Raw genomic sequence first — 57,671 nt, 5'->3', positions numbered from 1 at the left:
CCGGTTCCGCCGCACCTCGTACAGCCTGATCGAAGCGTCGATGGATCTCGGCGCCGACGGCTGGCAAACCTTCCGTTACGTGATCTTGCCGAACCTCGGCTCGGCGCTGCTGGCCGGGGGCATGCTGGCGTTCGCGCTGTCGTTCGACGAAATCATCGTGACCACCTTTACCGCCGGCCACGAGCGCACGCTGCCGCTGTGGCTGCTGAACCAGCTCGGCCGCCCGCGCGACGTGCCAATCACCAACGTGGTGGCGCTGTCGGTGATGCTGTTGACCATGCTGCCGATCCTCGGCGCTTACTACCTGACCAAAGGTGGAGAAAGCGTCGCCGGCAGCGGCAAATAATTTCCTTACCCGACCTCTGACAAAAGGATAACCCTATGCAAAGCCAACTGTTGATTGACGGCCAACTGGTGAATGGCCAGGGCGCGACCCAGCCGGTGTATAACCCGGCGACCGGCGAAGTGATCGCGCAGGTGGCGGAGGCCAGCCCGGAGCAGGTCGATCGCGCGGTGCTGGCGGCGGACGCCGCGTTCGCCGCCTGGGGGCAAACCACGCCGAAGGAGCGCGCCGAGCATCTGCTCAAGCTGGCGGATCTGATCGACGAGCATGCCGAGACCTTCGCCAGGCTGGAGTCGCTCAACTGCGGCAAGCCTTATCACTGCGTATTGAATGACGAACTGCCGGCGGTGGCCGACGTGTTTCGCTTCTTCGCCGGGGCCAGCCGCTGCCTGACCGGCATGGCCGCCGGCGAGTATCTGGCCGGGCACACTTCGATGATCCGCCGCGATCCGCTCGGCGTGGTGGCCTCGATCGCGCCGTGGAACTACCCGCTGATGATGGCGGCCTGGAAACTGGCGCCGGCGTTGGCGGCGGGCAACTGCGTGGTGATCAAGCCTTCTGAGCAGACGCCGCTGACCACTTTCAAACTGGCCGAACTGGCCGCCGGGCTGTTCCCGCCGGGCGTGCTCAACGTGCTGTTCGGGCGCGGCGCCGGCGTGGGCGATCGGCTGACCGGGCATGACAAGGTGCGCATGGTGTCGCTGACCGGGTCGATCGCCACCGGCGAGCACATTATCGCCCACACCGCCGCCGGCATTAAGCGCACTCATATGGAGCTGGGCGGCAAGGCGCCGGTGCTGGTGTTTGACGATGCCGATCTGCAGCAGGTGGTCGACGGCATTCGCGGTTTCGGCTTCTACAACGCCGGGCAGGATTGCACCGCCGCTTGCCGCATCTACGCGCAGAAAAGCATTTATCCCGAGCTGGTCAAGCGGTTGGGCGAGGCGGTGGCCAGCCTGAAGATCGGCGCGCCGGACGACGAGAGCACCGAGCTGGGGCCGTTGATTACCGCCCAGCATCTGGAGCGGGTGGCCGGTTTTGTCGAGCGAGCCAAAGCGTTGCCGCACGTACAGGTGGTGACCGGCGGCGAGAAGGTGAAAGGGCCGGGCTACTACTTCCAGCCGACGCTGTTGGCGGGCGCGCGCCAGGACGATGAGATCGTGCAGCGCGAAGTGTTCGGCCCGGTGGTGACGGTGACGCCGTTCGACGACGAAGAGCAGGTGCTGGCCTGGGCGAACGAATCCAATTACGGGCTGGCGTCGTCCGTGTGGACCCGCGACGTGGGCCGCGCGCATCGCTTAAGCGCCCGCCTGCAATACGGCTGCACCTGGGTGAACACCCACTTCATGTTGGTGAGCGAAATGCCGCACGGCGGCCAGAAATTGTCCGGCTACGGCAAGGATATGTCGATGTACGGGCTGGAGGATTACACGGCCATTCGTCATGTAATGTTCAAACATTGATTTTACAGTAATTATCCGCACAATAGCGCGGCCTTTGAGCCGGCTCCGGCCGGCTGATGATAATAAAAATTGAAAGGAAGCCTATATGGGTATCACCAGACGCGATTTTCTCAACGGAGTGGCGATCACCATCGCCGCCGGGTTGACGCCGCTGCAAATCTTGCGCGCGTCGCCGCAAACCGCCAATCAAACCCTGTACTATCCGCCGGCGCTGACCGGGTTGCGGGGCAACCATCCGGGCTCGTTCGAGCATGCGCACCAGTTGGGGCGCGACGGCAAAACCTTTGATTTCGGCAGCGTACCCGCCGTTGAAGAGTTCGATCTGGTGGTGGTCGGCGCCGGCATCAGCGGGCTGGCGGCCGCCTGTTTCTGGCAGCAACTGAAAGGCGAGCGGCAGCGCATTCTTTTGATCGACAACCACGACGACTTCGGCGGCCACGCCAAGCGCAACGAGTTCAACAGCGACGACGGCATGCTGCTCGGCTACGGCGGCAGCGAATCGTTGCAGTCGCCGCGCTCCAACTTCAGCCCGGTGGCGATGGGGCTGCTGCGCAAGCTCGGCGTCGATATCGACCAACTGGAGCAGGCTTTCGACACCACCTTCTACCCGGATTTGAATTTGAGCCGCGGGGTTTACTTCGATCGCAAGAACTTCGGCGTCGACAAGGTGGTGAGCGGCGATCCGGGGCGCACGGTGGCGGACGACATTCCGCGCGATCGGCTCAACGGCCGTTCTTATGAAGCGTTCATCGGCGATTTCCCGCTGCCGGAAAGCGATCGCCAGGCGCTGATCGCGCTACACACGGTGGAGAAGGATTATCTGCCAGAGATGACGCTGGAGCAGAAGGTCGAGTGGCTCGATACCCACAGCTACACCCAGTTCCTGCGCGAGAAGGTGGGCCTGAGCGAACTGGCGATCCGCTATTTCCAGCAGACCACCAACGACTTCCAGGCGGTGGGTATTGACGGCACCTCGTGCAGCGATGCGCGCATCTGCGATCTGCCGGGCCTTGACGGCATGAATCTGCCGCCGCTGGACGAAGAGTCGCAGGCGGATCTCGACGATCCTTACGTGTTCCACTTCCCGGACGGCAACGCCACGCTGGCGCGCCTGATGGTGCGCCAGCTGATCCCGGCGGTGGCGCCGGCCGGCAAGGACATGAACGACGTGGTGCTGGCCAAATTCGACTACAGCCAGCTCGATCGGCCGGAATGGCCGGTGAAGCTGCGTTTGAACAGCACCGGGCTGCACGCGGCCAACGTCGGCGACAAGGTGGAAGTCACCTACATGACCGGCGAGAAGATGACCAAAGTGCGCGCCGGGCAGGTGGTGATGGCCGGCTACAACATGATGATCCCGTATCTGGTACCGGAGATGTCGCACGAGCAGCAGGAGGCGCTGAAGCAGAACGTCAAGGCGCCGCTGGTGTACAGCAAGGTGGTGATCCGCAACTGGCAGCCGTTCATCAAGCTGGGTGTGCACGAGGTTTATTCGCCGGCCGCGCCGTACAGCCGCGTGAAGCTGGACTATCCGGTGAGCATGGGCGGTTATCAGCACCCGCGCGATCCGGATCGGCCGATCGGCCTGCATATGGTGTATGTGCCGACGCTGCCGGGCAGCGGCCTCAGCACGCGCGAACAGTCGCGTAAAGGGCGCGCGCTGCTGCTGGGCACGCCGTTTGAAGTGCACGAACAGATGATCCGCGAACAGCTGCAGGGCATGTTGGGTGAGGCCGGTTTCGATCATCAGCGCGACATTCAGGCGATCACCGTCAACCGCTGGTCGCACGGTTACTCCTACTTCCTCAACGGGCTGTTTGACGACGAAGACGAAGCCAAGAAAATCATCGAAACGGCGCGGCAGCCGATCGGCAAGATCGCTATCGCCAACTCCGATGCCGACTGGAGCCCGTACGCCAACTCGGCGATCGATCAGGCGTGGCGCGCGGTGAACGAACTGGCCTACGGCAAGGTTGCCGCCAAGGAGGGAGCATGAGTCTGCGTTCGCTGTACCTGTTGAGCCTGCTGGCCGCCGGCGGCTCGGCCCAGGCGATGTCGGCCGGGGAATACGTCGCCAAAGCCGGTGACTGTACCGCCTGCCATACCGCACCGGGCGGCGCCGAATTGGCGGGCGGCATGAAGTTCCCGACGCCGCTCGGGGCTATCTACGCCACCAACATCACGCCGGACAAGCTGCACGGCATCGGCGCTTACTCGTTCGAAGAGTTCGATCGCGCCATGCGTCAGGGGATCGCCAAAGACGGTCACCGGCTTTATCCGGCGATGCCGTACACCTCGTACGCCAAAATGAGCGCGGAAGACATGCGCGCGCTGTATGACTATCTGATGAACGAGGTGCCGGCGCAGAACGTCGCCAACCGCGCCAGCGACATCAGCTGGCCGCTGTCGATGCGTTGGCCGCTGGCGGTGTGGAACCAGCTGTTCCACGACGACCAGCCGTATCAGGCCGATCCGCAGCAAAGTGCCGAGTGGAACCGCGGCGCCTACCTGGTGCAGGGCGCGGGCCACTGCGGCAGCTGCCATACGCCGCGCGGTTGGGCGATGCAGGAGAAGGGGCTGGACGGTAAGGAACCGGTGTTCCTGAGCGGCGCCGAGCTGGACGGCTGGTACGCTTCCAACCTGCGCGGCCTGCCGCCGGAAGAGGTGACGGCGCTGCTGAAAACCGGCCGCAGCCGCCATGCGGCGGTCGCCGGGCCGATGAGCGAGGTGGTGGCCCACAGCACGCAGTACCTCAGCGACGGCGATCTGAACGCCATCGCGGTGTACCTGCGCAGCCTGGCGCCGGACACCGTCGCCGGGGCCGCCTCGAAGGTTGCGCTGGCGGATAATCCGAGCGGCAAGGCGACCTATGCGATGTATTGCTCGACCTGCCACGGCAATAAGGGAGAGGGTACCGACTTCACCATCCCGGCGCTGGCGGGCAACGCCACGGTAACGGCGGACAATCCGCTGACTGCGCTGCGGGTGGTGCTGGAAGGGGCGCATACCCCGATCACGCAGCAGGCGATGGCGCTCGGGATGCCGGCTTACGGCTGGGCGTTGAACGACCGGCAGGCGGCCGACCTGATGAGCTATCTGCGGGGAAGCTGGGGCAACCAGGCGGCGCCGGTAACGGTGCAGCAGGTGCAGGACGCGCGCCAACTGCAGGCGAAATGAAGAGGGAGCGCGGTCTGACGGCCGCGCTCCGCAAGCATTACAGCACCTTATGCGGGCCGAAGCATTCGTAGTGGATGCGTTCGGCCTCTACGCCCATCTCCAGCAGCTGTTTGCCCACGAACTGCATGAAGGCCACCGGGCCGCAGAAGTAATAGTGCATTTGCGGATCGGCCAGGCTGCCGCGCAGCGCGCTCAAATCCATCAATCCGCGGCTGTGGTAGTCGCGGCCTTCCACGTCATCGGCGCCCGGCTCGCGGTACCACACATGGCGGCTAAGATTCGGCATGCGCCCGGCAATATCCGCCACTTCCTCGGCAAAGGCATGCACGCTGCCGTTTTCCGCCGCGTGCAGCCAGTGGACCTGCGCCTGGTGTTGGTTGTCGTGCAGGCTGTTGAGCATGCCGAGCATCGGGGTTTGGCCGACGCCGGCGGAGATCAGCGCCACCGGCGTGGTCGGCGCCACATCGAGGAAGAAGTCGCCGTGCGGCGGGGCGATGTCGATCACGTCGCCTTCCTGCGCCTGCTGGTGCAGGTAGTTGGACACTTTCCCCTGATCTTCGCGCTTCACCGCGATGCGGTAGAACTCGCCGTTTGGCGAGGTGGTCAGCGAGTACTGGCGAATTTCCTGATGCTCCAGGCTGTCGTGCTTGATGTAGACCGCCAGGTATTGCCCCGGTTTGAAGTCCGCCACCCGGCCGCCGTCCACCGGTGCCAGCACGAAGCTGCAGATCACGTCGCTCTGCGGCTGTTTCTTCAGGATGCGGAATGCGCGCAGATCGCGCCAGCCGCCGTTGTCGGTTTCGCTCTGCTGATAAATCTGCTCTTCACGCTGAATAAACACGTTGGCCAGCACGCCGTAGGCTTTGCCCCAGGCGTCCAACACTTCCTGACCCGGGCTGAACATTTCGTCCAGCGTCGCCAGCAGGTGGCCGCCGACGATTTGGTATTGTTCCGGCTGGATATTGAAGCTGGTGTGCTTCTGCGCGATGCGCTCCACCGCCGGCAGCAGCGCCGCCAGGTTCTCGATGTTGGCGGCATAGGCGCAGATGGCGTCGAACAACGCCTGACGCTGATCGCCGTTGCGCTGGTTGCTCATGTTGAAAATGTCTTTCAATTCCGGGTTGTGCGCGAACATGCGATCGTAAAAGTGGGCGGTCAGCTTCGGCCCGGTCGCAGCCAGCAGGGGAAGGGTGGATTTAACGGTGGCGATGGTTTGGCTATCCAGCATGGGAGCGCTCCTTGGGTTGGGATCTTGACGAGAATTTTAATGATGCATTTTAAATGCATCTTATTGAGTTCCACGCCGCTTGTAAATACCCTTGTTTTCGTTGCGGTGTTCTTCCGGCGTCGATCGCGCTCACAGAACATGAAAAAAGCGCATCGTTCGCATGAGGAAATGTCCGTTGATAAACGGCGGCGTTTAGCGGATCAAAGCCTTGCGCCGCCTTATGCCAATCGTTTGCGTAAAAACCTCTGTCAAGACCTATCTTCGGTGGGGCGAAACGGTTTACACTGTGGCCCAGAACCCAAACGGGTAGTTATTTGGTGATTTTTTAGTTAGCTGATTTAAGTCAGGAGATGCCGGATGTTAAAGCGTGAAATGAACATTGCCGATTACGATGCGGAACTGTGGCGTGCCATGGAGCAGGAAGTGGTGCGTCAGGAAGAGCACATCGAGCTGATCGCGTCTGAGAACTACACCAGCCCGCGCGTGATGCAGGCTCAGGGTTCCCAGCTGACCAACAAATACGCTGAAGGCTATCCGGGCAAGCGTTACTACGGCGGCTGCGAATACGTGGATATCGTTGAGCAGCTGGCTATCGACCGCGCCAAAGAATTGTTCGGCGCCGATTACGCCAACGTGCAGCCGCACTCCGGCTCCCAGGCTAACTTCGCCGTTTACACCGCGCTGCTGCAGCCGGGTGACACCATTCTGGGCATGAACCTGGCGCACGGTGGCCACCTGACCCACGGTTCCCCGGTTAACCTGTCCGGCAAACTGTATAACGTGGTGCCTTACGGCATCGACGACAAAGGTCAAATCGACTATGACGATCTGGCCAAACAGGCGCAAACCCACAAGCCGAAAATGATCATCGGCGGCTTCTCCGCTTACTCCGGCGTGGTTGACTGGGCCAAAATGCGCGAAATCGCCGACAGCATCGGCGCTTATCTGTTCGTCGACATGGCGCACGTGGCCGGCCTGATCGCCGCCGGCGTGTACCCGAACCCGGTACCGCACGCGCACATCGTCACCACCACCACCCACAAAACCCTGGCGGGCCCGCGCGGCGGCCTGATCCTGGCGAAGGGCGGCGACGAAGAGCTGTACAAGAAGCTGAACTCCGCCGTGTTCCCTGGCGGCCAGGGCGGCCCGCTGATGCACGTGATCGCCGGCAAGGCGGTGGCGCTGAAAGAAGCGATGGAGCCTGAGTTCAAGGTTTACCAGCAGCAAGTGGCGGTCAACGCCAAGGCGATGGTGGACGTGTTCCTGCAGCGCGGCTACAAAGTGGTCTCCGGCGGCACCCATAACCACCTGTTCCTGCTGGATCTGGTCGACAAAAACCTGACCGGTAAAGAAGCGGACGCCGCCCTGGGCCGTGCCAACATCACCGTCAACAAAAACAGTGTGCCGAACGATCCGAAGAGCCCGTTCGTCACCTCCGGCGTGCGTATCGGCACCCCGGCCGTGACCCGTCGCGGCTTCAAAGAAGCCGACGTGCGCGAACTGGCCGGTTGGATCTGTGATGTGCTGGATAACATCAACGATGAAGCCACCATCGAACGCACCAAGAAGAAAGTGCTGGATATCTGCGCCCGCCTGCCGGTTTACGCATAATCCCGCTTTTGCCTGAAAAACCCGCTGCGGCGGGTTTTTTTGTGGCTGCTCGCGGCAAACTGTGAGCTGTCTGGCACTCTAACGCATTGACGTGGAATGAAGATTGCGGGCAGGTGTGAGCTCTGTCAAAGTATTGCCCTCACTCCGGAGGGATCATGGTTCTGCAATCCACGCGTTGGCTCGCGCTCAGTTATTTCACCTACTTTTTTTCCTACGGCATTTTCTTACCGTTCTGGGGCGTGTGGCTGAAAGGCGAAGGCATCGCGCCCGAAACCATCGGCATATTGCTCGGCGCCGGTTTGGTGGCCCGCTTCCTCGGCAGTTTACTGATTGCTCCCCGCGTTAAAGATCCCTCTCATCTGGTTTCCGCGCTGCGCCTGCTGGCGCTGCTGACCCTGGCTTTCGCGGTTGGCTTCTGCTTCGGCAACGGCTGGGGCTGGCTGATGCTGGTGATAGCGGGCTTCAACCTGTTCTTCTCGCCGCTGGTGCCGCTGACCGACGCGCTGGCCGCCACCTGGCAAAAGCAGATCCGCATGGACTATGGCCGGGTGCGGCTGTGGGGCTCGCTGGCGTTCGTCATCGGCTCGGCGCTGACCGGGCAACTGGTGGCGGTGTGGGGCCATAACGCCATTCTCTACAGCCTGATCCTCAGCGTGCTGGCGATGCTGCTGGGCATGCTGCTGAAGCCGAGCGTGATGCCGCAGGGCGAAGCGCGCACGCACGGCGGGGCCGAGCGTTCGCTGTGGGCGCTGTTGAAAGAAGGGCCGGTGTGGCGCTTCCTGCTGTGTGTCACGCTGCTGCAGGGCGCGCACGCCGGCTACTACAGCTTCGGCTCCATTTACTGGCAGGAGGCGGGCTATTCGGCCTCGACCATCGGTTATCTGTGGTCGCTGGGCGTGGTGGCGGAAGTGATTATTTTCGCCAGCAGCAACGTGCTGTTCCGCCGCTGGAATGCGCGCAACCTGCTGCTGCTTTCCGCCTGTTGCGGCGTGTTGCGCTGGAGCCTGATGGCCTACAGCACCGAGCTGGGTTGGCTGCTGCTGATCCAAATCCTGCACTGCGGCACCTTCACCGTGTGCCATCTGGCGGCGATGCGCTTTATCGCCGCGCGCCAGGGGCAAGAGGTGATCCAACTGCAGGCGGTGTATTCGGCGCTGGCGATGGGCGGCGGTATCGCCGTCATGACGGTCATTGCCGGGTTCCTGTTCGAACATTGGCAGGGCGGGGTGTTCTGGGTGATGGCGGCGGTCGCGGTGCCGGCCTTGTTCATCCGGCCGCCGGCGGTCAGCGTCAGCCGGTGATTAAGGGGCTTCCAGCAGCGCGCGGATGGCCTGGCGCTGGCGGTTTTCCAGCGGCAGTTCGGTATAGATCAGCGGCGGGTGTGGAGCGCTGTGCACCGCCGCGTAGGGGGTGATCACCAGCGTGACGCCCTGCGGCGCTCCGCCGCACAGATAGTCGCTCAGCGGCAGATACTTGATGTTCAGCGGCAGCAGCGTGAGCTCGCGGATCTGATATTCCACTTCCTCTTCCAACTGCGGGTTATCCAGCGTCAGCAGCAGCACCTGTTTTTCCTGCAGCGCGTTGTCCTGCATCAGCCAGGCGCCGAAGCTGATGGCCACCAGGCCCGCCTCCTCGTTGGAAAAATGCACGCCGTACTCCTGCTCCAGCGGTTTCAACGCTTCCTGCGTGGTGCGCATCAGCCGCGGGTATTTGCGCACCACTTCTTCCAGCAGCATATTGTCGATGCCGATGGCGAAACGGCAGCGCTCCAGCGCCGGCGCCAGATGGGCGAACAGCTGGCTGACCAGCTCCGCCTTGCTGCTGAAAGCCATGCCGGACAGCTGCTGGAACCGCTCGACCATGCTGTCGATCGCCGTCATCAACCGCTGCTCATGCGCCGAGTCGTTGCTGTGGTAGCTGTGGCTTTTCAACAGGGTGAAGGTCAGCGCCAGGAAATCGCGCTCGTCCGCGTGCGGCGGCTGGTTAAACAGCCGGTTGCAGGTCTGATGCAGCCAGGCGGCGGCTTGCTGCTCCGGTTTTTGCCGCAGCCAGTCGCGCTGAACGGCGTCGAAACACGGGTGTTGCTGCAGGCGGTTTTGCCAGGCGCAGTAGAGCAGATAATGCTGCAGGAATTGGCGGTCGCGCGCGTCAAAGTGACGATTGAGCAGCGGCTCGCAGGCGTCGAGCGACTGGGCCAACAGCGATGTCAACTCGGCATCGGCCGCCAGCGCTTGCCGCAGGCGCGGGGCGAAATCGTCTTCGACGAACCGCGGGCTGCAGCGCAGGGTGCGCCTTAGCCAATGGAGCAGGCACAGGCGTTGGTTGAGCGCGCTGCCCCTCAATCGGTAGCCATGGTCGGGATCGACGGCGATCTCCAGATGGTGGAAACGCTGGATTTCACTGGCCACCTCGGCTATATCTTGCCGGGTTATCGGGGGGGCGACGCCATTGATTCGGCTGAGGGTCTCCAGCTGTAACTCGGGCTCCGGCGTGTACAGCATCAGCAGCAGATGGCAGCGCCGTTGTTGTCCGGAGAGCTCAGGCACGGGAGAGGTGTCCAGGCTCATATCACCTTCCGGCATAAAAGGTTGCGATTATGCCTAAGCATAGCAAAAGGCTTTGTGCCGGCAGGGTTAACGCGCGGCTTTTACTTCGGCTTACAACTTTCGTCACAAATATCGCCGGCAGAGGCGGGCCGTTCGACATTTATTTGTGTTACGTTATAACAAATATAGGTAAAGCAGGATAATGATGAAGTTACGTCGACTTTTGGCTGCCTTTGGCGCCGTGTTCAGCGCCGGTGCGATCGCGCATCCGCACAGCTTTATCGATATGAACACCACCTTCGTCGCCAAGGATCAGCGGTTGGTCGGCCTGAAAATGGTGTGGGTGATGGATGAAATCACCTCGGCGGATCTGCTCTACGATGCGAAAAACGCCAAGAGCGATTCGGAAGTGTGGAAAAAGCTGGCGGCGGAAGTGATGGCCAACGTGCTGGGGCAGCACTATTTCACCGACCTTTACCGCGACGGCAAGCCGGTGAAATACCTGAACTTGCCCAGCGAATATCACCTGTCGCGCCAGGGCAACCAGGCGGTACTGGAGTTCGTGCTGCCGTTGGCCGAGCCGCAGCCGCTGGCGGGCAAGCCGTTCGAGCTTTCTACTTACGATCCGACTTATTTCGTGGATATGACCTATAAAGACCAAAATGCGCTGCATTTGCCGCCGGAGATGGCGCAGCAGTGCAGCTACAAGCTGATGACGCCGAAGCCGAATGCGTCGCTGCAGGCCTATGCGCTGTCGCTCGACAAGAACGACTCGCCCGGTGAAGACCTGGCGCTGGGGCAGCAGTTCGCCCAGCGGGTGACGCTGCAATGTCGCTGAATCTCTCGCAACCGACGATAAACCGGCGCCACTGGGCTTTCGGCCTGTGGCCGCTGCTGCCGTTCACGCTGGCGCTGGCGGCCGCCGCGCTGCTGGCGTGGCACTATTGGCCGCAGCTGCTGATGCAGAGCGTGGTATGGCAAAAAGCGCTGCACCAGCAGATGGCGGGGTTGTTGCAACAGGTGAAGGCCGCGCCGCAGCAGGCAGGGTTGGCGCTGACGCTGTTCAGCCTCGGCTATGGCGTTTTGCATGCGCTCGGCCCCGGCCACGGCAAAGTGGTGATCGCCACCTATCTGGCCACTCACCCGGCGCGGCTGAAAAGCAGCCTGAAGCTGACCTTCGCCGCTTCGCTGGTGCAGGGCGGGGTGGCGATCGCGCTGGTCACGCTGATGCTGGTGATATTGCAGCTCTCTTCGCGCCAGCTGCACCAAAGCAGCTTCTGGCTGGAGAAGGGCAGCTTTATTTTGGTGATGTTGCTTGGCGTGTTGCTGAGTTGGCGCGCGCTGAAACGTCTGTTTGCGGCGATCAAGGCGATGCGCCCGGCGCCGGCGCTGCGCATTAACAGCCTGACGCCGCTGACGGCGGAGCATGTGCACAGCGCCGATTGCGGCTGCGGCCACCGGCATCTGCCGAGCGACAGCGAGCTGCAGGCGGGAAGCGATTGGCGCACCCAGACCGCCATCGTGCTGGCGATGGGCATGCGTCCCTGTTCGGGGGCGATTTTGGTGCTGCTGTTCTCCAAGGTGATCGGCGTGTTCGGCTGGGGAGTGATCTCCGCGCTGGCGATGGCGTTCGGCACGTCGTTGACCATCTCCATGCTGGCGCTGCTGGTGCATTACAGCCGACGGCTGGCGGTGCGCCTTAGCCGCTCGCGTGCGCCCGCCGCCTGGAGCGCGGTGGCCTGGGGATCGTTGGCGCTGGCCGGGGGCCTGATCCTGTTGGCCGCCGGGCTGTTGCTGTACGTCAGCGCGCAGCCGGCATTCGGCGGCGGCATCCGCCCCTTCTCCCGCTGACGGGCATAAAAAAAGCGCTGCATCGGCAGCGCTTTTTTCGATTCGCTTCTGGCGATTAACGCTTCAGCGCTTCGCTCAGTTCTTCGCGCATGGTGGCCAGCATGGCTTTCACGACGCGCGGGTTGCCTGCTACCACGTTGCCGGAGCTGAAGTGGTTGTGGCCGCCGACGAAGTCGGTGACCAGGCCGCCGGATTCACGCACCAGCAGTTCGCCCGCGGCGAAGTCCCACGGCTTCAGGCCGATTTCGAAGAAACCGTCTACGCGGCCGGCGGCCACATAGGCCAGATCCAGCGCAGCGGAACCGGTGCGGCGGAAGTCCGCACACTGGGTGAACAGCTTGCCGACGATGTTGATGTAAGGCGTTGCGTGCTGTTTGACTTTGAACGGGAAGCCGGTCGCCAGGATGGTGCCATCCAGATCTTTGGCGTTGGTGCCGCGCAGACGGTAACCGTTGAGCTGGGCGCCCTGACCGCGCGTGGCGGTGAACAGTTCGTTGCGCATCGGATCGTAAACCACGGCCACTTCAGTGCGGCCTTTGATGCGTACGGCGATGGAAACGGAGAAATGAGGGAAACGTTTGATGAAGTTTGCAGTGCCATCCAGTGGATCGATCACCCATTGCACATCGCGATCTTCGCCGATCAGCTCACCGCGTTCTTCGCTCACGATACTGTGTTGCGGATAAGACTTGCGGATGACGTCGATGATCAGATGCTCTGCATCGCGATCGACGTTGGTGACGAAGTCATTGGTCCCTTTCTGGCTCGCTTCTACAGCGTCCGGGGTTTCGTAGTTTTTGGCAATCAGGTTACCGGCCTTGCGCGCAGCGCGCACGGCGATAGTCAGCATCGGATGCATGGGTATCTTCCAACTAGGATGTTAAAGAACAGGAAACGGCGCGAAGTATAGCAGCTGTTCGGCAAATTGCCTACGGCTGTGTTAAGATGCTGCGATTTTCCGCCACGCTCAGAGTTTGTATGCTGCACAATATCCGCATTGTTCTGGTAGAGACTTCACATACCGGCAACATGGGCTCGACCGCCAGAGCCATGAAAACCATGGGGTTAACCAACCTTTATCTGGTTAATCCGCTGATCAAACCCGATTCTCAGGCCATTGCCCTGGCCGCCGGCGCCAGCGACGTGATCGGCAACGCCACTATCGTCGATACCCTCGATGACGCCATCGCCGGCTGTAGCCTGGTGGTGGGCACCAGCGCGCGCTCTCGCACCCTGCCGTGGCCGATGCTGGAGCCGCGCGAATGCGGCGTGCGCGCGGTGCACGAGGGCGAGCACGCGCCGGTGGCGCTGGTGTTCGGCCGTGAACGCGTCGGGCTGACCAACGATGAATTGCAGAAGTGCCACTACCATGTCGCCATTCCGGCCAACCCGGACTACAGCTCGCTGAACCTGGCGATGGCGGTGCAGATCCTGGCGTACGAAGTGCGCGTGGCTTACCTCGATCGCCAACAGGCGGGCGCGCCACAGCTGGAAGAGACGCCGTATCCGCTGGTGGACGACCTTGAGCGTTTCTATCAGCACCTTGAGCAGACGCTGCAGCGTACCGGCTTCATTCGCCCGTCCCATCCGGGCCAGGTGATGAGCCGCCTGCGCCGGCTGTTCACCCGCGCGCGCCCGGAAGGGCAGGAGCTGAATATCCTGCGCGGTATGCTGACCTCGATCGAGAAACAGGATAAACATCAAGGTAATTAATTGATGTGGCATAACGGTGGGCGACAATAGTATTAGTTATCCAAAGGTTATAACATGTATTTTATATACCTTTGTTCTTGCTAAGTTCAAAACGTGCTAATACTTGAGTTAATTACTAGGTTAAATAGTTGACTGTTTTACTCAGGAATGTCAGACTTTCGGCCATATTTGACCAACAGGTAACCATTGAGCTATGAGACTGACATCCAAAGGCCGTTATGCCGTAACCGCTATGCTCGACGTAGCGCTGCATTCCCAGGAAGGGCCGGTGCCACTGGCGGACATTTCCGAACGCCAGGGTATTTCGCTCTCTTATCTGGAACAATTATTCTCCCGTCTGCGCAAGAATGGCCTGGTGGCCAGCGTGCGCGGTCCGGGCGGTGGTTATCTGCTGGGTAAAGACGCGGGTGAGATCGCCGTTGGCGCTGTCATCACTGCCGTCGATGAATCGGTAGATGCAACCCGTTGCCAGGGCAAAGAAGGCTGTCAGGGCGGCGATCGCTGCTTGACCCACGCCCTGTGGCGCGATCTGAGCGAGCGCATCAGCGGGTTCCTGAACAACATTACGCTGGCTGAACTGGTCAACAACCAGGAAGTGCTGGTGGTGGCGGATCGTCAAAACAACGATACGCGCCGCACGGCCAACGGTCGTCCGCAAGAAACTATCAACGTTAATCTGCGCGCATAAGCAGCTGGCGAAATTATTTTAGTTTTTGGAAGTGATGTACGGAGCACAAGAGCAATGAAATTACCGATTTATCTGGATTACTCAGCAACGACGCCGGTTGACCCGCGCGTTGCTGAGAAGATGATGCAGTTTTTGACCCTGGACGGCACTTTCGGCAACCCGGCTTCCCGTTCCCACCGTTTCGGTTGGCAGGCGGAAGAGGCGGTAGACATCGCCCGTAACCAAATCGCCGAACTGGTGGGTGCCGATCCGCGCGAAATCGTCTTCACCTCCGGGGCGACCGAATCCGACAACCTGGCGATCAAAGGCGCTGCCAATTTCTACCAGAAAAAAGGCAAGCACATCATCACCAGCAAAACCGAACACAAAGCCGTGCTCGACACCTGCCGTCAGCTGGAGCGCGAAGGGTTTGAAGTGACCTACCTGGCGCCGCAGAGCAACGGCATCATCAGCCTGCAGGATCTCGAAGCGGCGATGCGCGATGACACCATCCTGGTCTCCATCATGCACGTCAACAACGAAATCGGCGTGGTGCAGGATATCGAAGCGATCGGCGAAATGTGCCGTGCGCGCGGTATCATCTACCACGTTGACGCCACCCAGAGCGTGGGCAAACTGCCTATCGATCTGAGCAAGCTGAAAGTCGACCTGATGTCGTTCTCCGGCCACAAAATCTATGGTCCGAAAGGCATCGGCGCGCTGTATGTGCGTCGCAAGCCGCGCATCCGCATCGAAGCGCAGGTACACGGCGGCGGTCACGAGCGCGGCATGCGTTCCGGCACCCTGCCTGTCCACCAGATCGTCGGCATGGGCGAAGCTTATCGTATCGCCAAAGAAGAGATGACCGAAGAGATGGCGCGTCTGCGCACCCTGCGCGATCGTCTGTGGAACGGCGTGAAAGATATGGAAGAAGTATATCTGAACGGCGATCTGGAGCACGGCGCACCGAACATCCTGAACGTCAGCTTCAACTACGTTGAAGGCGAGTCGCTGATCATGGCGCTGAAAGACCTGGCCGTTTCTTCCGGTTCAGCCTGTACCTCCGCCAGCCTCGAGCCGTCCTATGTGCTGCGCGCGCTGGGCATGAGCGATGAATTGGCGCACAGCTCGATCCGTTTCTCCCTGGGGCGTTTCACCACGGAAGAAGAGATCGACTACACCATTCAACTGGTGCGTAAATCCATCGGCCGTCTGCGCGATCTGTCCCCGCTGTGGGAGATGTTCAAGCAGGGCGTGGACATCAACAGCATCGAATGGGCGCATCATTAATTCTCAGGTTTCAGGAGCAAGGTCATGGCTTACAGCGAAAAAGTAATCGATCATTATGAAAACCCGCGTAACGTGGGTTCTTTCGACAACGAAGATCCTACCGTCGGCAGCGGCATGGTAGGGGCGCCGGCTTGTGGCGACGTCATGAAGCTGCAAATCAAGGTTAACGATGAAGGCATCATCGAAGACGCGCGCTTTAAAACTTACGGCTGCGGTTCCGCCATCGCCTCCAGCTCGCTGGTGACCGAATGGATGAAAGGCAAGTCGCTCGATCAGGCTGAAGCGATCAAAAACACCCAGATCGCCGAAGAGCTGGAATTGCCGCCGGTCAAAATTCACTGCTCGATCCTGGCTGAAGACGCCATCAAAGCAGCGATTGCCGACTATAAGAGCAAGCATAGCGCCAAGTAATTTGTCTGAGTCGGCCCGGCCGCGCCGGGCTTTGATGTGAAGTGTGAGGTTGTGATGTCTATTACCATGAGCGACAGCGCTGCGCAGCGTGTTCAGGCGTTTTTGACGAACCGCGGCAAAGGTCTCGGCCTGCGTCTGGGAGTGCGAACTTCCGGCTGCTCCGGGATGGCGTACGTGCTGGAATTTGTTGACGAAGCCAACGATGACGACATCGTGTTTGAAGACAAAGGCATCAAGGTGATCATCGACGGCAAGAGCCTGGTCTACCTTGACGGCACCGAGCTTGATTTCGTTAAGGAAGGCCTGAACGAAGGCTTCAAGTTCAACAACCCGAACGTCTCAAGCGAGTGCGGCTGCGGCGAGAGTTTCAACGTCTGACAGTCCATCGTGCTCCCCCGTTTCGGCGGGGGAACTTCATCCGCTAACGCCCAGAGCACGCTATGGATTACTTTACTTTATTCGGGCTGCCAGTTCGCTACACCGTGGACGGCAGCCTGCTTGCGTCCCGCTTCCAGGATCTGCAGCGCCAATTCCACCCCGATCGTTTCGCCAACCAGCCGGAGCGCGAACGCCTGATGGCGTTGCACCAGGCTGCGACCATCAACGAAGCCTACCAGGCGCTGAAGCACCCGTTAAAACGCGCGGAGTATATGCTATCGTTGCACGGCTTCGATCTGGGCAACGAACAGCATACGATGCGCGACACCGCGTTCCTGATGGAACAGCTGGAACTGCGCGAAGAGCTCGACGCCATTGAGCGCAAGCCGGAGGCGGAAAGCCTGCTGGCCGATTTCGGCGCGCGGCTGGCCGCCTCGGTCAAACAGCGCAGCGCGCTGATGCTGCAGCAGTTGGACAGTGAACAGTGGGCGGACGCCGCCGACACCGTGCGCAAGCTGCGCTTCTTGGACAAACTCCAGCAACAGGTTGAACAACTCGAAGAAAAACTGCTGGGTTTTGAGTAACACCTTCTGATTCTGATTGTGGAAGCTTCAACATGGCCTTATTACAAATTAGTGAGCCTGGCCTCAGCGCCGCGCCGCACCAGCGACGTCTGGCCGCCGGCATCGACTTGGGCACCACCAACTCGCTGGTCGCCACGGTGCGCAGCGGGCAAGCGGAAACGCTGGCCGACGAACAGGGTCGCCATTTGCTGCCTTCGGTAGTGCATTATCAGGCGGACGCGCAGCGCGTCGGCTGGGAGGCGCGCCAACAGGCGGCGCAGGATCCGGCCAATACCGTCAGCTCCATCAAACGCATGATGGGCCGCTCGTTGGCGGACGTGCAGCAACGTTACCCGAACCTGCCGTACCAATTCCAAGCCAGCGACAACGGCCTGCCGCTGATCGTCACCGCCGCCGGCGCGGTTAACCCGGTCGGCGTCTCCGCCGATATCCTGCGAGCCCTGTCCGCGCGCGCGCAAGCGGCGCTGGAAGGCGAGCTGGATGGCGTCGTGATCACCGTTCCCGCTTACTTCGACGACGCGCAGCGCCAGGGCACCAAAGACGCGGCGCGTCTGGCCGGCCTGCACGTTCTGCGTCTGTTGAACGAACCCACTGCGGCCGCGATCGCCTATGGGCTGGATTCCGGCCAGGAAGGGGTGATCGCGGTTTACGATCTGGGCGGCGGCACCTTTGATATCTCCATTTTGCGCCTCAGCCGCGGCGTGTTCGAAGTGCTGGCCACCGGCGGCGATTCCGCGCTGGGCGGCGACGACTTCGATCACCTGTTGGCCGACTGGCTGCGCGAGCAGGCCGGCGTGGCCGATCGCAGCGACCACGGCGTGCAGCGCCAACTGCTGGATGCCGCCATCGCCGCCAAAATCGCGTTGAGCGATGCCGACAGCGTGCGCGTCGAGGTGGCCGGCTGGCAGGGTGAAGTGACCCGCGCCCAGTTTGAAGCGCTGATCGCTCCGTTGGTGAAACGCACGCTGATGGCCTGCCGCCGCGCGCTGAAAGACGCCGGCGTCGCCGCCGACGAGGTGCTGGAAGCGGTGATGGTCGGCGGTTCCACCCGCGTGCCGCTGGTGCGTGAGCAGGTGGGCGCCTTCTTCGGCCGCACGCCGCTGACGTCGATCGATCCGGATAAAGTGGTCGCCATCGGCGCCGCGATCCAGGCCGACATTCTGGTGGGCAACAAGCCGGACAGCGACATGCTGCTGCTGGACGTGATCCCGCTGTCGCTGGGCCTCGAAACCATGGGCGGTCTGGTGGAGAAAGTGATCCCGCGCAACACCACCATTCCGGTGGCGCGCGCGCAGGAGTTCACCACCTTTAAAGATGGCCAGAGCGCGATGATGATCCACGTGCTGCAGGGCGAGCGCGAGCTGGTGCAGGATTGCCGTTCGCTGGCGCGCTTCACGCTGCGCGGCCTGCCGCCGCTGCCTGCCGGTGGCGCGCATATTCGCGTCACCTTCCAGGTGGATGCCGACGGTCTGCTGAGCGTTACCGCGATGGAGAAATCCACCGGCGTCGAAGCCTCGATCCAGGTCAAGCCGTCGTACGGCCTGTCGGACAGCGAAATCGCCGGCATGATCAAGGATTCGATGGCCAACGCGCAAAGCGACGTGGGCGCGCGCAAGCTGGCGGAGCAACGCGTGGAAGCCGCGCGGGTGCTGGAAAGCCTGCAGGGCGCGTTGGCTACCGACGCCGCGCTGCTGAGCGAGGCGGAAAGCCAGGCGATCGCCGCCGCGACCCAGGCGTTGCAGCAGGCGGTGCGGGGTGAAGACCCCGCCGCTATCGAAGACGCCATCAAAACATTAGATGCACAAACGCAAGATTTTGCCGCGCGCCGCATGGATGCTTCCATTCGCCGCGCGCTGGCTGGCCATTCTGTGGATGAGGTTTAACCATGCCTAAAATTGTTTTCCTGCCCCATCAAGATCTGTGCCCGGAAGGGGCGGTTCTGGAAGCCGAAAAAGGGGAGTCGATCCTCAACGTTGCGCTGCGCAACGGCATTGAAATCGAGCACGCCTGCGAGAAATCCTGCGCCTGCACCACCTGCCACTGCATCGTGCGTGAAGGCTTCGATTCGCTGGAAGAGAGCAGCGAGCTGGAAGACGACATGCTGGACAAAGCGTGGGGGCTGGAGCCGGAAAGCCGTCTGAGCTGCCAGGCGCTGGTCGCCGACGAAGATCTGGTGGTCGAAATGCCGCGCTACACCGTCAACCACGCGCGTGAGCATTAATTGTTAGCCGCAGCGTCAACCCGGAGATCATAATGGGACTGAAGTGGACCGACAGCCGTGAAATCGGCGAAGCCCTGTACGACCAATACCCGGACACCGATCCGAAAACCGTGCGTTTTACCGACATGCATCAGTGGATCTGCGATCTGGAAGAGTTCGATGACGATCCGCAGGCTTCCAACGAAAAAATACTGGAAGCGATCCTGCTGGTCTGGTTAGATGAAGCGGAGTAAATAGCGTAACGGGCTGCCATGGGCGGCCCGTTTATTTTGTATCCGACATACCCGTCGTCTTTCAAACCGCAGCGTTGTTACCTGCACGATCACACCCCAGTCACTTACCTGAGTAAGCTCCTGGGGATGAGATCGCTGGGCGCCTAGCTGCAATTTGAAATCCATAGGGTATGCAATAAAGCCCTAATGAAATAATAAAGGGAACATCCGGAGTAAGAAGGCTATGACAACTGAATTCATGCAGGTCACGCTGTCGCAACAACCTGCCGACGCCCGCTGGGGCGAGAAAGCGCTGCTGAGCACCAACGGTGAAGGGATGACTATCCACCTGACCGGGGCCGACAAGCTGGGCGCGATCCAGCGCGCGGGCCGCAAAATTGACGGCCAGGGCATCAAAAACGTCAAGCTGGCCGGCGACGGTTGGGATTTGGAAAACAGCTGGGCGTTCTGGCAAGGCTATCGCGGGCCGAAAGGGCAGCGCAACGTCGAATGGGCCGAACTGCCGGAAGCCGCGCGTCAGGAGCTGGATAAGCGCCTGAAGATCGTCGACTGGGTGCGTGACACCATCAACATGCCGGCGGAAGAGCTGGGGCCGGAGCAATTGGCGACCCGCGCCGTCGATCTGATGTGCGACGTCGGCTGCGATGCCGTCAGCTACCGCATCACCAAGGGCGAAGATCTGCGCGAGCAGAACTATGCCGGCATCCACACCGTCGGCCGCGGCTCCGAGCGCCCGCCGGTGCTGCTGGCGCTCGACTTCAACCCGACCGGCAACCCGGATGCGCCGGTGTTCGCTTGCCTGGTCGGCAAGGGCATCACTTTCGACAGCGGCGGCTACAGCCTGAAGCAGAGCGCCTTTATGGATTCGATGAAATCCGACATGGGCGGCGCGGCCACTATCACCGGCGCCCTGGCGCTGGCGGCGGCGCGCGGCCTGAAGCAGCGCGTGAAGCTGTACCTGTGCTGCGCCGACAACATGGTCAGCGGCAACGCCTTCAAACTGGGCGACATCATTCGCTACCGCAACGGCAAAACCGTTGAGGTGATGAACACCGATGCGGAAGGGCGCCTGGTGCTGGCCGACGGCCTGATCGACGCTTCTGAGCAGAACCCGCAGCTGATTATCGACTGCGCCACCCTGACCGGCGCGGCGAAAACGGCGGTAGGCAACGACTATCACGCGCTGTTCAGCTTCGACGACGCGCTGGCGCAAGAGCTGCTGAGCAGCGCCGCCGCCGAGCACGAGCCGTTCTGGCGTCTGCCGCTGGCCGAGTTCCACCGCAGCCAGCTGCCGTCCAACTTCGCCGAGCTGAACAACGTGGCCGGCCCGGCCTACACCGCCGGCGCCAGCACCGCGGCGGCCTTCCTGTCGCATTTCGTTAAGAACTACCAGCAAGGCTGGTTGCACATCGACTGTTCCGCCACCTACCGCAAAGGCGCGGTGGATCAGTGGTCGGCCGGCGCGACCGGGCTGGGCGTGCGCACCCTGGCCAATCTGTTGCTGAGCAAAGCCAAATAATTGAACGCCCGCCGCGTCGGGCGCTAGAATGCGCATTATCTTCGGGGCCCAGCATGCTGGGCCTCGCTATTTGATCCCTGGAGTTTGCCATGAGTTCCCATCATCACGATGCCGCCCCGAGCGAGAACGAGCTTGAACGCCTGCTGAAGCTGGCGGTGACGGAGCCGGCCCACCGTCCGGCGTTCTTCCGTGAACTGCTCGACGCCACGGTGCTGATCCTCGGCGACAGCGAGCAGGTGCAGCAGGACGGCGACATCACGCTGAACGCGGATACGCCGGTCAATATCCAGCATTGGGAAAAGCAGGACGGCGGCAGCATCATTCCGTTCTTCACCTCGCTGGACGCGTTGCAGAAGGCCGTTGAGGACGAACAGCCGTTCATCGCCATGCCGGCGCGGGTGTTGTTTGAAATCACCCAGGGCGCGGATCTGTTCCTCAACCCGAAGGCGGAGTACGGCAAAGAGTTCTACCCGGAAGAGGTGGCGATGCTGTTGGCGACCGGCGGCGTCGTCAAACCGGTGGAGCATTACGTCGACAAAGAAACCCAAATCCTGTTGGGGCAGCCCGAAGAGTACCCGTCGGCGATGGTGGATGCGCTGACCACGCTGTTCAGCCAGCGCAAACCGGTGCGCCGCGCGTTTCTGGCGCTGATGCACGATCAGGCGGCGGACGAGAAGCCGAATCTGCTGATCGGGCTGGAAGTGGATGCAGAACCGGCGGAGATCGAGGCGTTGATCAACGAGGCCGGCAGCGTCGCCAGCGAAACGGCGCCGAATGACGAACCGGTCGATTTCTGCCTGGTGTCGGAGAAAGAGCGCGGCATCAGCCACTACCTGATCGCCCATACGCAGCCGTTTTATCAGCGCCGCTGGGGCAGCTGGCTGCGCAATTTGATCCCGTCCACCGACAAAACCCAGTAACGCGGCGCGTGGTCGGAAATGCCGCAGGAAGATCATATTTTTTTAATGAAATGTTGATTTTCCCGTAGGCAAGCGTTAACGGCGCACATATAATCTGCGCCACTTGAGAAGGCCGGCAACATTGCAGACCGGCCTGTTTTGGAAGTCATACAGAGGCCATCATGACCGTAGAACGTACCTTTTCCATCGTTAAACCAAACGCTGTAGCCAACAACGACATCGGCGCTATCTACGCGCGTTTCGAGCGCGCCGGTTTCAAAATCATCGCCGCTAAAATGCTGCGTCTGACTCGCGAGCAAGCTGAAGGCTTCTACGCTGAGCACAAAGGCCGCCCATTCTTCGACGGTCTGGTAGAGTTCATGACCTCCGGCCCAATCATGGTGCAGGTTCTGGAATCTGAAAACGCCGTGCAGCGCAACCGCGACATCATGGGCGCAACCAACCCGGACAACGCACTGGCCGGCACCCTGCGCGCCGACTACGCGGACAGCTTCACCGCTAACGCCGTTCACGGTTCCGACTCCGTTGAATCCGCACAGCGTGAAATCGCTTACTTCTTCAACGAAAGCGAAATCTGCGCACGTTAATCGTGCCGTTTCTGAGCTGATAGCCAGGCATTCACCGGCTGAAACAATAAAAATGCCCTGAATGCCTTTCAGCCATAGAAACCCGCTACTAAAATTTGTACAATGCCGCGCCCCTGATAAGACGACTTGTCAGGGGCGTGTTTTTAGTGCCGCCACCCGAATCATGCGGGCTGAAATGCACAACTTACTTTCCATTCTTTAGCGCCATAACGTGTAATAACGAGGCCAGAGATCATTATGTTAGAACCCATCACGTCCGAGCACACCGTGTCTGAAAATAATTCGCTGACTACCCCCTCCGTTAACGTGGAGCAACCGGCTGCGGCCAAAATCAACCTGCTGGATCTGAACCGCCAGCAAATGCGCGAGTTCTTCGCCGAAATGGGCGAGAAACCGTTCCGCGCCGATCAGGTGATGAAGTGGATTTATCACTACTGCTGCGACGATTTCGAGCAGATGACCGACATCAACAAAGTCCTGCGCGGCAAGCTGCAGCGCGTGGCGGAAATCCGCGCGCCGGAAGTGGCGGAAGAACAGCGCTCGGCCGACGGCACCATCAAATGGGCGATCAAGGTGGGCGATCAGCAGGTCGAAACCGTGTACATCCCGGAAGCCGACCGCGCGACGCTGTGCGTCTCCTCGCAGGTGGGTTGCGCGCTGGAGTGCAAATTCTGTTCGACGGCGCAGCAGGGCTTCAACCGCAACCTGCGCGTGTCGGAAATCATCGGCCAGGTGTGGCGCGCGGCGAAGATCATCGGCGCGCTGAAGGTGACCGGCCAACGCCCGATCACCAACGTGGTGATGATGGGCATGGGCGAACCGCTGCTCAACCTGAACAACGTGGTGCCGGCGATGGAAATCATGCTGGACGACTTCGGCTTTGGCCTGTCCAAACGCCGCGTGACCCTGTCTACCTCCGGCGTGGTGCCGGCGCTGGACAAGCTGGGCGACATGATCGACGTGGCGCTGGCCATTTCGCTGCACGCGCCTAACGACACCATCCGCGATGAGATCGTGCCGATCAACCGCAAGTACAACATCGAGACCTTCCTGTCCGCGGTGCGTCGCTACCTGGAGAAATCCAACGCCAACCAGGGGCGCGTCACCGTCGAGTACGTGATGCTGGATCATATCAACGACAGCACCGACGATGCGCATCAGCTGGCGGAAGTGCTGAAAGACACGCCGTGCAAGATCAACCTGATCCCATGGAACCCGTTCCCGGGCGCCCCTTACGGCCGCAGCTCCAACAGCCGGGTGGATCGTTTCTCCAAGGTGTTGATGGAATACGGCTTTACGACTATTGTTCGTAAAACCCGCGGTGACGATATCGATGCCGCCTGCGGGCAACTGGCGGGTGAAGTGATCGACCGTACCAAGCGTACCCTGAAAAAGAAAATGGCCGGGGAACCTATCAACGTACGGGCGGTCTGAATCCTATAGCACCTTTTTTGTTATCTAACAGCCTGTTATGCGAGATGTTGACGCTAATGGGCGTTAGCTGACGGCCGATAAGGAAATGAATGCGGGCATGAAGCTGAAACTGTGGGGTGTGTGGCTGGCGATCGGGTTGTTGGCCGGGTGTTCCGGCTCATCGCCGGAAAAGGAAGCACAGGTCGCTGAGGCGGGCCAGACGCGGTTGCAGCTGGGGCTGGAGTACCTGCAGCAAGGTGACATGGACGCCGCGCGCCAGAACCTGGAAAAGGCGCTGGACGCGGCCCCGCAGGATTACCGCACGCAGTTGGGCATGGCGCTCTACGCGCAGCGGATCGGTGAAAACGCCGCGGCCGAACAGCGTTATCGGCAAGCGCTCAAACTTGCGCCGGGCAATGGCACCGTACTGAATAATTACGGTGCGTTTCTTTGCAGTTTAGGGCAGTATGTACCGGCGCAACAGCAGTTTAGCGCTGCGGCACTGGCGCCCGATTATGGTCAGGTCGCCGACAGCCTGGAAAACGCAGGTTACTGTTTTCTCAAGGCCGGACAAAACGATGAAGCGCGCACGCTGTTGAGCCGCGCGCTGAAAGTCGATCCGGACAAAGGCGCTCCGCTGTTGGCGGAGGCCGAAAAGCAATTTGGAGAAGGGAAGCGCGCCCAGTCGCAACTTTTATTGGATGTTTATCAGCATGTTCTGCCGGCTAGCGCCAGCAGCTTATGGTTACAGATTCGTTTCGCCGCGTTAGCCGGCCGTCAGGATAGCGTTCAACGCTATGGCAAGCAGTTAGCGCGAAGTTTTCCACAATCCAAACAGTACCAGCAGTTCTTAGCTAATGAATACTGAAGCCTCCCAAGATAAAACCGTATCCATGACGACGGGCCAGCGCCTGCGTCAGGCCCGTGAGCAACTCGGGCTGAGCCAACAGGCCGTTGCAGAACGCCTGTGTCTCAAAATGTCCACCGTGCGCGATATCGAGGAAGACAGCGTGTCCGCTGACCTCGCGTCCACCTTCGTGCGCGGCTACATCCGTTCCTACGCCAAGCTGGTGCATTTGCCGGAAGACGAACTGCTGCCGATGCTGGCCAAGCAGGCGCCGTTGAAGATGGCGAAAGTGGCGCCGATGCAAAGCTTCTCGCTGGGCAAGCGCCGCAAGAAACGCGACGGCTGGCTGATGAGCTTCACCTGGCTTATCGTGTTCGTGGTGATTGGCCTGACCGGCGCCTGGTGGTGGCAAAACCACAAGGCGCAGCAGGAAGAGATCGCCACCATGGCTGATCAATCCTCCGCGCAGCTTTCACAGAATAACGAAGGGCAGTCCGTGCCGCTGACGGACGGCAACGCCGACGCCGGCACCAACGTGCCGTTGACCGACAACAGCGCCGCGCCGGCCGATACCGGCGCAGCGGCTCAGGCGCCGGCGGCGACCGCCCAGACGCCGGGCGCGGCTCAGCAACAGCCTGCCGTGGTGTCGCCAAGCCAGACCACCCTGCCGGAAACCGCGCCGGCGGCGCAATCGCCGCTGCCGACCGCCGATGCGGGCGTGGCTGCGCCGGCGGCCGATCCGAACGCGCTGGTGATGGATTTCTCCGCCGACTGCTGGCTGCAGGTGACCGACGCGAGCGGTAAAACGCTGTTCAGCGGCACCCAGAAGCAGGGCGGCAAGCTGAACCTGACCGGCACTGCGCCGTACAAACTGACCATCGGCGCGCCGGCGGCAGTACAGATCCAGTATCAGGGTAAACCGGTTGATTTGAGCCGGTTCGTTAAGTCAAACCGTGTTGCTCGCCTGACCGTCGCCGCGCAGTAATCGCGCGGCCCCGGTCGTGATGTCAGAGCAGCAATGGAGAGTAAGTAATGCATAACCAAGCGCCCATCAACCGTCGAAAATCTACACGCATTTACGTCGGCAAGGTGCCTATTGGTGATGGCGCGCCGATTGCCGTGCAGTCGATGACCAACACCCGTACCACCGATGTTGAAGCAACGGTTAATCAGATTAAAGCGCTGGAGCGCGTGGGCGTCGACATCGTCCGCGTTTCGGTTCCTACCATGGACGCCGCCGAGGCGTTCAAGCTGATCAAGCAGCAGGTCAACGTGCCGCTGGTCGCCGATATCCACTTCGATTATCGCATCGCGCTGCAGGTTGCCGAATACGGCGTGGACTGCCTGCGCATCAACCCGGGCAACATCGGCAACGAATCGCGCATTCGCTCGGTGGTGGACTGCGCCCGCGACAAGAACATCCCGATTCGCATCGGCGTCAACGGCGGTTCGCTGGAGAAAGATCTGCAGGAAAAGTACGGCGAACCTACGCCGGAAGCGCTGCTGGAATCCGCCATGCGCCACGTGGATATCCTCGATCGCCTCAACTTCGACCAGTTCAAGGTCAGCGTCAAGGCATCGGACGTGTTCCTGGCGGTGCAATCCTACCGTCTGCTGGCGTCGCGCATCGATCAGCCACTGCACCTGGGCATCACCGAAGCCGGCGGCGCGCGCAGCGGGTCGGTCAAATCGGCCATCGGCCTGGGCATGCTGCTGTCTGAAGGCATCGGCGATACCCTGCGCATCTCGCTGGCGGCGGATCCGGTCGAAGAGGTGAAGGTCGGTTTCGACATTCTGAAGTCGCTGCGCATCCGCGCGCGCGGCATCAACTTCATCGCCTGCCCGACCTGTTCGCGTCAGGAGTTCGACGTGATCGGCACGGTGAACGCGCTGGAGCAGCGCCTGGAAGACATCATCACGCCGATGGACGTCTCGATCATCGGTTGCGTGGTGAACGGCCCGGGCGAAGCGCTGGTGTCCACCATGGGCGTGACCGGCGGCCACAAGAAGAGCGGCTTCTACGAAGACGGCGTGCGCCAGAAAGAGCGTTTCGACAACGAACAGATGATCGACCAGCTGGAAGCGAAGATTCGCGCCAAGGCCGCGATGATGGACGAAAGCAACCGTATCACGGTCAATCTGCTGGAAAAATAAGCGTTATCGCTACACGGCGGGCCTGTTGGCCCGCTTGTTTATGCACCTGAAGGGCGGAAAACCGCATCCGCGTTGAATACCGGGCGGCAAAGTCCCTATAATCAGGTTCATTTTTACAGACAACGGACAGAGAACTCACGTGGCAAAGAACATTCAAGCCATCCGCGGCATGAACGACTACCTGCCGGAAGAAACGGCATTATGGCAGCGTATTGAAGGCACCCTCAAGCAGGTGCTGGGCGGCTACGGTTACAGCGAAATCCGGTTGCCGATTGTAGAGCAGACCCCGTTATTCAAACGCGCGATCGGCGAAGTGACCGACGTCGTGGAAAAAGAGATGTATACCTTCGAAGACCGCAACGGCGAAAGCCTGACGCTGCGTCCGGAAGGGACGGCCGGCTGCGTGCGCGCCGGCATCGAACATGGTCTGCTGTACAATCAGGAACAGCGTCTGTGGTACATCGGCCCGATGTTCCGCTACGAGCGCCCGCAAAAGGGCCGCTATCGCCAGTTCCATCAGCTGGGCGCGGAAGTGTTCGGCCTGCAAGGCCCGGATATCGACGCCGAGCTGATCCTGCTGACCGCCCGCTGGTGGAAAGCGCTGGGCATCGCCGAGCACGTCAAGCTGGAGCTGAACTCCATCGGTTCGCTGGAGGCGCGCGCCAACTACCGCGATGCGCTGGTGGCGTTCCTGGAGCAGCACGTCGAGGTGCTGGACGAAGACTGCAAACGCCGCATGTACAGCAACCCGCTGCGCGTGCTGGACTCCAAGAATCCTGAGGTGCAGGCGCTGCTGAACGACGCGCCGCGCCTGTCCGAGTACCTGGATGAAGAATCCCGTGCTCACTTCGCCGGTCTGTGTGAACTTTTGGCGCAGGCAGGTATCCCATATACCGTTAACGAGCGCCTGGTGCGCGGTCTGGATTACTACAACCGCACCGTGTTTGAGTGGGTGACCACCAGCTTGGGCGCGCAGGGCACCGTCTGCGCGGGCGGCCGTTACGACGGTCTGGTCGAGCAGTTGGGCGGCCGCGCCACCCCGGCGGTCGGTTTCGCCATGGGCCTGGAGCGTCTGGTGCTGCTGGTGCAGGCGGTCAACCCGGAATTCAAGGCGCCGTCGGCTATCGACGTGTACGTCATCTCTTCCGGCGCGGGCACCCAGAGCGCGGCGATGCAGCTGGCTGAACAGGTGCGCGACGCGGCGCCGCAGCTGAAGCTGATGACCAATTACGGCGGCGGCAACTTCAAGAAGCAGATCACCCGTGCGGACAAATGGGGCGCGCGCATCGCGCTGATCCTGGGCGAGAGCGAAGTGGCGGCGCAGCAGGTGGTGGTGAAAGACCTGCGCAGTGGTGAACAAGAAACGCTGGCGCAAAGCGAAGTCGCTGCGCGTCTGGCTTTGATGTTAGGTTAAGGAGAAGGACACCGTGGAAGTCTATACCACTGAAAACGAACAAGTCGACGCACTGCGTCGGTTCTTTGCCGAGAACGGCAAAGCGCTGGCGGTGGGCGTGGTGCTCGGAATTGGTGCCCTGGTTGGCTGGCGTTACTGGCAGAGCCATGAAAACTCCAACATGATGGCGGCATCGCAATCCTATCAGGAAGCCAGCGATCGTCTGGCGGCCGGCAAGCCGGATGACGTGGCTGCCGCAGAGAAATTTGTCCAGGCCAACGGCAACAGCTACGGCGTACTGGCCGCGCTGCAGTTGGCCAAGCACTTTGTCGAACAGAATGATTTCGCCAAGGCGGAACAACAATTGGCGCTGGCGCAGGGCCAGACCAAAGACGACAACCTGTTGGCGATGATCGACCTGCGTCTGGCGCGCGTCCAGCTGCAGGAGAAAAAGCTGGATGAAGCGCTGAAAACGCTGGATGGCGTGAAAGGCGAAGGCTGGGCGGCGATGATGCAGGATGTGCGCGGCGATGTGCTGCTGGCGAAGGGCGACGCCAAGGGCGCGCGCGAAGCTTACAGCAAAGGCATTGAGTCCAACGCTTCTCAAGCGCTGCAGGTTCTGCTGCGCATGAAATTGAATAACTTGTCCAGCTAAGGGGAATTCCCATGCAATTGCGTAAAACACTCTTGGTCGGACTGGTTTCCGCTGCCTTGCTGAGTGGTTGCTCGCTGTTTAACAGCGAAGAAGACGTGGTTACCATGTCGCCGTTGCCGAAAGTTGAAAATCAGTTTACGCCGAACAAGGCGTGGAGCACCTCGGTGGGCGACGGTATCGGTGAGTATTACTCCCACCTGCGCCCGGCCTATCAGGACAGCACCATTTACGCCGCCGATCGCTTCGGCATCGTGAAAGCGATGGACGCCGACAGCGGCAACGAGAAGTGGAAGGTCAATCTTTCCGAGAAGACCGGCTTCTTCTCCAGCAACCTGTCTGCGCTGCTGTCGGGCGGCCTGACGGTTGCGGGTGACAAGGTTTACGTCGGCAGCGAAAAAGCGGTGGTTTACGCATTGAACACCGCCGACGGCGCCATCGCCTGGCAGACCAAAGTGGCCGGCGAAGCGATCTCCCGTCCGGTTGTCAGCGACGGTATGGTGTTGGTGCATACCTCCAACGGCATGCTGCAGGCGCTGAACGAAGCCGACGGTGCGGTGAAGTGGACGGTTAACCTGGACATGCCTTCGCTGTCGCTGCGCGGTGAATCCGCGCCGGCCGTCGCCTTTGGCGCCGCCATCGTCGGCGGTGACAACGGCCGCGTCAGCGCCGTGCTGATGCAGCAGGGCCAGCTGATCTGGCAACAGCGCATTTCTCAGCCGAGCGGCGCGACCGAAATCGATCGCCTGAACGACGTGGACACCACGCCGGTGATCGTTGACGGCGTGGTCTACGCGCTGGGTTACAACGGCAACCTGACGGCGCTGGATCTGCGTTCCGGTCAGATCATCTGGAAACGCGAGCTGGGTTCGGTGAATGATTTCATCGTCGACGCGGGCCGCATCTACCTGATCGACCAGAACGATCGCGTGGTGGCGCTCAGCACCGAAGGCGGCGTGACCGTGTGGACGCAAAGCGATCTGCTGCACCGCAACCTGACGCCGCCGGTGATGTATAATGGTTATCTGGTGACCGGTGACGCCGAAGGCTATCTGCACTGGGTCAACACCACCGATGGCCGTTTTGTCGCCCAGCAGGAAGTGGACAGCTCCGGCTTCCTGTCTGCGCCGATGGTGGCCGGCGACAAGCTGATCATCCAGGCTCGCGGCGGGAAAGTTTACGCTTTCACCCGCTAACGCCGCTCGTCGCAAGGCTTGCAAACGGCTCCTGAATGTTCAGGGGCCGTTTCGTATTTTTATAAGCTGCACCGCTGGTGTCTATCCACAGTGCAGTAACGCATTGATTATTAAGTAATGAGGCTTCAACAATGATACCTGTCGTCGCGCTGGTCGGGCGCCCGAATGTGGGTAAATCCACCTTGTTCAACCGTTTAACCCATACGCGCGATGCGCTGGTGGCGGATTTCCCGGGGCTGACGCGTGACCGCAAGTATGGTCGTGCTGAAATCGAAGGCAATGAATTTATCATCGTCGATACCGGCGGCATCGACGGCACCGAAGACGGCGTCGAAACGCGCATGGCCGGTCAGTCGCTGCTGGCGATCGAAGAAGCGGACATCGTGCTGTTCATGGTCGACGCCCGCGCCGGCCTGATGCCGGCGGATCAGGGCATCGCCCAGCACCTGCGCAGCCGCCAGAAGGCGACCTTCCTGGTGGCCAACAAGACCGACGGTCTGGATCCGGACACCGCCACCGCCGATTTCTACTCGCTCGGTCTGGGTGAAGTGTTCGCTATCGCCGCTTCTCACGGCCGCGGCGTGACCCAGCTGATTGAACACGTGCTGGTGCCGTTCGTGCCGGAAAAACCGGAAGACGTCGAGCTGACCGAGGAAGAGGCCAACGCCGCTTACTGGGCCGAGCAAAACGGCGAAACGCTGGAAGGCGAAGAAGACGAAGAGCCGGAAGAAGCGTTCAATCCGCAGGATCTGCCGATCAAACTGGCGATCGTCGGCCGCCCGAACGTAGGTAAGTCTACGCTCACTAACCGTATCCTCGGCGAGGAGCGCGTGGTGGTGTACGACATGCCGGGCACCACCCGCGACAGCATCTACATTCCGATGGTGCGTGACGAACGCGAATACGTGCTGATCGACACCGCCGGGGTGCGCAAACGCGGCAAGGTGACCGAAACCGTCGAGAAATTCTCGGTGATCAAGACCCTGCAGGCGATTGAAGACGCCAACGTGGTGCTGCTGGTGATCGACGCGCGTGAAGGCATCTCCGATCAGGACCTCTCGCTGCTCGGCTTTATCCTCAATAGTGGGCGCTCACTGGTGATTGCGGTCAACAAGTGGGACGGCATGAGCGAAGAAGATCGCGAGCACGTGAAAGAGATGCTCGATCTGCGTCTGGGCTTCGTCGACTTCGCGCGTGTGCACTTTATTTCCGCCCTGCACGGCAGCGGCGTCGGCAACCTGTTCGAATCGGTGCAGGAAGCCTACGAGTGCGCAACCCGTCGCGTAAACACCTCGATGCTGACCAAAATCATGCAGATGGCGGTTGACGATCACCAGCCGCCGTTGGTGCGCGGCCGCCGCGTGAAGCTGAAATACGCCCACGCCGGCGGTTACAACCCGCCGATCGTGGTGATCCACGGCAACCAGGTCAGCGATCTGGCCGATTCGTACAAGCGCTACCTGATGAACTACTTCCGTCGCTCGCTGAACGTGATGGGGACGCCGATCCGCATCCAGTTCAAAGAGGGCGACAACCCGTTCGCCGGCAAACGCAACCTGCTGACGCCGACCCAGATGCGTAAGCGCAAACGCCTGATGAGCCACCTGAAAAAGAGCAAGTAATCGCTCATGAGGGGCGCGGCAGTGATGCCGCGCCCCTTTTTTATTGGCCCGAAATCGTTTTATTATCTGAAGATTACCTCGCCTGTCTGAAGGAACACCATGTCCTGGGAAACCTGGAGTTTTGCGTTCGACGTCACCGTGCCGAATCTGCTGATGATGCTGCTGGGGATCCTGTTGCGCCATTGGCGCCTGATGGATGACCGCTTCGTCGATGGCGCGACCCGCCTGGTGTTCAATCTGGCGCTGCCGTGCCTGCTGTTTTTCAGCATCGCCACCAACCATCCGCAGCTGCTCGGCAATCTGCCGCTGGTGCTGTTCGGCGCGGTCGGCACGCTGGCGACCTTCCTGCTGCTGGAGCTGGCGGCCAGGTGGGTGGTGAAAGAACCGCGTGAGCGCGGGGTGTTCGTGCAGGGCGGGTTTCGCGCCAACACCGCCATCGTCGGTCTGGCCTACGCCATGACCGCCTACGGCAGCGAAGGCATTGCGCTCGCCTCGCTGTACCTGACGGTGACCGTGATCCTGTTCAACATACTGTCGGTCATCACCCTCACGCGCAGCCTGCAGGGCGGGCAGGGCAAGAAAATCAGCCACCTGTCGCTGCTGCGCAGCATTGTCACCAATCCGCTGATCATCGGCCTGGTGTGCGGGCTGCTGTATGCGCAAACCGGGCTGGGCATCCCGACCGTGATCCGCCAGACCGGCAGCTATATCTCCGCGCTGTCGCTGCCGTTGGCGCTGCTGTGCACCGGCGCCAGCCTGGATTTTCGCGCCATGTTCCGCTCGTCCAACGTGGCGGCGCTGTCGTCGGCGGCCAAGCTGTTTCTGGTGCCGTTCCTGATGACGCTGGCCGGCTGGCTGTGCGGGTTTCAGGGGGCGGCGCTGGGCATTATCTTCCTGTTTTCCGCCACGCCGACCGCTTCGGGCAGCTATGTGATGACGCGCGCTATGGGCGGCAACGCCACGCTGGCGGCCAACATTATCGCTATCACCACCGTCGGGTCGTTCTTCACCACCGCGTTGGGGATCTATTTCTTGCGCTCATGGGGCGCGATTTAACCTGGGAGCCGTTATGGATGCGCATTGTCCGCACTGTCGTCAGACCATGAATTGGGTAGCGGGTCACTACCATTGTGCCGCCTGTCAGCGCGATTATCGGCAGCTGGCGAGCTGCCCGGAGTGCGGGCAGCCGCTGCAAGAGTTGAAGGCCTGCGGGGCGGTGGATTACCTGTGCCAGAACGGGCACGGGCTGATCTCCAAAAAACGGGTGAATTTCAGCTATCAGCCGCTGTAAGCCCTCACTCATCCACCTGGCCGGTTTTCCACAGATCCACCAGCGCCTGCGGCGCGCTGCTTTCCGGGATTAACAGCACGATCTCGGTGCTCAGGGTGGGGCTGGTGTAGTTGATCTGTACGCGGTAGTAGCGCTGGTCGCCGCAGCCGGGGGAGTTGGGTTGGCCCTCTTCCTGGGCGTACGGCAGCGTCTGATTCAGCAACTGATTCAGGCGCTGCCGTTGCTCCGGCGTGATATCGGCCAGCGCAATGCGGCGCTGGCCCGCCAGTTTGGGAATGTAGGCGAAGCCTCCCTCGCGCGCCAGCTCAATGACCGTATCCTGATTGAGCGTCGGCAGCGGTTTCATTACTCCACCCCCACCTGATGCCAGGCCTGTTGCACCTTGTCCGCCACGCTTTGATCGAAACGCGCCTGCGCGTGTTTCACCGTGGCGCGGGCGAAGGTGGCGAAGTCGGCGTTTTGCGGCAGCGCTTTGTCGCACACTGTGTCATACCAGACGTAGCCGGCTTTTTCCCAGGCGAAGCCGCCCAGCGCGGTTGCCGCCAGGTAGAACGCGCGGTTGGGAATGCCGGAGTTGAGGTGCACGCCGCCGTTGTCTTCCTTGGTCTGGATGTAATCCTTCATGCTGGCAGGCTGCGGGTCTTTGCCCAGCAGCGGGTCGTCGTAGGCGGTGCCGGGCGCTGACATCGAGCGCAGCCCTTTGCCTTTGATGCCCTTGGCGAGCAGACCGGCGCCGATCAGCCAGTCTGCTTTATCGGCGGTTTGCTGCAGGTGGAATTGCTTGACCAACGAACCGAACACGTCAGACAGCGATTCGTTGAGCGCGCCGGACTGCTGGTAGTAGATCAGCCCAGCCTCGCTCTCGGTCACGCCGTGCGCCAGCTCGTGGCCGACCACGTCGATGGCGATGGTGAAACGGTTGAAGATCTCGCCGTCGCCGTCGCCGAACACCATCTGCTGGCCGTTCCAGAAAGCGTTCTGGTACTCCTTGCCGTAGTGCACGCTGCCGACCAGCGGCAGCCCTTTATTATCCAGCGAATTGCGCCGGTAGGCCTGCCAGAAGAAATCGTAGGTGACGCCGAGATAGTCGTAGGCCTCGTCCACCGCCACGTCGTGGTTGCTGGGCTGGCCCTCCTTGCGCACCTGTTTGCCGGGCAGTTGGGTGCCGTTCTGGGCGTCGTAGATATCGCGGAGCGCTTCGCCGGCTCGGGCGTTTTTCTCGGTCGGTGAACGCAGCGGCTTGTTGCCGAGCAGGCTTTGCACGTGGTTCAGGGTGTGCAGCGCGCAGTCGCGCTGCGGGGCGTTACCGTGTTCAATAATGCGGCGCAGCATGTAGGGAGGAATGACGGAACGCATGCGCTGGGCTGGCATAGTGGCTCTCCTTAGGCAAAAAATTTACCTCATCGAATGAATGCACTGAGCCTAAGTGTAGTCTACTCGTCATAAAGCCTGTGGTTATGCGTGCTCACCGCCGGGGTGGTCTTGTGGGGACTTATGCGCCGCACCGAGGCGCGTACCGCCAACCGGCCATGCAGCAGCAGGTTGCACGGCGGCGCGTCGGCGCGCAGCATGCGCCGCTGCAGCAGCTGGATCGCCTCGTAGCCCAGCTCATCGCGCGGCACCTGTACCGAGGTCAGCGGCACGTCGTGTATTTCCGCCAGGTTGAAGCCATCGGTGCTCATCACCGATACGTCGCCCGGTACGCTCAGCCCCAGCTTGCTGAGCGCCTTGACCGCCCCGACCGCCATGTAGTCGCCGCCGGCCAGGATCGCCGTCGGCAGCGGGGCGCGGTTCAGGTAGGTGCTCAGCGCCTGTTCGGCCTCTTCGCTGCCGAAGCCGGAAGTGGTCACCAGATGGCGGCCGTCGTCGAACGGCAGATGATGCCGCGCGTAGGCCTGCCGGATGCCCGCCAGCCGCAGCTCCATGGTGTGGCGGCGCAGACACTGCAGGTTGAGGATATGGCTGTGCCCCTGCTGGAACAGATAGCTGGCGGAATAGTCGCCAATCAGCTGATGATCCGGCGAGACGCTGTCCAGCCGCATCTGCCGATCGGTGCAGTTGATCAGCACGCAGGGTTTGGGCAGATCGGCCGCCAGGGTATGGATGTGTTCGTCGTCGATGCCGATGATCAGCGCCGCTTCGGTGTGCGGATCGCTCATTTTTTCCAGAAACAGCGCGCCGTCGCTGTGCTGTTCTTCCAGGCCGCAGTAACGGATGCGCACCTCGTGCTGCATCAGTGCGGCGGCGATGCCCTGAATGACCTTGTAGTAGAAGATATCGGTGCGCACGTCGAACGCGCGCTGCGGCGCGAACACCATCACATTGTTCAACATCAGTCGGCCGCTGGAAATGCCCTGTAGAATGCCGTTTTGCTGCGCGCATTCCAGCACCTTGCGGCGCGCTTCGGCGCTGGTGTTGGCCTTGCCCGCCAGCACGCGGGAAACGGTGCTGATCGACAGCCCGGTTTGGCGGGCGATCTCCTGGATTTTCAGCTTTCCGTTCATTTTGTGATCTCCTTCAAATTCGTCCATGAGAATATTTTCACTGCGGCTTTTCAGCACTTTGACTGGATCCTGCGGCCATTATGACTATTTTTTCACCCGCCTGTGAAAATCTTTGCAAAAAACCCCGTTTCGCTGTGCGTGATCGCTGAGTAGTCTGCATTGGTACACCAATTTTAACGACTTGTCAGTCCAATTTTAACGGTGTGCAAAGAAGAAAACAAAAAATAAATCATGGGGTTGTGATGGACTACCGGTCTGTTATGCGGGCGTTGGCCTGTGTTCACCGTCCCCTTTTGATAGCGCAACGTACCCTACCAATGCGCGCGTCGCTGTCATGGGCGGCCGCGGGGAGAGAACCGATGAGTGTGGAGATCAATCAGACGGTCGCGCAGAGCGGCCGGCGCAAGTTCAAATCGCTACGCTGGTGGATGCTGGCGCTGTTCTTGTTGGGCGTCACGGTCAACTACATTACCCGCAACTCGCTGGGCATTCTGGCGCCGGAACTGAAAACCAGCCTGAACATGAGCACTGAGCAATATGCCTGGGTGGTAGCGTCGTTCCAGTTGGCCTATACGGTATTTCAGCCGATCTGCGGCTGGCTGATCGACGTCATCGGCCTGAAGATGGGCTTTCTGATCTGCGCGGGCATTTGGGCGGTGGTGTGCATGCTGCACGCCGGCGCCGGCAGCTGGTTGCAACTGGCCATTTTGCGCTTCTTCATGGGGGGCGCGGAGGCGGCGGCCACCCCGGCCAACGCCAAGGCGATCTCCGACTGGTTCCCGAAGAAGGAGCGTCCGATCGCCGCCGGCTGGGCGGGCGTCGGTTTCTCCATCGGCGCCATGTTGGCGCCGCCGATCATCGTCATCGCCCACGTCTCCTTCGGCTGGCAGGGCGCGTTCCTGTTCTCCGGCGGGCTGGCGCTGATCTGGGTAGTGCTGTGGTGGCTGTTCTACCACTCGCCCCAGCAGCACCCGAACCTCAGCCAACAAGAGCTGGACCTGATCCGTGAAGACAACGAGCCGGTACTGCCGAAGCTGCCGTTCTTCACTTCGCTGGCCAGCCTGTGCAAGAACAAGAAATTCTATGGCATCGCCATCCCGGCCTTTCTCGCCGAGCCGGCCTGGGCGGTCTTCAGTTTCTGGGTGCCGCTGTACCTGGCCACCGAACGTGGCATGGATCTGAAGCAGATCGCGATGTTCGCCTGGCTGCCGTTCCTGGCGGCGGATATCGGCAGCGTCGCCAGCGGCTATCTCACCACGCTATACCGCAAATGGTTCGGCTGCAGCCGCGTCAACTCGGTGGTCGCCAGCTCGGTGACCGGCGCTTTCCTGATGGTGTCGCTGGCGTTCGTGGCGATCACCCAAGATCCCTATGTGGCGATCGCGCTGATCTCGATCGGCGGGTTCGGCCATCAGGTGATCTCCTGCATGCTCAGCGCCCTGGTGGTGGAATCGTTCGATAAGAACCAAATGGCGACGGTCAACGGCATGCGCGGCTCCAGCGCCTGGATCGCCAGCTTCCTGTTCACGCTCCTGATCGGCGCGGTATCCGACACCCTCGGCTTCAACCCGCTGTTCATCGCGATGGGCTTCTTCGATTTGATCGGCGCCCTGTTCCTGATTGCCCTGATCGCCGAGCGCGGCGGTAAGAAAACCCCTTCACACAGCTAAGTGGAATATGTATGAAAACGTTGAAAAATTGGACGCTGGCGGCGCAGCATGCCGACCACGTCGAGCTGCTGGTCGATGAACGCCACCGTTTCTGCCTGTACGTGCTGGAAGACGGTCTGTTCCGCGTGTTGATCAAACGTGAGGGCGAGCTGGCGCTGGATCGCACCTGGAGCATTGCGCCGCAGGAGGATGTGCCCTGGGAGGGGCGCGATCGGCTCAGCGTCGCCGGTTTCAGCCTGCCGGGCTATCAGCTGCGCCGGGAGGGCGATCGGCTGGTGGTCAGCACGCCGCTGCTGCGCGTGACGGTGCATCAGCCGCTGTGGCTGGCGTGGGAGTATTGCAATGCCGACGGCGAGTGGCGGCCGCTGGCGGCGGATCGGCCGACCAGCGCCTACCTGCTCAACGCGCACGGCGACGGCGTGGCGCATTACCAGCGGCGTTTCGCCGATGAGCGCTATTACGGCCTGGGGGAGAAGGCCGGCGATCTGGAACGCACCGGCCGCCGCTTCGAGATGCGCAACCTGGACGCGATGGGCTACAACGCCGCCAGCACCGATCCGCTGTACAAGCACATTCCGTTTACCATCACCCGCGGGCCGGAGGCGAGCTTCGGCCTGTTCTACGACAACCTGAGCAGCTGCTGGCTGGATCTGGGCAACGAGATCGACAACTACCATACGGCCTACCGCCGCTATCAGGCCGAAGCGGGCGATCTGGATTACTACCTGTTCCTCGGGCCGAAGGTTTTGGATGTCACCAAGGCGTTCGTGCGCCTGACCGGCCGCACCCACTTCGGGCCGAAGTGGAGCCTGGGCTACAGCGGTTCGACCATGCACTACACCGACGCGCCGGACGCCCAGCAGCAGCTGCAACAGTTCATTGCGCTGTGCCGTCAACATGCCATCCCTTGCGACTCTTTCCAGCTGTCGTCGGGCTACACCTCGATCAACAACAAACGCTACGTGTTTAACTGGAACTATGACAAGGTGCCGCAGCCCAGGCTGCTCAGCCAGGCGTTTCACGACGCCGGCCTCAAGCTGGCGGCCAACATCAAGCCGTGCCTGCTGCAGGATCATCCGCAGTATCAAGAGGTGGCGGCGCAGGGGCTGTTTATCCGCGATTCGCAAAGCGACGCGCCGGAACGCTCCAGCTTCTGGGACGACGAAGGATCGCACCTCGACTTCACCAATCCGGCGACGGTGCGTTGGTGGCAGCAGGGCGTCACACAGCAGCTGCTGGAGATGGGCATCGATTCGACCTGGAACGACAACAACGAGTACGAAGTGTGGGACGGCGAAGCGCGCTGCCACGGCTTTGGACGGCCGATCGCCATCAAACATCTCCGCCCGGTGATGCCGCTGCTGATGATGCGCGCCTCGATGGAGGCCCAGTTGCGCTTTGCGCCGCAGCGGCGGCCGTACCTGATCTCGCGCTCCGGCTGCGCCGGCATGCAGCGCTACGTGCAGACCTGGAGCGGCGATAATCGCACCAGCTGGCAGACGCTGCGCTACAACATTCGCATGGGGTTGGGCATGAGCCTGTCCGGGTTGTATAACCTCGGCCACGACGTCGGCGGCTTCTCCGGTGACAAACCGGACGCGGAGCTGCTGGTGCGCTGGGTACAAAACGGCGTGATGCACCCGCGTTTCACCATCCACTCCTGGAATGACGACGCCACGGTCAACGAACCCTGGATGTACCCGGCCGCCACCCCGGCGGTGCGCGAGGCGATCAACCTGCGTTACCGGCTGCTGCCGTATTTCTACACGCTGCTGTGGCAGGCCTGCGCCGACGACGAGCCGATGCTGCGCCCGACTTTTCTCGATCACGAACAGGATGCGCGCACCTTTGGCGAAAACGACGATTTTCTGATTGGCCGCGATCTGCTGGTGGCCAGCGTGGTGGAGCCGGGGCAACGTCGCCGTTCGGTGTATCTGCCGGATAATGGCGAAGGCTGGTACTGCTTCTACAGCGGCCAGTGGTTCGGCGGCGGCCAGACGGTGACGCTGGCGGCGCCGTTGGAGCGTCTGCCGCTGCTGGTGCGCGCCGGGGCGGCGCTGCCGCTGTCGCAGCGGTTGGCGCATGTGGACGTGGCCGCCGACGATCGGCGCGAGCTGCGGCTGTTTCCGCTCAAGGGCGGCGGGGCGAGCGGCGGGCTGCTGTTTGAGGACGACGGCGAAAGCGACGGCTGGCGGCAGGGCGATGCGCTGTGGCTGCGCTGGGAAATGCGCTGCGACCATCAGCGCATCATGGTGGATATCACGACGGAAGGGCATTTCCGCCCGGCCTGGCGCACGCTGACGCTCAGCCTGCCGGAAGGCGAAACGCGCGCGCTGTGGGTGAACGGTGAACCCGGCGAGCGTTTTACGCTGGAGTAGGGCTTACTCGGCCGCGCGCTTCTTGCGCGGCTTTTTGGCGACGGTGATGGTTTTCACCTCGCTTTCCACCCAGCCATCCTGCAGGCGGGTTTTCAGCAGTTCGCCGACCTGCGCCTGCTTGGTGGTTTTCAGCAGCTCGCCGCGCGGAGTTTGCGTCACGCTGTAGCCGCGCGCCAGCGTCGCCAGCGGGCTGACGGTCTCCAGCTGGCTGCACGCCACGCCGAAACGCTGGCGGTAGGCGTTGAGCTGGCGCTCCATCGCCTGCTGCAGACGGTATTCCTGCTGCTGCACGCGCTGTTGGTAGCGGTGAATGCGGCCCTGCGGCTGCACCTGCGCCAGCCGCTGCTGGATGCGTTCGCTGCGGCGGGTGGCCAGGCGCAGCTGCTGCTGCATGCCGTCTTCCATTCGGCGCTGCAGCTTGAACAGCAGCGTCTGCTGGCGCGCCAGGCGCAGATGCGGATGCTGCTGCTGTAAACGGTGATGAATGCGGGTGAACTGCTGCTGACGCTGCGCCAGGTAGTAATCCATCGCCATCTCCAGCCGCTGCTGCTGCGACTGCAGTTGGCGCAACAGCTCGAGCTGATTGCGGCTCACCAGTTCGGCGGCGGCGGAAGGGGTCGGCGCCCGCAGGTCGGCGACGAAGTCGGCGATGGTGACGTCGGTTTCATGGCCGACGGCGCTGACGATCGGAATGCGGCTGGCGAAGATCGCCCGCGCCACGCGTTCGTCGTTGAAGCTCCACAGATCCTCCAGCGAACCGCCGCCGCGGCCGACGATCAGCACGTCGCATTCATCGCGGCGGTTGGCGGTCTCAATGGCGCGCACGATCTGCATCGGCGCTTCCGCGCCCTGCACCGAGGTGGGGTAGATGACGATCGGCAGCGACGGATCGCGCCGCTGCAATACCTGCAGGATATCGTGCAGCGCCGCGCCGCTGGCGGAGGTGATCACCCCGACGCGTTTGGCCGGTGCGGGCAGCGGCTGCTTGAACTGCTGATCGAACAGCCCTTCGGCGCTCAGGCGCTGTTTTAACTGCTCGAACTGTTGCTGCAGCAGGCCGTCGCCGGCGGGCTGCATGCTCTCGGCGATCAGCTGGTAGTCGCCGCGCGGTTCATACAGCGTGATGCTGGCGCGCACCAAGACCTGCTGGCCGTTTTGCGGCCGGAAGGTGACGCGGCGGTTGCTGTTGCGGAACATCGCGCAGCGCACCTGGGCGCGGTCGTCTTTCAGCGTGAAATACCAGTGGCCGGAGGCGGGCTGGGAGAGGTTGGAGATCTCGGCGGAGAGCCAAATCTGCCCCATTTCCATTTCCAGCAGTTGGCGAACCGTCTGATTCAGGCGGCTTACGGTAAAAATGGAAGGCGAAACAGGTAGCGACATGTGACCCAGATCAAATTTCAAAACAATCACTTAATTGGTCGATACTACATGGCTGAAAAAGGTAATCAAGACTTTTTGTAAGAAAGTGCTGGAGGCAACCGATTCCGCTCTGTATAATGCCGCGGCAATATTTTATCTTTTTCACAGCCCACCCTGGTGAGATATTGCCCATGCTACGTATCGCTAAAGAAGCTCTGACGTTTGACGACGTCCTCCTGGTTCCAGCCCACTCCACGGTTCTGCCTAACACCGCAGAGCTCGGCACTCAACTGACCAAAACCATCCGCCTGAACATCCCTATGCTGTCCGCAGCCATGGATACCGTTACCGAATCCGGCCTGGCCATCGCGCTGGCGCAGGAAGGCGGCCTGGGCTTCATCCACAAAAACATGTCCATTGAGCGCCAGGCTGAAGAAGTCAGCCGCGTGAAAAAACATGAAAGCGGCGTAGTCACCGACCCGCAGACCGTTACCCCGGCCACCACGCTGCAGGAAGTGAAAGAGCTGACCGCGCGCAACGGCTTCGCCGGTTATCCGGTCGTCACCGAAGACAACGAGCTGGTCGGCATCATCACCGGCCGCGACGTGCGCTTCGTGACCGATCTGACTCAGCCGGTGACTGCGGTGATGACGCCGAAAGATCGCCTGGTCACCGTGAAAGAAGGTGAAGCGCGCGACGTGGTGCTGCAGAAGATGCACGAAAAGCGCGTAGAAAAAGCGCTGGTGGTGGACGACAGCTTCCACCTGCTGGGCATGATCACCGTTAAAGACTTCCAAAAAGCGGAACGTAAGCCGAACGCCTGTAAAGACGAACACGGCCGTCTGCGCGTGGGCGCGGCGGTCGGCGCCGGCGCCGGCAACGAAGAGCGCGTTGATGCGCTGGTGGCGGCAGGCGTTGACGTCCTGCTGATCGACTCCTCGCACGGCCACTCCGAAGGCGTGTTGCAGCGCATCCGCGAAACCCGCGCCAAATACCCGGATCTGCAGATCGTCGGCGGCAACGTCGCGACCGCGGCGGGCGCCAAAGCGCTGGCTGAAGCCGGCGTGAGCGCGGTGAAAGTGGGTATCGGCCCTGGCTCCATCTGTACCACCCGCATCGTGACCGGCGTAGGCGTGCCGCAGATCACCGCCATCGCCGACGCGGTGGAAGCGCTGGAAGGCACCGGTATTCCGGTTATCGCCGACGGCGGCATCCGCTTCTCCGGCGATATCGCCAAAGCGATCGCCGCGGGCGCCTCTTGCGTGATGGTCGGCTCCATGCTGGCGGGCACCGAAGAATCTCCGGGCGAAATCGAGCTGTATCAGGGCCGCTCGTTCAAATCTTACCGCGGCATGGGCTCGCTGGGCGCGATGTCCAAAGGCTCTTCCGACCGTTACTTCCAGACCGATAACGCCGCCGACAAACTGGTGCCGGAAGGTATCGAAGGCCGCGTGGCCTATAAAGGCATGCTGAAAGCCATCGTGCACCAGCAGATGGGCGGCCTGCGCTCCTGCATGGGCCTGACCGGCTGCGCCACCATCGACGATCTGCGCACCAAGGCGGAGTTCGTGCGCATCAGCGGCGCCGGCATTCAGGAAAGCCACGTGCACGACGTGACCATCACCAAAGAGTCGCCGAACTACCGCATGGGCTGATGCCTTAACCTCTCCTGAGTGAGAGGCCGGGGTGGGGCGCTAAGCCCCATCCCGAAAACATACATTTTCGCTCTTTTTCTCTTGTTGCTGGAATTCGCCTCACATGACACAAAATATCCATAAGCATCGCATCCTCATACTGGACTTCGGTTCGCAATACACCCAACTGGTCGCCCGCCGCGTGCGCGAAATCGGCGTTTACTGCGAACTGTGGGCCTGGGACGTTAGCGAAGAGCAGATCCGCGAATTCAATCCAAGCGGCATCATCCTGTCCGGCGGCCCGGAAAGCACCACCGAAGCCGGCAGCCCGCGCGCCCCTGACTACGTGTTCAACGCCGGCGTGCCGGTGCTGGGCGTGTGCTACGGCATGCAGACCATGGCGATGCAGCTGGGTGGCCATGTGCAGGGCTCCAACGAACGCGAGTTCGGCTACGCGCAGGTGGAAATCGTCAACGAGAGCGCGCTGCTGCGCGACATCGAAGACGCCATCAGCCCGGCCGGCAAACCGCTGCTGGACGTGTGGATGAGCCACGGCGACAAAGTGACCGCGATCCCGTCCGACTTCGTGACCGTCGCCAGCACCGATACCTGCCCGTTCGCCATTATGGCCAACGAAGAAAAACGCTTCTACGGCGTGCAGTTCCACCCGGAAGTGACCCACACCCGTCAGGGCCAGCGCATGCTGGAGCGCTTCGTACTGGACATCTGCCAGTGTGAGGCCCTGTGGACGCCGGCGACCATCATCGAAGATGCGGTTGAGCGCATCCGCGAGCAGGTGGGTGAGGACCACGTGATCCTCGGCCTGTCCGGCGGCGTTGACTCCTCCGTGACCGCGATGCTGCTGCACCGCGCCATCGGCAAGCGTCTGACCTGCGTGTTCGTCGACAACGGTCTGCTGCGCTTGAACGAAGCCAAGCAGGTGATGGAAATGTTCGGCGACCACTTCGGCCTGAACATCGTGCACGTCGAGGCGGAAAACCGCTTCCTGACCGCGCTGGCGGGCGTCGACGAGCCGGAAGCCAAGCGTAAAATCATCGGCCGCGTGTTCGTTGAAGTGTTCGACGAAGAAGCCTGCAAGCAAGAGCAGGTGAAATGGCTGGCGCAGGGCACCATCTATCCGGACGTAATTGAATCCGCCGCTTCCGCCACCGGCAAAGCGCACGTGATCAAGTCGCACCACAACGTGGGCGGCCTGCCGAAAGAGATGAAGCTGGGCCTGGTCGAGCCGCTGAAAGAGCTGTTCAAAGACGAAGTGCGCAAAATTGGCCTGGAACTGGGCCTGCCGTACGACATGCTGTACCGTCACCCGTTCCCGGGCCCGGGTCTGGGCGTGCGCGTGCTGGGCGAAGTGAAGAAAGAGTACTGCGATCTGCTGCGCCGCGCCGACGCCATCTTCATCGAAGAGCTGCACAAAGCCGATCTGTACAACAAAGTCAGCCAGGCGTTCACCGTGTTCCTGCCGGTGCGCTCGGTCGGCGTGATGGGCGACGGCCGCAAATACGACTGGGTGGTCTCCCTGCGTGCGGTGGAAACCATCGACTTCATGACCGCGCACTGGGCGCATCTGCCGTATGACTTCCTCGGCCGCGTGTCCAACCGCATCATCAACGAAGTGGACGGCATCTCCCGCGTGGTGTACGACATCAGCGGCAAGCCGCCGGCGACGATCGAGTGGGAGTAATCCCGCGTCCGGCGTAGGCTGGCGTCAGTGAACCGCACATGAGAACCAAACCCGCTTAACGGCGGGTTTTTTTATGCCCGATGTTTGGCGCCCTGTGCCGTAGACGGCCTCCGATCCGAAAGGAGGGCTGGGTTGAGAGAGGGGCGAACGGAGAGGACAGCCCGCGCGGAGCCGCCTGCGCTTTGCTTACGGCTCATTTTCTGAGGCGCGGCGTTTTCCATCTCGGCTTTGCGCCTATCCGCAGAACGGTATTCTGCAACCACGCGCACTTCGCCGGTGCGATGATGTCGTCGGATAACGGGGCTTTATTCACCGTATCCGCCGGGCCGCGGCATTAAAATGAATTGCCGTATTGAGGCGCGTCGACTCATCGGCATCGGGCGATGGCGTAGCTAATTAATCCTCTGCGAAAATTAAAGGACTCCGTGCGCCCTTTTATGGGATTTTTCTGAAAGACTTGGTCTGACGAATAAATATATCAGAAGGATGCGGTGAATTAGTCTATTTCTTATTTTATAAATCTTTCTTTCTGTTTTTATTGGGGAAATCAGCGGTTTCATTGTTTTTAATAACCCTTCTCAAGGACGAGATCTACGTTTTATCGGCATTCATTGCTTGGAATTGAAATTCTAATTATATGATTTTTCTTATCTTTTAATTATTGTCGTAACATAAAGTGCGAACTGTGTAATTATCTGGCATTTGATATTTTCTAAGCTATCTACATAGGCTACTCTAAATGTAAGGGTATTAAAATGCACCGCCGAGAGGGAGGCAAACGATTTATCAACGGATGCCAGGATATGCTTTCTTTTGACTGCTTAGTTGCACAACGTCAGGATGGATATTGGTCAAGATGAAAGAGACAGGAAAAGCCTTCACCAGGGAAAAGCTTTATAAGAATTATACCAATAACGTCACAAGGAGGATGTCTACCCAAAAAGAAGTATCTCTTTGTCAATCAACTATAAAAGGTTCATTGTTTTTCACATTCTAATCCTAATTGCATGATTGCGGCAGCGCTTTGTTTTTCATTTTAATGGATAAAAGCCCAATGAGCAGGTTGTCTGAGGGTGGGTTTTGTTAGGGCATGGATGTCATTATGAGTTACCAGCATAGTATCGTGGTCGAGCTAGTTAATTTGATCGAGATGAATATACAGCATGATCTCTCGATAGAAAAGTTATCGGATTTGTCTGGTTATTCGAAATGGCACTTGCAAAGAATGTTTCAGCGTTATACGGGAATGAAAATAGCGACGTATATCAGAAATAGGCGTCTGAGCAAGTCTGCCGTCATGCTCAAACAGTCTGATTTAAAAGTATTGGAAGTGGCTACTGCTATCGGCTTTAGCTCCCAGCAGGCTTTTAGCCGCGCCTTTCAACGCTTTTTCGGTGAAAGCCCAAAGGACTTTAGAACGAGCCAGGAATGGGACTTTTCCAAACATCTCCCTCCCTTTTTAATACAAAATCCGTCAGCATATCATTTTATCGAAATGCCCAAGAACATATACCTGCTTAAGGGATATAAGTTTTTTCTCTATCATTCAATGAATGCTTCCAGCTCTGGAGGAGAGGAACGACAGAAATACGGCAGCCGCACAGGGAAAAATACCGATACGTCAATGCGCACGGTAAAGTTGGCTTCATCCGGTTGGGAAGTAACGCTCAGCAAAGGGTACTACGAGACACGCAATCTGACGTTGATAAGAGGGCAGTATTTATTGTTCGAGTTTAACGGCAGGTTGAACGAATATCTGGTTTTTTTTGACAGCATCTATGACGCCTATCTTCCTTTGCTTGGCGTGCGAATAAGAAACGGCTTTTTAATTGAGTTGCATAAAGAAAAGAATTTTCAATACGCGGAAATTAACGTCAAGGTGTTGATTTATATTGGCAAGTCTTGACGCTCTTCGGGCAGTAAAACAGAGGGATTATCCCAAGGAAAAGGAGGTGCTTATCAGGGTGATTAATTAGCGCTCGGGCTGTTGCCGTTTTTATCTCTATCTATTTTAATTTTAAAAGGAAGTCAGTTATGACTGGTTCTAGTTTGAACACGTTCCCTGTGGGCTATGAGTATGTCAATTTTGTTAATTGGTCAAAAGAAATCTCCGGCAATCATATTCTGACCTGCTATCCACAAAATACGGATGAGCTCTTGGCCGTAATTAACTGGGCGCATGAGAGTAAATATTGCGTGCGTCCGGTTGGCATCAAGCACAACTGGTCCCCGCTCGTTATTGCAAACGGGGAGGATAACAGCAATGTCGTGCTGATCGACCTCACCAGGAAATTCAAAAACATCTCAATCAATAAAGTGGGAGAGCATGGATACGTCACCGCGCAAACGGGGGTGACAATGCAGGCTTTGCTCACTGAATTAGAAAAAAAGAAACTCGGCTTTTACGCGACGCCGGCGCCTGGCGATCTGACCCTGGGCGGCGTGCTCGCCATCGGCGGCCATGGAACCTGCATCCCGGCAAAAGATGAGCCTCTGGCTGAGTTTGCCAGCTTTGGTTCCGTGAGCAATAGCGTGGTGTCGCTAAAAGCTGTCGTCTGGGATCAGGCGCGGTCGAAGTATGAATTAAAGGAGTTTACGCGTGATAATGCGGAGAGCTCGGCATTCCTGGTGCATGTCGGCCGGGCTTTTATCAGCGAAGTGACGCTGCAGGTGCCGCGCAACCGGCGTTTACGCTGTCAAAGTTATGTTAATGTCACTGCGGCGGATCTTTTTTCCACTGCGAGCACGACAAAAAATACCTTCAGCCATTTCTTGGATCTGTGCGGGCGCGTTGAAGTCATCTGGTTCCCGTTCACGGAAAAACCATGGCTGAAAGTGTGGAAGCAAGAAGACAGCTTCCCAAAAGTGTCAAAACCGGTTAATGGTCCATTTAACTATCCGTTCTCGGATAATTTGCCGGTTAAAATTTCCGATATCATTAAAAAAATCAATAATGGCCACCCGGAGCTGACCCCGACACTCGGCAAGGCGCAGATGGAGTTGGTCAGCATTGGTTTAGGGGCCACCGTGTCGGCGGATCTGTGGGGGTGGAGCAAGGATCTGCTGTTGTATGTGAAGCCGACAACGCTGCGCGTGACGGCCAATGGTTACGCGATAATCACGAAGCGGAGCAATATTCAAAACGTATTGCACGATTTCACAAAAAAATATGAAGACATGGTGGTCGATTACCAGCGCAAGAATTCATTTCCGATGAATGGCCCGATTGAAATTCGCGTCACCGGATTGGACAGTGCAAAAGAGAGCGCGGTGGCCAATGCCATTGCTCCCGATCTTTCGGCTATTCGTCCCGTTGAATCCCATCCGGAATGGGATGTCGCGATCTGGTTGGATATTCTGACCATGCCCGATACGCCGGATGCCAATAAATTCTACAGTGAAATGGAAAAATGGATTTTTAGCCACTATGCGGGCGACTATGCGACGGTTCGCGTAGAGTGGAGTAAAGGCTGGGGTTATACGTCACAGGCCGCGTGGCAGGATAAAACCGTACTCGAAGAAAACATTCCGCGCAGCTTTAATGCCGGGGCAGGGAACAATGACAGTTGGAATCATGCCTGCAACGTGCTGAATAAGTACGATCCGCACAACGTGTTCTCCTCTCCATTGACCAAAGCGGTTTTCAAACAGAAGAGTTAGTGAGTGCGTAATTGAAATAACCACCTGATTGGGCAGGTGGTTAGCATCATTAACCTTTCAGAGGGAGCCGCTTGTTTTCAAGCACCCCATTCTTTCTCGTAATGATATTCGATACGGCTTGCATCCCCACCCAGCAGGGAGCCTACGGCTGCAACGCTTTTAAATGCCGCATAGCCAAGCGAGTCCGCGACATTATGAACGGCGCCCAAGCCAAAACCGATCGCGTTGAACCCTTGGCCTACGGAAGAGATCAATCGGGTATTAAGCGCATCATTGGCCAATTTTACGGTATCAATGATAACATCGCCGGCAAATCCTGATACAAAGCTTGCCGTATCGGAAATAATCCCCGCACCAGAAACGATTTCGATCTCTGCAGTATTTAGCTCTTTCATAGTAAATCCTTTCAACTTTATCCCTATGCCTCAGGAACGAAACGTAAAGCGTTTCGCCGATTAATTCTCGCAGCCTCTGTGAATGACGGCTTGATGAGAATACGCTTAGATTAAAGAGGCCGGCGTTGAAATATGCAACTCATAACGCCGTCGCTAATATTAGGGTCGCACTTTTTGTGACGTTTCAGCAGTTTTGTGGTTTTTTAAGATTATTATTACTTGTGGGTTTTGCCAACAAAGACTAAATCTAAATAAGCGCCGTGTTGGGCCATGGAAAAGATAAAAATAAACGGTGTCGCTATATATGGAGAGGTCATAATTTGTTTAGGGAAGAGGCCTTATCGCACAGTCGTTCTAAATGGGCAGGAAAAGCATTGTTAATTGCAGGGTTGCCGGCCTGGGTCATCGCGGGCATTTCACTTTCATTCGTTTCTGTGCTGATCATTTTCGTGACCTATGGCGGTTATACCCGGCGTATCAGCGTGGGCGGAGAGGTCACGACGCTGCCAAGATCGGTCAACATATTTGCTACTCAGCAGGGATTCATTGCACAACGCTTTGTCAATGTGGGCGATCAGGTAAAAAAAGGGCAGCATCTTTATCAGATAGACGTCAGCAGGGTGACGGATTCCGGCACCGTCAGCGCAAGCACGCGGCAGGCGATAGAAAATCAACTGGCGCAGGTCGATAGCATCATCGCCAAATTGGAGGCGAACAAGAAAACGACCCTGGTCAATCTGCAAGCGCAGATTGACCAATATAAACTGGCGCACAGCCAGTCCAAACAGATGGTCGAGAATTCACGCAACGGTGTTAACTTCATGCGCGAAACCATGAAAAATTACGATGAGTATCGCAGTAAGGGGCTCATTAATCGGGATCAGCTGAATAACCAGGTTTACCTCTACTATCAGCAGCAGAGTACGTTCCACAGTCTCTATAACCAAAGCATTCAAGAGTCTTTGCAGATAACTAACCTGAATAGCGATCTCGCGACAAGAGCGTCCGATTTCGATAATCAAATCTCACAATATCAATTTCAGCGCAATGATCTCCTGCGGCAGCTGGCCGAAGCGGACGCCAGCGGCTCGTTGATTGTCAATGCGCCGGCGGACGGGCGCGTTGAATCACTCAGCGTGACGCCTGGGCAAATGGTCAATACGGGAGACAGCCTGGCGCAATTAATCCCCAGTAATCATGCCATCTATTATTTGGTTTTATGGTTGCCCAACAGCAGCGTGCCTTACGTGAGCCGAGGCGATCACATCAACGTTCGCTATGACGCCTTCCCGTATGAAAAATTTGGTCAGTTTCCCGGCGTGATCGAAAGCATCGCTTATGTTCCCGCATCAATTCAGGAAATGTCCACTTACAGCAGTTCGCCAACTCGACAATCGGCTGAACTGGTTGAGTCGTACTACAAAGTGCTGGTGGCTATCGATAACACGCAGTTCGGCTATCAGGGAAAGAAGCTGAACCTTTCAAGCGGCATGAAGGCGCAAGCCACGCTTTTCCTGGAGAAAAGACCCATCTACCAATGGATGTTCGCGCCATTTTATGACATGAAAAACAGTGTGTCGGGGCCACTTCGTGAATAAAGTTTATGAGAATATCGTTGGCAAGCTGAACCTGTCGCTCAGAAGAAAAGTGCCGCAGGTCTTGCAAACGGAGGCCGCCGAATGCGGGCTGGCCAGTTTAGCGATGGTGTGCGGCTATTACGGCATGCACATCGATATGCTGTCGATGCGTCAGAAGTTTGATATCTCGGCCCGCGGCGCCACCCTGAGCTCGCTGATCGCGATCGCCGAGAATCTCAATTTGAAAACGCGGGCTTTATCCTTGAGCCTGGATGAGATTCACCAGGTGAAAAGGCCCTGCATATTGCACTGGGATATGAATCACTTTGTGGTCCTGGTCAACATTCGCGGTGGGCGGATAACCCTGCACGATCCGGCATTTGGCCGCCGGGTTATCGGCCTGCAGGAGTTTTCCCTGCATTTTACCGGAATCGCTTTAGAGGTATGGCCAAGCAGTGAATTCACGCCTGTGGTGCAGAAAAATCGCCTGCACTTTAGAAAACTGCTCAGCAATGTCACCGGTCTTAAAAGCGCGCTGGTAAAAATTTTCGCGCTGTCGCTGGTCATTGAGGCCGTCAATCTGCTGATGCCCGTCGGGACTCAGTTGGTGATGGACCACGTCATCCAGGCCGGCGACCATAATTTATTGGTCATTATTTGCGTCGGTTTACTGTTTTTTATCTTGTTCCGCACCTGCGTTTCGATGTTTCGTTCGTGGATCTCCATCGTGATGGGCGCGCTGATCGATATACAGTGGAAATCAGGGCTGTTTGATCATCTGATGAAGCTCCCGCTTGCCTATTTTGAAAAGCGCAAGCTGGGTGATATTCAATCGCGCTTTGGCTCGTTGGACGCCATTCGCACCACGTTTACCACCAGTATCGTTTCCAGCATCATTGATGGCATCATGTCGGTCGGCGTATTTATCATGATGTTCATGTATGGCGGCTGGCTGGTGTGGGTAGCCTCCGGCTTTACGGTCTTATATGTTCTGCTGCGCCTTTCGACCTATCGCTATTATCGGCAAGCGTCCGAGGAGCAATTAGTGAAGTCGGCGAAAGCCAGCTCACATTTTATGGAGACGCTGTACAGCATCGCGACGCTGAAGTCGTTGGGGTTGGCGGGAACGCGTTCGCAGTTCTGGTTAAATTTAAATATCGATACGGCAAACGCCAATATTCGGGTGACGAAGCTCGATATGTTCTTTGGCGGCGTGAATGCGTTTCTTGCGGCCTGCGATCAAATCGTTATCTTGTGGTTGGGCGCGTCTTTAGTGATCGACAGTCAAATGACATTAGGCATGTTTGTCGCCTTTAATGCCTATCGGGGGCAATTCTCCGATCGCGCGTCAAATCTTATCGATATGGTCATTCGGCTGAGAATGCTGAATTTGCATAATGAAAGGCTGGCGGACATCGTGCTTTCTACGACAGAGGAAGAAAAGCCCTATCGCAAGATATGCAATCCCAACGAGGCGGTGACTTTTGAAGTGCGCGATCTGCTTTATCAATATGATAGCCTTTCGCGCCCAGTGATCCCCGGGCTCAGCCTGCAGATCGCGGCGGGAGAAAGCGTGGCGATCGTCGGGCCTTCAGGCGTCGGCAAAACCACGTTGATGAAGCTGATGTGCGGGCTGTTGGAACCGACGGAAGGGCGTTTGTTTATCAACGGCATTAACATTCATGATATCGGCATTAATAATTATCGGGAGTGCATCGCATGTGTATTGCAAGAAGATAAACTGCTTGCCGGTTCAATTGCCGAGAACATATGCAGTTTTGATGCTCATCCCGATACGGAATTTATCGTTGAATGCGCCAAGCATTGCAATATTCACGACGATATTATGAAAATGCCGATGGGATATGAAACGTTGGTGGGCGAATTGGGGGGCAGTCTTTCCGGCGGGCAAAAACAGCGGGTGCTTATCGCCCGCGCGTTATATCGAAGGCCCAGTATTCTGTTTATGGACGAAGCCACCAGTCATTTGGATCTGGACAATGAAAAAAGGGTGAACGAAGCCATATCCTCGTTGAAAATGACCCGCGTTATCATTGCTCATCGGCCATCGACGATTGCATCGGCAGATCGGGTAATTACATTGCAACCTGTAAATGCAATGGCGTAATTGTTTGATGAGATATAAAATTTTATATTTATTTCATCTTTAATTAAGATTTTCGTTATTGAGTTATTTTATCGAGCGCCTTATACCTAAAGCGTGAACCGACGGTTCATAAAAAGCAGTATTTTTTAATTGATTCTTTTTAGTGAATGGAGATGAAAAATGAGAGAATTAAACTCAACAGAAGTTCAGCAGGTGAACGGCGCAACGATTGGCCTGGGTCTGGCTATTATCGGCAAGGTTGTTAACAGCTGGGGAAACGCGTGGAATAATGCCTGGGGCGGTTGCACGCCAAAACCGCCGGTATGTAAACCTGAGCCGCCGGTCTGCAAACCAGAACCGCCTAAATGCGATTAATCGTATTTAGATAACGCAGCGTAAAATGCGGCAGGCTTAATGTTTTATTCATTGAGCCTGCCTTATTGCTGGCGGATAACCTGCGCCATCTGTGTAGTTAACTTGCCCCCCACTGCGTCAACAGCGCATGCAGCCTGGCCGGTTCCAGCGGCTTGCGCAGCACCAGATAGCCTTTCTGCTCGGCCTCTTGCAGAACTTGCGAATTGAACTCGCCGCTGACCATGGCGCCGCTCACGTCCGGCAGGCGTTCGAACAACGCTTTGAGGATGTCGAAACCGCTCTCGCCGGAGCGCAGGCGTTGATCGCACAGCACGGCGAACGGCGTAAAGCCGTCGTCGACGATGGCGAAGGCTTCCTCGGCGGAGGCCGCGCAGCGCACGGTGATGCCCCAGGTGCTCATCAGGCTTTCCCAGGCGGAGGTCACCAAAGGATCGTCGTCCACCACCAGGCAGGATCCCCGCAGCGGCGCGTAGCGGGTGGGCGTGGCGGTGTTGTCGTACGTCGCCGCGATCTCCGGCGCTTTGTCTTCGCCGAGGTATTGCGCAAAGCGCATCCAGAAGCGCGAGCCTTTGCCCTCGACGGAGTGCATGCCGTACTCCACCTTCATCAGCTTGGCGCAGCGCGCTACCACCGCCAACCCCAGCCCGTGCCCGGCGCTGTCTATCTTCCACGCCAGCTCGGGGCGGTAATAAGGGGAGAAGATTTTGCTTTTCTCTTCGTCGGCGATGCCTACGCCGGTATCCCACACTTCCACCAGGCACTCGGCGCCGCGCGGGCGGATGGCGATCAGTACGCCGCCCCGTTGCGTGTAGCGCAGGGCATTTTGGATCAGATTGATCAGCGATTGCCGCACCAGCAGCGGATCGCCCATCACGCTGATGCGCCGCCTGGGCCGCCAGGTGCGCAGCGCCAGCGAGCGGCTGTTGGCCTCTTCGCGGAACAGGGTGATCACTGAGTCGAGCAGGGTGCCGATATCCACATGGGTGGCGGCGGTGCGCACGTTGCCGGATTCGATCTTGCTGAGATCAAGCAGCGAATTGAACATCAGATGCACAGAGCGCACGCTCTGCTGCAGATCCAGCAGCTGCGGCGTCAGGCTGTCGTCCCGGTTTTTGTGGATGATGGCTTCGATCAGAAAACCCATGGCGTGCACCGGTTGGCGCAGATCGTGGCTGGCGGTGGTCAGGAACTGGTTCTTGTCCAACAGCGCCTGTTCCGCCTCTTCTTTGGCCTGGCGGAACTGTTCCGCCAGGCGCGAACTTTGCTCTTCGAGCAGCGCTTGCTGAATAAAGAACGCATGTGAGGTTAACGCGTGGCGATAAATGGCGAAACCGTACAGCAAGTTCAGCATCAGCACGATGAACATCACGTCTTCCAGCCGCCAGATGATACCGAGGTTCAGCAGCCCCCAGGAGGCGAAGAAAAAACGCGTAAAGGTGCTGATGACGGGCGTCAGATGCGTTGCGTTGGCGGCGACGATCGCGGCGATGCTGATATTGAGCAGCAGGAAAAAGTCAAAGTTATGGGTCTGCGGGGTAATTAAATAGAGTGAGGAGATCCCCAGCCCGTGAATAAAGGCCACCTTATTAATGCGCGGCAGCCAGCGGCGCAGCACGGTGTCTTCATCATTTTCTTTGGCCTCGCGCAGGTAGCGCCGATGCCATATTCTGATCGCCACGGCGCATAGCAGGTAAACCATGATCCAGGCAATGGTTGGGCCAAGTTCATCCCCCAGCAAATAAATCCAGATGGCAAAAGGGATACCGACGAAAGGTACGGCGGTAAAGCTGAACACCAATCGCATGAAGGTGTTGTCCAGCAGGCGGATCTGCGCGCGTGGTGAGATGCCATCATTTTGTAAATTCTGGAAAAACCTCATTGCGACGGCTCCCGTTTGCCGTGCAACAGCGTAATGGCTTCGACCCGGCTGTTGACGCCGATCTTTTTCAAAATATTGCTGATGTGTTCTTTGACGGTGGGTTCGGAAATAGACAGCTGCGCGGCGATCCTTTTATTGGGCAGGCCGCGCATCATCATATTTAATACGTCAATTTGTCGTGGGGTTAAATTAAATTTTTTTAAATGCTCGTTGTTGCTTTTAACGGCGAATTCATTCCCGTCAGGAAACCATTCCTGATTATCGTTCAGCGCAAAGACCGCCTTGGCGAATAATTCAGGAGGTTCGTTTTTTAATACAAATCCATGCCCGCCGGCAGTGTGCACTTTCTGCCAGATATCGTTATTCTCGTCGCCGCTAACCACCAAGATCCGCACCTGAGGATAAAGTTGCTTTACTTCTTTGAGTAATTTCAACGCCGTACCGGAAGAGAGCCAAAAATCGATCACCAGTAAACGCGGCGGGCCGTTTTCCCTAATATGACGGTAGCAATTCTCTTCTGTGGTCACCACATGCGCCTGTTTGAATCGGCAATGCGTGCTGAGAAAATTAGCGATGCCGCTTGCTACCAATGGATGGTCATCAACGACCAACGCATAATCCTGCCCCAAAGGATTCTCCTTTCGCCTTCAAATATCAGATAGGTCTGATGAGTTATTATCAACCCTCCCTACTTTAGGAGGGTTTTTTCGTTTAGGAAAGGGAAATATATTATTCGAGGATTTGGATAAGAGAAAACATAAAGCCAATCGGTAATTTTAACTGATTGGTTATAAAGGATAATTTATGAAGAAACCACTTATCGCTTTAACCGTTACGATGATGATAGCCGGTTGTTCCACCCTGAAAACCGATCAGGCCATTCCGCTGCTGCAGGCGGAAACCGCTAAAATGCTGGGCCTGGGTTCATCGGACGAAATTACCGTGACCAATGTCAATGGCGCGCAGCCGGATGCGCTGGGCGGCCAAAAACTTTCTTATCGCGCCACCACAGAAAAAGGCCGAATTTTCGATTGTTCATCGCTGATGATGCCGGGAATTTTAGGCTCCTCGCCGTCGCTGAGCGCGCCGACCTGTACACCGGTAGTCACCCATAAATAATTCGCTTTGGAGGCGGTATTGCCGCTTCCTGGTTTTCCATCGTCGGAGCGCCAGCGCCGGGGGGCAATAAGCTTTTGCTTCGACGATCAATAAACCTGCGTGCGCGGAATAACGCCTCATACCTCCTCTAGCGCATTGAGTTTTCTTATAACAATACATTCCGCGACATCACGCTAACGAGTACGGAGATAGCCCGTGAATGACACGACATCGCATTCTTTAGCGGTTAAAACACCGCTTTCCAAACTTTACCTCGCTCTATTTTCCGCGCCGCTGTTGATGCTGGCGCCCGCCGATATCGCTCGCGCAGACGATGCCATTTTTGACGGCGACTCAAAAATTACCGAATCATTGGCCTACACCGGGGACGTTTACGTCGGCCGTAACCAAAGCGGCAACCTGCTGATCGAGAATGGCAAGATCAGCGCCTATAACATCAATATCGGCCGGATGTTCAACGGCCAAATTCATGACAGCGTAGTCACGGTCCGCGGGCCGAACGCCGAGCTGAATGCGGTGAACGATCAGTTCGTGCTGCGCGGCGGCCTCAATCTGGGGCGGGGCACTTTGCGGGTTGAAGACGGTGCGCAGGCCAGCGCGAAAGAGATCGTGGTCGGCACCACCCGTGGCTATGACAGCCACCTTATCGCCACCGGCGCCGGTTCTCGCGTTACCAGCAATTTTCTCAGCGTCGGCACCGATCTGGGGGCACGTTCCACGCTGGCGATTGAAGACGGCGCGGTGCTGAACACCGCCTTTGACGCACGCATCGGCAATGGCAGCGGGCCGGGTGAGACCGATACGCTGAGCCCGAAAGCCACGGTCAAGGGGGCCAATTCCCAGTGGAACGTCGGTCGTGCGCTCACGCTCTACGGCGATCTGGACGTGCTGAACGGCGCTGCGGTCAACGTCGGTAATATTCAGGTGGCGGGCGTCTCGGGCGCGCGTAAAACCGCCGAGCTGACGATCGCTGGCAACGGCTCACGGTTTACCAGCGGCAGCAGCGTCAACGTCGGCGATTACGGCAATGGCGTGTTGGCGGTCATGGACGGCGGAACATTCTCCGCCGGCGGCAACGAAGTGGTGCTGGGCAAGACCGGTTCCGGCTCGAACCGCGGCGCGCTGATTATCGGCAGCCGCGGCAATATGGACACCGGCACCGGGTTGACCGAACCGACGCTCGGCGCGGCGGGCGCCGCTGGCGCCATCGATGCCCAGACGGCGATCGCCCTGCGGGGCGGATTGTTCCGCAGCTATGTGTACTTTAACCATACCGACGGCAATTACGTTTTCAGCAACAAGATGAGCGGCGAAGGCGAGGTGATCAACAGCGCCGGGCACACGACGCTGAACGGCGATCTCTCTGAGCTGCAGGCGAACGTCACCGCGCGCGGCGGCAAGCTCATCATCGCCAGCGACATCAATACCCAGAAAGAAGACGACATCTTCGAGATCCAAACCCTCGGCGCCGAGAACGGCGGCACGCTGATCCTTAACGCGACGGCGGGCACCGACGTCAATAACGGGCTGGGCTACAGCAGCGCCGCGTCGATCAAGGCCGGCGGCACGCTGGGCGGCAACGGCACGCTGGGCCAGACCGAGATCCAGTCCGGCGGCCATATCTCGCCCGGCGACGGCAATATCGGCACGCTGACGCTGAAACGCTACCTGAACTTTATCGGCGAATCCTTCTATGACGTCGATATCGCCGGCGACGGCCGCAGCGATCAACTGCTGGTGGCGGGCAAAACCACCATCAGCGATCGGGCCAAGGTGCAGGTTACGGCGCTGGATCCGCAAACCAGCTATAAAACCGGCCAAAGCTACCGCATTCTGACCTCGGACGGCGGCATTGACGGCCAGTTCGCGTCGGCGGTCTCCAAGTCCGCCTTCCTCGATGTGGCGTTAAAACACAGCGCCAACGCCGTGGATCTGACCATCGCGCAGAAAGACACCGGCGGTGAAAACCCGGGCGGTGAAAACCCGGGCGGTGAGAATCCGG

At 59.2% G+C, this 57,671-nt stretch carries 51 protein-coding genes (2 of these 51 running past the window's edge); 41 read left to right on the top strand and 10 right to left on the bottom strand.

Annotation, left to right across the window (positions count from 1 at the left end; all coding sequences use genetic code 11):
• From ACSBQS_RS19235 to ACSBQS_RS19220, 4 genes are all read left to right on the top strand, one after another.
• Nucleotides 1–346, top strand: the final stretch of a protein-coding gene (locus ACSBQS_RS19235) for an ABC transporter permease (RefSeq protein WP_016929774.1). Its footprint begins 461 nt before the window's first position; the window shows 346 of its 807 coding nt (coding positions 462–807); its start codon lies off the left edge, out of view; its stop codon occupies nt 344–346.
• Between the two features lie 35 nt (nt 347–381).
• Nucleotides 382–1,806 carry an aminobutyraldehyde dehydrogenase gene (patD, locus tag ACSBQS_RS19230; RefSeq protein ID WP_033651578.1) on the top strand — a complete coding sequence of 475 codons (1,425 nt, stop codon included), beginning with the start codon at nt 382–384 and terminating at the stop codon, nt 1,804–1,806.
• 85 nt (nt 1,807–1,891) lie between these two features.
• Nucleotides 1,892–3,802 carry an NAD(P)-binding protein gene (locus ACSBQS_RS19225; protein ID WP_042785217.1) on the top strand — a complete coding sequence of 637 codons (1,911 nt, stop codon included), beginning with the start codon at nt 1,892–1,894 and terminating at the stop codon, nt 3,800–3,802.
• Entirely contained in the window at nt 3,799–4,983 is a 1,185-nt protein-coding gene (locus ACSBQS_RS19220; RefSeq protein WP_047025587.1) for a c-type cytochrome, read from the top strand. The genes ACSBQS_RS19225 and ACSBQS_RS19220 overlap by 4 nt, the downstream gene beginning before the upstream one ends.
• A gap of 37 nt (nt 4,984–5,020) precedes the next feature.
• Here ACSBQS_RS19220 and hmpA read toward each other — a convergent pair whose 3' ends face one another.
• Entirely contained in the window at nt 5,021–6,211 is a 1,191-nt protein-coding gene (gene hmpA / locus ACSBQS_RS19215) for an NO-inducible flavohemoprotein (RefSeq protein ID WP_147838554.1), read from the bottom strand.
• A 357-nt stretch (nt 6,212–6,568) separates the two neighbouring features.
• Here hmpA and glyA point away from each other — a divergent pair, with 357 nt between their 5' ends.
• Both glyA and ACSBQS_RS19205 read left to right on the top strand, forming a co-directional pair.
• Nucleotides 6,569–7,822, top strand: a complete 1,254-nt coding sequence (gene glyA, locus ACSBQS_RS19210; protein ID WP_025303922.1) for a serine hydroxymethyltransferase — start codon at nt 6,569–6,571, stop codon at nt 7,820–7,822.
• Nucleotides 7,823–7,977: 155 nt separating this feature from the next.
• Nucleotides 7,978–9,123 (top strand): 3-phenylpropionate MFS transporter, encoded by a 1,146-nt coding sequence (locus ACSBQS_RS19205; protein WP_046897760.1) that lies wholly within the window; start codon nt 7,978–7,980, stop codon nt 9,121–9,123.
• Here ACSBQS_RS19205 and csiE read toward each other — a convergent pair whose 3' ends face one another.
• Nucleotides 9,124–10,389: a stationary phase inducible protein CsiE gene (csiE, locus tag ACSBQS_RS19200; RefSeq protein WP_033651573.1), complete on the bottom strand. Its 1,266-nt coding sequence runs from the start codon at nt 10,387–10,389 to the stop codon at nt 9,124–9,126.
• 181 nt (nt 10,390–10,570) lie between these two features.
• Here csiE and ACSBQS_RS19195 point away from each other — a divergent pair, with 181 nt between their 5' ends.
• Both ACSBQS_RS19195 and ACSBQS_RS19190 read left to right on the top strand, forming a co-directional pair.
• Entirely contained in the window at nt 10,571–11,206 is a 636-nt protein-coding gene (locus tag ACSBQS_RS19195) for a DUF1007 family protein (protein WP_046687657.1), read from the top strand.
• The gene (locus ACSBQS_RS19190; protein WP_101453850.1) at nt 11,197–12,219 is read left to right on the top strand and encodes a nickel/cobalt transporter; all 1,023 of its coding nucleotides are present in this window, start codon (nt 11,197–11,199) and stop codon (nt 12,217–12,219) included. The genes ACSBQS_RS19195 and ACSBQS_RS19190 overlap by 10 nt, the downstream gene beginning before the upstream one ends.
• Nucleotides 12,220–12,274: 55 nt before the next feature.
• On the opposite strand, the gene suhB is transcribed toward ACSBQS_RS19190, so the two are convergent.
• Nucleotides 12,275–13,078: an inositol-1-monophosphatase gene (gene suhB, locus ACSBQS_RS19185; RefSeq protein WP_033644096.1), complete on the bottom strand. Its 804-nt coding sequence runs from the start codon at nt 13,076–13,078 to the stop codon at nt 12,275–12,277.
• A gap of 119 nt (nt 13,079–13,197) precedes the next feature.
• On the opposite strand from suhB, the gene trmJ reads away from it, so the two are divergent.
• From trmJ to ACSBQS_RS19075, 22 genes are all read left to right on the top strand, one after another.
• The gene (gene trmJ / locus ACSBQS_RS19180) at nt 13,198–13,932 is read left to right on the top strand and encodes a tRNA (cytosine(32)/uridine(32)-2'-O)-methyltransferase TrmJ (RefSeq protein ID WP_025303916.1); all 735 of its coding nucleotides are present in this window, start codon (nt 13,198–13,200) and stop codon (nt 13,930–13,932) included.
• Between the two features lie 193 nt (nt 13,933–14,125).
• Nucleotides 14,126–14,620 carry a Fe-S cluster assembly transcriptional regulator IscR gene (gene iscR, locus ACSBQS_RS19175; protein ID WP_004941404.1) on the top strand — a complete coding sequence of 165 codons (495 nt, stop codon included), beginning with the start codon at nt 14,126–14,128 and terminating at the stop codon, nt 14,618–14,620.
• Nucleotides 14,621–14,674: 54 nt separating this feature from the next.
• Nucleotides 14,675–15,889: a cysteine desulfurase gene (gene iscS / locus ACSBQS_RS19170; RefSeq protein WP_015378780.1), complete on the top strand. Its 1,215-nt coding sequence runs from the start codon at nt 14,675–14,677 to the stop codon at nt 15,887–15,889.
• Nucleotides 15,890–15,913: 24 nt separating this feature from the next.
• A complete protein-coding gene (gene iscU, locus ACSBQS_RS19165) occupies nt 15,914–16,300 on the top strand; it encodes a Fe-S cluster assembly scaffold IscU (RefSeq protein ID WP_004941408.1) in 387 nt (128 codons plus the stop codon).
• Nucleotides 16,301–16,354: 54 nt separating this feature from the next.
• Complete coding sequence (gene iscA / locus ACSBQS_RS19160; protein WP_004941410.1) at nt 16,355–16,678, top strand: iron-sulfur cluster assembly protein IscA; 324 nt, start codon at nt 16,355–16,357, stop codon at nt 16,676–16,678.
• 62 nt (nt 16,679–16,740) lie between these two features.
• Nucleotides 16,741–17,262, top strand: coding sequence for a co-chaperone HscB (gene hscB, locus ACSBQS_RS19155; RefSeq protein ID WP_434991280.1), 522 nt, complete (start codon nt 16,741–16,743; stop codon nt 17,260–17,262).
• Nucleotides 17,263–17,294: 32 nt separating this feature from the next.
• Entirely contained in the window at nt 17,295–19,145 is a 1,851-nt protein-coding gene (gene hscA / locus ACSBQS_RS19150) for a Fe-S protein assembly chaperone HscA (protein ID WP_434991279.1), read from the top strand.
• A gap of 2 nt (nt 19,146–19,147) precedes the next feature.
• The gene (gene fdx / locus ACSBQS_RS19145; RefSeq protein WP_004941417.1) at nt 19,148–19,483 is read left to right on the top strand and encodes an ISC system 2Fe-2S type ferredoxin; all 336 of its coding nucleotides are present in this window, start codon (nt 19,148–19,150) and stop codon (nt 19,481–19,483) included.
• A gap of 32 nt (nt 19,484–19,515) precedes the next feature.
• Entirely contained in the window at nt 19,516–19,716 is a 201-nt protein-coding gene (gene iscX / locus ACSBQS_RS19140) for a Fe-S cluster assembly protein IscX (protein WP_006327336.1), read from the top strand.
• A gap of 223 nt (nt 19,717–19,939) precedes the next feature.
• Nucleotides 19,940–21,235: an aminopeptidase PepB gene (gene pepB, locus ACSBQS_RS19135; RefSeq protein ID WP_033632327.1), complete on the top strand. Its 1,296-nt coding sequence runs from the start codon at nt 19,940–19,942 to the stop codon at nt 21,233–21,235.
• A gap of 89 nt (nt 21,236–21,324) precedes the next feature.
• Nucleotides 21,325–22,155: an enhanced serine sensitivity protein SseB gene (gene sseB, locus ACSBQS_RS19130; RefSeq protein ID WP_060660349.1), complete on the top strand. Its 831-nt coding sequence runs from the start codon at nt 21,325–21,327 to the stop codon at nt 22,153–22,155.
• Between the two features lie 161 nt (nt 22,156–22,316).
• Entirely contained in the window at nt 22,317–22,742 is a 426-nt protein-coding gene (ndk, locus tag ACSBQS_RS19125) for a nucleoside-diphosphate kinase (RefSeq protein ID WP_004941424.1), read from the top strand.
• A 237-nt stretch (nt 22,743–22,979) separates the two neighbouring features.
• On the top strand, nt 22,980–24,176 hold the full coding sequence (locus ACSBQS_RS19120) for a bifunctional tRNA (adenosine(37)-C2)-methyltransferase TrmG/ribosomal RNA large subunit methyltransferase RlmN (protein ID WP_004941426.1): 1,197 nt from the start codon (nt 22,980–22,982) through the stop codon (nt 24,174–24,176).
• Nucleotides 24,177–24,273: 97 nt separating this feature from the next.
• A complete protein-coding gene (pilW, locus tag ACSBQS_RS19115; RefSeq protein ID WP_197666644.1) occupies nt 24,274–25,023 on the top strand; it encodes a type IV pilus biogenesis/stability protein PilW in 750 nt (249 codons plus the stop codon).
• Nucleotides 25,013–25,987 (top strand): cytoskeleton protein RodZ, encoded by a 975-nt coding sequence (gene rodZ, locus ACSBQS_RS19110; RefSeq protein ID WP_033644090.1) that lies wholly within the window; start codon nt 25,013–25,015, stop codon nt 25,985–25,987. Before pilW ends, rodZ begins: the two co-directional genes overlap by 11 nt.
• A 47-nt stretch (nt 25,988–26,034) precedes the next feature.
• Entirely contained in the window at nt 26,035–27,156 is a 1,122-nt protein-coding gene (gene ispG, locus ACSBQS_RS19105; RefSeq protein ID WP_016929756.1) for a flavodoxin-dependent (E)-4-hydroxy-3-methylbut-2-enyl-diphosphate synthase, read from the top strand.
• A 139-nt stretch (nt 27,157–27,295) separates the two neighbouring features.
• Complete coding sequence (hisS, locus tag ACSBQS_RS19100) at nt 27,296–28,570, top strand: histidine--tRNA ligase (protein ID WP_025303909.1); 1,275 nt, start codon at nt 27,296–27,298, stop codon at nt 28,568–28,570.
• A gap of 13 nt (nt 28,571–28,583) precedes the next feature.
• Nucleotides 28,584–29,204, top strand: coding sequence for a YfgM family protein (locus ACSBQS_RS19095; protein ID WP_033635592.1), 621 nt, complete (start codon nt 28,584–28,586; stop codon nt 29,202–29,204).
• An 11-nt stretch (nt 29,205–29,215) separates the two neighbouring features.
• On the top strand, nt 29,216–30,397 hold the full coding sequence (bamB, locus tag ACSBQS_RS19090) for an outer membrane protein assembly factor BamB (RefSeq protein ID WP_033644089.1): 1,182 nt from the start codon (nt 29,216–29,218) through the stop codon (nt 30,395–30,397).
• A gap of 131 nt (nt 30,398–30,528) precedes the next feature.
• Nucleotides 30,529–32,019, top strand: coding sequence for a ribosome biogenesis GTPase Der (der, locus tag ACSBQS_RS19085; protein ID WP_004941442.1), 1,491 nt, complete (start codon nt 30,529–30,531; stop codon nt 32,017–32,019).
• A gap of 99 nt (nt 32,020–32,118) precedes the next feature.
• Nucleotides 32,119–33,075: an AEC family transporter gene (locus tag ACSBQS_RS19080; RefSeq protein ID WP_033651565.1), complete on the top strand. Its 957-nt coding sequence runs from the start codon at nt 32,119–32,121 to the stop codon at nt 33,073–33,075.
• Between the two features lie 13 nt (nt 33,076–33,088).
• Nucleotides 33,089–33,310: a zinc ribbon domain-containing protein gene (locus ACSBQS_RS19075; protein ID WP_004941446.1), complete on the top strand. Its 222-nt coding sequence runs from the start codon at nt 33,089–33,091 to the stop codon at nt 33,308–33,310.
• A 4-nt stretch (nt 33,311–33,314) separates the two neighbouring features.
• Here ACSBQS_RS19075 and ACSBQS_RS19070 read toward each other — a convergent pair whose 3' ends face one another.
• From ACSBQS_RS19070 to ACSBQS_RS19060, 3 genes are all read right to left on the bottom strand, one after another.
• Complete coding sequence (locus tag ACSBQS_RS19070; RefSeq protein WP_016929750.1) at nt 33,315–33,656, bottom strand: protealysin inhibitor emfourin; 342 nt, start codon at nt 33,654–33,656, stop codon at nt 33,315–33,317.
• Complete coding sequence (locus tag ACSBQS_RS19065) at nt 33,656–34,681, bottom strand: M4 family metallopeptidase (RefSeq protein WP_033644087.1); 1,026 nt, start codon at nt 34,679–34,681, stop codon at nt 33,656–33,658. The genes ACSBQS_RS19070 and ACSBQS_RS19065 overlap by 1 nt, the downstream gene beginning before the upstream one ends.
• Nucleotides 34,682–34,743: 62 nt before the next feature.
• Nucleotides 34,744–35,814 carry a LacI family DNA-binding transcriptional regulator gene (locus ACSBQS_RS19060; RefSeq protein WP_042785773.1) on the bottom strand — a complete coding sequence of 357 codons (1,071 nt, stop codon included), beginning with the start codon at nt 35,812–35,814 and terminating at the stop codon, nt 34,744–34,746.
• Nucleotides 35,815–36,173: 359 nt separating this feature from the next.
• Here ACSBQS_RS19060 and ACSBQS_RS19055 point away from each other — a divergent pair, with 359 nt between their 5' ends.
• Complete coding sequence (locus ACSBQS_RS19055) at nt 36,174–37,484, top strand: MFS transporter (protein WP_033651564.1); 1,311 nt, start codon at nt 36,174–36,176, stop codon at nt 37,482–37,484.
• A gap of 11 nt (nt 37,485–37,495) precedes the next feature.
• Entirely contained in the window at nt 37,496–39,862 is a 2,367-nt protein-coding gene (locus ACSBQS_RS19050) for a TIM-barrel domain-containing protein (RefSeq protein ID WP_434991278.1), read from the top strand.
• A 3-nt stretch (nt 39,863–39,865) separates the two neighbouring features.
• On the opposite strand, the gene xseA is transcribed toward ACSBQS_RS19050, so the two are convergent.
• Nucleotides 39,866–41,242 (bottom strand): exodeoxyribonuclease VII large subunit, encoded by a 1,377-nt coding sequence (xseA, locus tag ACSBQS_RS19045; RefSeq protein WP_047025824.1) that lies wholly within the window; start codon nt 41,240–41,242, stop codon nt 39,866–39,868.
• 170 nt (nt 41,243–41,412) lie between these two features.
• Between xseA and guaB the strand changes: the two genes are divergently transcribed.
• From guaB to ACSBQS_RS19025, 4 genes are all read left to right on the top strand, one after another.
• Nucleotides 41,413–42,876 (top strand): IMP dehydrogenase, encoded by a 1,464-nt coding sequence (guaB, locus tag ACSBQS_RS19040; RefSeq protein ID WP_004941460.1) that lies wholly within the window; start codon nt 41,413–41,415, stop codon nt 42,874–42,876.
• Nucleotides 42,877–42,979: 103 nt separating this feature from the next.
• Nucleotides 42,980–44,557 (top strand): glutamine-hydrolyzing GMP synthase, encoded by a 1,578-nt coding sequence (gene guaA / locus ACSBQS_RS19035; RefSeq protein ID WP_021504498.1) that lies wholly within the window; start codon nt 42,980–42,982, stop codon nt 44,555–44,557.
• Between the two features lie 1,102 nt (nt 44,558–45,659).
• Nucleotides 45,660–46,463, top strand: a complete 804-nt coding sequence (locus ACSBQS_RS19030) for a helix-turn-helix domain-containing protein (protein WP_033644341.1) — start codon at nt 45,660–45,662, stop codon at nt 46,461–46,463.
• A 128-nt stretch (nt 46,464–46,591) separates the two neighbouring features.
• Complete coding sequence (locus tag ACSBQS_RS19025; protein ID WP_232093957.1) at nt 46,592–48,217, top strand: cholesterol oxidase substrate-binding domain-containing protein; 1,626 nt, start codon at nt 46,592–46,594, stop codon at nt 48,215–48,217.
• Between the two features lie 77 nt (nt 48,218–48,294).
• Here ACSBQS_RS19025 and ACSBQS_RS19020 read toward each other — a convergent pair whose 3' ends face one another.
• Complete coding sequence (locus tag ACSBQS_RS19020; protein WP_079007635.1) at nt 48,295–48,612, bottom strand: hypothetical protein; 318 nt, start codon at nt 48,610–48,612, stop codon at nt 48,295–48,297.
• A 302-nt stretch (nt 48,613–48,914) separates the two neighbouring features.
• On the opposite strand from ACSBQS_RS19020, the gene ACSBQS_RS19015 reads away from it, so the two are divergent.
• The 3 genes from ACSBQS_RS19015 (at nt 48,915) to ACSBQS_RS19005 (ending at nt 52,671) form a co-directional block, all read left to right on the top strand.
• Nucleotides 48,915–50,210 carry an HlyD family secretion protein gene (locus ACSBQS_RS19015; protein ID WP_168177216.1) on the top strand — a complete coding sequence of 432 codons (1,296 nt, stop codon included), beginning with the start codon at nt 48,915–48,917 and terminating at the stop codon, nt 50,208–50,210.
• Entirely contained in the window at nt 50,203–52,317 is a 2,115-nt protein-coding gene (locus ACSBQS_RS19010) for a peptidase domain-containing ABC transporter (protein WP_033644081.1), read from the top strand. The genes ACSBQS_RS19015 and ACSBQS_RS19010 overlap by 8 nt, the downstream gene beginning before the upstream one ends.
• Before the next feature lie 159 nt (nt 52,318–52,476).
• On the top strand, nt 52,477–52,671 hold the full coding sequence (locus ACSBQS_RS19005) for a hypothetical protein (RefSeq protein ID WP_127897174.1): 195 nt from the start codon (nt 52,477–52,479) through the stop codon (nt 52,669–52,671).
• A gap of 97 nt (nt 52,672–52,768) precedes the next feature.
• Here the strand turns inward: ACSBQS_RS19005 and ACSBQS_RS19000 are convergent, their stop codons facing one another.
• Both ACSBQS_RS19000 and ACSBQS_RS18995 read right to left on the bottom strand, forming a co-directional pair.
• The gene (locus ACSBQS_RS19000; protein WP_434991277.1) at nt 52,769–54,550 is read right to left on the bottom strand and encodes an ATP-binding protein; all 1,782 of its coding nucleotides are present in this window, start codon (nt 54,548–54,550) and stop codon (nt 52,769–52,771) included.
• Nucleotides 54,547–55,179 (bottom strand): response regulator transcription factor, encoded by a 633-nt coding sequence (locus tag ACSBQS_RS18995; protein WP_047025599.1) that lies wholly within the window; start codon nt 55,177–55,179, stop codon nt 54,547–54,549. The genes ACSBQS_RS19000 and ACSBQS_RS18995 overlap by 4 nt, the downstream gene beginning before the upstream one ends.
• A gap of 175 nt (nt 55,180–55,354) precedes the next feature.
• Here ACSBQS_RS18995 and ACSBQS_RS18990 point away from each other — a divergent pair, with 175 nt between their 5' ends.
• Both ACSBQS_RS18990 and ACSBQS_RS18985 read left to right on the top strand, forming a co-directional pair.
• A complete protein-coding gene (locus ACSBQS_RS18990) occupies nt 55,355–55,669 on the top strand; it encodes a hypothetical protein (RefSeq protein ID WP_025303891.1) in 315 nt (104 codons plus the stop codon).
• Nucleotides 55,670–55,864: 195 nt separating this feature from the next.
• Nucleotides 55,865–57,671 carry the 5' portion of an autotransporter outer membrane beta-barrel domain-containing protein gene (locus ACSBQS_RS18985; RefSeq protein WP_434991276.1) on the top strand. Its footprint extends 1,256 nt past the window's final position, so only the first 1,807 of its 3,063 coding nucleotides appear in the window; the start codon lies at nt 55,865–55,867; its stop codon lies beyond the right edge, outside the window.

The organism is Serratia sp. H402Y (genome assembly GCF_051172415.1).
In the GTDB taxonomy this organism is placed as follows: Bacteria; Pseudomonadota; Gammaproteobacteria; order Enterobacterales; family Enterobacteriaceae; genus Serratia; species Serratia ureilytica.
This window is presented reverse-complemented; position numbering and strand designations above follow the sequence as displayed.

Excerpts from the sequence above, each read along its gene's own strand:
- patD (WP_033651578.1), top strand. The coding sequence starts at position 382 with ATGCAAAGCCAACTGTTGATTGACGGCCAACTGGTGAATGGCCAGGGC.
- ACSBQS_RS19225 (WP_042785217.1), top strand. The coding sequence starts at position 1,892 with ATGGGTATCACCAGACGCGATTTTCTCAACGGAGTGGCGATCACCATC.
- ACSBQS_RS19220 (WP_047025587.1), top strand. The coding sequence starts at position 3,799 with ATGAGTCTGCGTTCGCTGTACCTGTTGAGCCTGCTGGCCGCCGGCGGC.
- hmpA (WP_147838554.1), bottom strand. The coding sequence starts at position 6,211 with ATGCTGGATAGCCAAACCATCGCCACCGTTAAATCCACCCTTCCCCTG.
- glyA (WP_025303922.1), top strand. The coding sequence starts at position 6,569 with ATGTTAAAGCGTGAAATGAACATTGCCGATTACGATGCGGAACTGTGG.
- ACSBQS_RS19205 (WP_046897760.1), top strand. The coding sequence starts at position 7,978 with ATGGTTCTGCAATCCACGCGTTGGCTCGCGCTCAGTTATTTCACCTAC.
- csiE (WP_033651573.1), bottom strand. The coding sequence starts at position 10,389 with ATGAGCCTGGACACCTCTCCCGTGCCTGAGCTCTCCGGACAACAACGG.
- ACSBQS_RS19195 (WP_046687657.1), top strand. The coding sequence starts at position 10,571 with ATGATGAAGTTACGTCGACTTTTGGCTGCCTTTGGCGCCGTGTTCAGC.
- ACSBQS_RS19190 (WP_101453850.1), top strand. The coding sequence starts at position 11,197 with ATGTCGCTGAATCTCTCGCAACCGACGATAAACCGGCGCCACTGGGCT.
- suhB (WP_033644096.1), bottom strand. The coding sequence starts at position 13,078 with ATGCATCCGATGCTGACTATCGCCGTGCGCGCTGCGCGCAAGGCCGGT.
- trmJ (WP_025303916.1), top strand. The coding sequence starts at position 13,198 with ATGCTGCACAATATCCGCATTGTTCTGGTAGAGACTTCACATACCGGC.
- iscR (WP_004941404.1), top strand. The coding sequence starts at position 14,126 with ATGAGACTGACATCCAAAGGCCGTTATGCCGTAACCGCTATGCTCGAC.
- iscS (WP_015378780.1), top strand. The coding sequence starts at position 14,675 with ATGAAATTACCGATTTATCTGGATTACTCAGCAACGACGCCGGTTGAC.
- iscU (WP_004941408.1), top strand. The coding sequence starts at position 15,914 with ATGGCTTACAGCGAAAAAGTAATCGATCATTATGAAAACCCGCGTAAC.
- iscA (WP_004941410.1), top strand. The coding sequence starts at position 16,355 with ATGTCTATTACCATGAGCGACAGCGCTGCGCAGCGTGTTCAGGCGTTT.
- hscB (WP_434991280.1), top strand. The coding sequence starts at position 16,741 with ATGGATTACTTTACTTTATTCGGGCTGCCAGTTCGCTACACCGTGGAC.
- hscA (WP_434991279.1), top strand. The coding sequence starts at position 17,295 with ATGGCCTTATTACAAATTAGTGAGCCTGGCCTCAGCGCCGCGCCGCAC.
- fdx (WP_004941417.1), top strand. The coding sequence starts at position 19,148 with ATGCCTAAAATTGTTTTCCTGCCCCATCAAGATCTGTGCCCGGAAGGG.
- iscX (WP_006327336.1), top strand. The coding sequence starts at position 19,516 with ATGGGACTGAAGTGGACCGACAGCCGTGAAATCGGCGAAGCCCTGTAC.
- pepB (WP_033632327.1), top strand. The coding sequence starts at position 19,940 with ATGACAACTGAATTCATGCAGGTCACGCTGTCGCAACAACCTGCCGAC.
- sseB (WP_060660349.1), top strand. The coding sequence starts at position 21,325 with ATGAGTTCCCATCATCACGATGCCGCCCCGAGCGAGAACGAGCTTGAA.
- ndk (WP_004941424.1), top strand. The coding sequence starts at position 22,317 with ATGACCGTAGAACGTACCTTTTCCATCGTTAAACCAAACGCTGTAGCC.
- ACSBQS_RS19120 (WP_004941426.1), top strand. The coding sequence starts at position 22,980 with ATGTTAGAACCCATCACGTCCGAGCACACCGTGTCTGAAAATAATTCG.
- pilW (WP_197666644.1), top strand. The coding sequence starts at position 24,274 with ATGAAGCTGAAACTGTGGGGTGTGTGGCTGGCGATCGGGTTGTTGGCC.
- rodZ (WP_033644090.1), top strand. The coding sequence starts at position 25,013 with ATGAATACTGAAGCCTCCCAAGATAAAACCGTATCCATGACGACGGGC.
- ispG (WP_016929756.1), top strand. The coding sequence starts at position 26,035 with ATGCATAACCAAGCGCCCATCAACCGTCGAAAATCTACACGCATTTAC.
- bamB (WP_033644089.1), top strand. The coding sequence starts at position 29,216 with ATGCAATTGCGTAAAACACTCTTGGTCGGACTGGTTTCCGCTGCCTTG.
- der (WP_004941442.1), top strand. The coding sequence starts at position 30,529 with ATGATACCTGTCGTCGCGCTGGTCGGGCGCCCGAATGTGGGTAAATCC.
- ACSBQS_RS19080 (WP_033651565.1), top strand. The coding sequence starts at position 32,119 with ATGTCCTGGGAAACCTGGAGTTTTGCGTTCGACGTCACCGTGCCGAAT.
- ACSBQS_RS19075 (WP_004941446.1), top strand. The coding sequence starts at position 33,089 with ATGGATGCGCATTGTCCGCACTGTCGTCAGACCATGAATTGGGTAGCG.
- ACSBQS_RS19070 (WP_016929750.1), bottom strand. The coding sequence starts at position 33,656 with ATGAAACCGCTGCCGACGCTCAATCAGGATACGGTCATTGAGCTGGCG.
- ACSBQS_RS19065 (WP_033644087.1), bottom strand. The coding sequence starts at position 34,681 with ATGCCAGCCCAGCGCATGCGTTCCGTCATTCCTCCCTACATGCTGCGC.
- ACSBQS_RS19060 (WP_042785773.1), bottom strand. The coding sequence starts at position 35,814 with ATGAACGGAAAGCTGAAAATCCAGGAGATCGCCCGCCAAACCGGGCTG.
- ACSBQS_RS19055 (WP_033651564.1), top strand. The coding sequence starts at position 36,174 with ATGAGTGTGGAGATCAATCAGACGGTCGCGCAGAGCGGCCGGCGCAAG.
- ACSBQS_RS19050 (WP_434991278.1), top strand. The coding sequence starts at position 37,496 with ATGAAAACGTTGAAAAATTGGACGCTGGCGGCGCAGCATGCCGACCAC.
- xseA (WP_047025824.1), bottom strand. The coding sequence starts at position 41,242 with ATGTCGCTACCTGTTTCGCCTTCCATTTTTACCGTAAGCCGCCTGAAT.
- guaB (WP_004941460.1), top strand. The coding sequence starts at position 41,413 with ATGCTACGTATCGCTAAAGAAGCTCTGACGTTTGACGACGTCCTCCTG.
- guaA (WP_021504498.1), top strand. The coding sequence starts at position 42,980 with ATGACACAAAATATCCATAAGCATCGCATCCTCATACTGGACTTCGGT.
- ACSBQS_RS19030 (WP_033644341.1), top strand. The coding sequence starts at position 45,660 with ATGAGTTACCAGCATAGTATCGTGGTCGAGCTAGTTAATTTGATCGAG.
- ACSBQS_RS19025 (WP_232093957.1), top strand. The coding sequence starts at position 46,592 with ATGACTGGTTCTAGTTTGAACACGTTCCCTGTGGGCTATGAGTATGTC.
- ACSBQS_RS19020 (WP_079007635.1), bottom strand. The coding sequence starts at position 48,612 with ATGAAAGAGCTAAATACTGCAGAGATCGAAATCGTTTCTGGTGCGGGG.
- ACSBQS_RS19005 (WP_127897174.1), top strand. The coding sequence starts at position 52,477 with ATGAGAGAATTAAACTCAACAGAAGTTCAGCAGGTGAACGGCGCAACG.
- ACSBQS_RS19000 (WP_434991277.1), bottom strand. The coding sequence starts at position 54,550 with ATGAGGTTTTTCCAGAATTTACAAAATGATGGCATCTCACCACGCGCG.
- ACSBQS_RS18990 (WP_025303891.1), top strand. The coding sequence starts at position 55,355 with ATGAAGAAACCACTTATCGCTTTAACCGTTACGATGATGATAGCCGGT.